This window comes from Micromonospora sp. NPDC018662 (assembly GCF_044391475.1).
GTDB lineage: Bacteria > Actinomycetota > Actinomycetes > Mycobacteriales > Micromonosporaceae > Micromonospora.
Genome location: NZ_JBISAC010000006.1, coordinates 57,672 through 115,107 on the forward strand (window position 1 = coordinate 57,672; position 57,436 = coordinate 115,107).

The window sequence follows — 57,436 nt, forward strand, 5'->3', positions numbered from 1 at the left end:
GTCGGTGACGGCGGGCAGCTCGTCGAGGAGCCGGCGCATGGTGCGTTCGCCGAAACCGGGGTCGGTGTTGGCGTCGGCGGTGGCGTCGAGCAGCGCCAACGCGTCGTCGGTGGGCAGCCAGGTGGCGTTGCCCGGGGCGCCGGAGAAGGCGAGCAGCCGGGCGTCCTCGGCGAGGATCTGACGGGTGCCAGCGCGCGACGGCAGGGTCAGGTGGAACCGGTAGCGCGCCACCAGCAGCGTGGTGCGGCTGGCGACCGCGCGGGTGCGGACCACCCCGCAGCGGCGGGCCGGGCGAGGGCCGGCGGCCTGCGCGTCGAGGGCGGCGTTGAGCACGTACCCGGCGAGCGCCACCACGGCCGGGTCGGTGCGCACCAGGGCGGCCTCACCCCGGTCCACGGCGGCGATGGTGCGGAACCGCACCGGCCGGCCCAGCTCGACGACGTCGCCGCCGAGCACCGGGGCGAGGGCGTCGCGCAGCCCGGCGGGGGTGCCGCCCAGCTCCGCGGTGAAGTCGCCCGGTCGGGCCGGGTCGTCGCGCAGGACACCGTCGAGGGCACGCAGCGACTGGCGTACGAAGGAACGGATCTCCTGGGCGCGGCCGAGCGTGTCGCGGACGGCGGCGACCTCGCGGGCCACCTCCTCGGGCCGGATGGTGTGCTGGGCGAACCGGGAGCGGGAGGCCTTCTCCCGCTCGGCGGCCGACTGCCAGTCGGCGGCCAGCGCCGCCGCCTTCTTGTCGATGGCGCGGTACTCGTCGACGTCGAAGAGGCTGCCCTGCGCGTTGTCGCGGCCGTGCAGCAGCATCCACTCGACGATCGCGTCGGTCACCCCGGCGGACGCCTCGTCCGGCACCGAGACCGAGATGCCGAGGTCCTTGCGGATCTGGCGGTGCTTGCGGATGAGGACGTCGAGGACCTTGCCGTCGATGCCGTTGTCGCTGCCGTACACGGTGATGACCTTGACGACGTCGCGTTTCTGGCCGAACCGGTCGACGCGGCCCTCCCGCTGGTCGTGGCGGGTGGGGTTCCAGGCCAGGTCGTAATGGACGACGGCGTCGAAGTGGTGTTGCAGGTTGACGCCCTCGGAGAGGCAGTCGGTGGCGACCAGGACCCGGCGGGCGGCCGGGTCGTCGCCGGCGTCGCGGGCCAGCTCCTCGATGCGCTCGATGCGCTGCTGCGGCGACAGCGTGCCGGTGACCGCGCGCACCACCGTCTTGCGGCCGAGCTTGCCGTCGAGGTGCTCGGCGACGTATTCGGCGGTGGGGATGTAACGGCAGAAGACGATCGGGTGATAGCCCTCCTTCAGCAGCGCCTTGAGGTGGGTGACCAGGGCGGCGAGCTTGCGGTCCTCGGTCGGGCCCTCCAGCTTGGCGGCCCGGTCCGCCAGCTCGGCCAGTCGCGCTCCGGCGTGCTCGACGTCGGCGGCCTCCGCGCCGGGTGCCACGTCCAGCCCTTCCAGGGCGTCGGTGTCGGCCGAGTCGCTGGTCAGCGGCGCGCCGAGGCGGTCGGCCTCGTCGGCGGTGGCCGCCGCCGCGGTCGCCGATCGGGTACGCAGGGTCTGCGCGGCGGCGCGCGGCGACGACACCAGCGAGCGCAGCAGCGCGATCGCCGACCACCAGGCGATGCGGACCTCCCGCCGGCCCCGCTTGTCGGCGGCGCTGACCCGCTCCCCCGCGTAGGCGACGGCGTCATCGAGCAGCGCCCGGTAGGCCGGGGAGAGTTTGTAGGTCTCGTCCTTGAAGTGCCGGTCGGACGGGAACGAGGTGCGCTCGGCGAGACTGTCGTCGGCCAGGCCGTCCTCGCGGGTCAGATACTGCCGCACGTCGGCGCGCTTGCGGTGCACGAAGTGCGGGGCGAGCGCGCGGCGGCCGGCGTCCGAGCCCAGGTCGACGGTGGCCAGCTCGGGCTTGAGCAGGCCGAGCAGGTTACGGAACGCGCCTTCCTTGCCGCTGTGCGGCGTGGCGGTGACCAGCAGCAGGTGCCGGTCGGCCTTGGCGGCGACGCGTTGCAGCAGCTCGAAGCGGAGCTGGTTCTGGGCGGTGGTGGCGTCGTCGGCGGCGACGCAGGTGTGCGCCTCGTCGACGATGACCAGGTCCGGGCAGTGCCGGACGAAGTCGTCGCGGTGGCGGGTCGACTTGATGAAGTCGGTGGAGACGATGACGTGCGGGTGCCTGTCGAACAGCGACTGGCCCAGGTCAAGGCCGCGTTCCAGGCGGGAGACGGTGGAGGCCAACACCAGCTCGGCGTCGATGCCGAACTTGCTGTGCAGCTCCTTCTGCCACTGCTCGGCCAGCGCCGGCGCGCAGAGCACGGCCAGGCCGCGGGCGCTGCCCTGGGCGAGCAGCTCACTGGCGATCAGGCCCGCCTCGACGGTCTTGCCGATGCCGACGTCGTCGGAGATCAACATCCGGACGGTTTGCTGGCGCAGCGCCATCATCAGCGGCACCAACTGGTAGGCGCGCGGTTCGACGGCGATCCCGGCGAGGGACCGGAACGGGCCCGCGCCGGAGCGGAACCCGATGCGCAGCGCGGAGCGCAGCAGGCCGGCCGCCTGGGCGTCGCCCAGGTCGGTGGGCGACGGGTCGGCGAACTGGGCGCCAGTTACCCGCTCGAAGGCGGGGAACACCGCGGCGATGTCATCGTCCGCGCCGCCGAGCGGTCGCAGCACGAGCATGTCGGGTGCGCTCTCCGGGAGCACGACCCAGTCGCGGCCTCGGGCGGAGACCAGGGTGCCGGCGCTGAAGGTGGTGGTCATGAGGGGGTCCTCGCGCGTCGTGTGGAGATGTTCGGTTGTGGGCGGGGTGGCGGCGTCAGCCGCCGAAGCAGTACGCGTGCTCAGCGGCGATGGCTGACCAGTCGCCGTCGTGCGGGAAGCGGATGACGTCCCAGCCGGCGTCGCGTAGCCGCTCCTCGGCGTCGCGGTCGCGCTGGGCCACCGCCTCGTAGTCGTGCACCGGCCCGTCGACGAAGACCGCCACGGTGGCCCCCGGCAGCCGGTAGACGTAGTCGGGTTGGGCCAGCGCCTCGGTGACGAGGGTCTGTGCCTCGTCGGGCAGCCGCAGGCCGCGTTGCTTCAGCCAGGTGATCAGCTTCTTCTCCAGCGCGCTGTCCGACTGGTCGCTGAGCCGCTGAAGCTGCTCGGTGCGCGACTCGCCCTGCCCGGTCGAGGTGGCCCGCGCGGCGGCGAAGCGCAGCAGCAGGTCCCGGATCAGGGTGCGGTCGATCAGGTGATGGGTGAGCTGGTTGCCGTAGGTGAGCAGGCAGTCGTAGCAACCACGGGCGCAGGCGTCCTCGTCGGTCGGATCCTGCAGATCGGTGCCGTCGGGGCCGAAGTGGCAGATCGTCAGCGCCTCCGCCGCGGCGGAGGCGAGCGCCTGCGGATCGGACTGCATCTGCCGCAGCACGCCGGCACCGCCCTCAGCCGCCTCCGTGAAGAGCATCCGCTCGCGCGGTCCCTCGTTCGGAGGGAGGAGTTCGGTGGTCAACTCCGAGTCCTCCAGCTCGAACGCGGCCTCGATGCCGCGCTCGAGTGCGTACATCAGGGTGAGCGCGACGTCCTCGGCCACCGGCTCGTCGAGTTTGAGCACCAGGATGTTGCGTCGGTCCTCGACGTACGGGATGACCCGCTTCTTGCGGCGCTTCTCGTTGCCGTCGGCGTCGACAACCGGCATCTCCCGGGAGTCACCGGCCGCCTCGCCGGCGTCCCGCTCGTTCATCCAGCGACCGTCGGCCGGATCGAGCCAGAAGCCGGCGGGCTCGTTGGGCTTGGCCCGGACGCGTCCCACGTTGGTGATCCGCACCGTCGCCGAATCCCCGTACGACAGGGTCGCGAGACCGCCGTCGTCGTCGCCGACCAGCGCGTCCCGGCGACCGGGGCGAGCCCCGTGGTCGTGGAAGCGGTAGGAGGTGACCAGGCGGAACCCGGCCCGGCGGCGCTCCTCCTCGTCGGAGGAGATGCGTTCCCGGCGCTTGGTGTAGACGGTGTGCAGGTGCAGCAGGCCGGTGGTCGACTCGCCCAGTGGCTGGTCGCACATCTTGCAGCGGTCGGCCTTCTCCTTCGCGTCGTGGTGATAGCCGCACCGCTCGCAGCGGCGTGCCTCGCCGGTGACCACATCACCCGACGCGTCCGGGGGCAGTTGGATGCGGGTGACCTGGTAGCGGGCCCCCTCGTGATAGATCAGCGCACCGGGGCCGAACTCGCGGATGGCGAGGAAGCGGGGGCGCTGCAGGTAGTCGCCGTCGCCGGAGCGCCGGCCGGTGGTGGGGACGTAGGCGGCCAGCGGCAGTCGCGGGAACGAGTAACCCGGCAGGAATCCCTCGCTGGCCAGGTAGCGGTAGGGGTTGAAGTCCGACAGCACCGACCTGCTCTCCACGCTCTCGTTCTTGAGCAGGTTGAGCTGGGTCTCCGCCTCGCGGCGTCGGCTCACGGCGATCTTGCGGTCCCGGTCGGACAGCGTGTGGTCGAGCACCCTCCGGTTCTGCTCGGCCTGCTCCACCAGGGCCGCCCGGAACAGGTCACGCCATCGGTCGAAGGCTTGGTTGAAGCGGGCGGGCGCCGTGTGGACGGTGTCCTCGATCCATTGGTCGTCCCACCAGGTCGAGGCGCGGTACTCGGTCAGGAGCCCGGCGAAGACGCGGCGGGCGTCCGCGACCGCACGGTTCTGCGAGGCGGTGTCCAGCAGTGCGGCGTTGACGTGGTCGAGGAGCACCAGCGCCGGATCGGGCAGCCGGGAGTCCTCCGGATAGCTGATGTCGATGCTGTCGGGGACGGCCCGACCCAGTTTGAGACCGGTCTCGGCCAGCCAGATCGCCTGCACGTGCGAGCGCACCAGGTCCTCGTTCGCGAGGTCGAGGCGGGGCGCGGCGACCGTGCCCGCGACCATCCGGTCGGAACGCCGGAAGTAGTACTGGTCGTGGCTGTTGCCGGTGGCACAGTAGGTCGTCACCAGTGCGGGTTGGCCGGAGCGGCCGGCTCGGCCGCTGCGCTGGGCGTAGTTGGCGGGGGTGGGCGGGACGTTGCGCATCATGACGGCGTTGAGCTCGGAGATGTCGACGCCCAACTCCATGGTGGGCGAGCAGTAGAGCAGCCGCAGCTCCGCCTTGCGGAACGCCTCCTCGCGTCGCTCGCGTTCCGCCGGGTCCACCTGGGCCGTGTGCTCCCGCGCGGTCAGCCCGGAGAGAGTGTGGGCGGCGCTGCGGTAGAGGTCCCGGAAGAACGCGTTCACACGTGGCCCGTCGCCGCTGGCGTAGGTGCGGGTCAGCGGATCGTGGCTGCCCGTTTCGCCACGGCCGGCGCGCCACACCAGAGCTGCCGCGGAGACCCGGTAGCCGGTGAGCGGTGCCGCCGCCGTACGGCGGTAACGTCCCGGGCGTTGCGGAGCCTCGGCGACCTCGGTGACCTGGCCGCCATCGCGGAGCACGCCGAGCAACTCCACGATCATCTGCTGGGCGTCGTCGAAACCCAGGGCCGGGCCGAAATGCGCACGGCGCAGATACTTGCCGAACTTGCCGCGCCCGGAGAGGAACAGGCCGGCCCGATCGAGACCCGGCTTGGAGGGCTGCGGATAGGCGGTGCCGACCGTCGGCTGATCGCTGGAGGACAGCACCCACGGGTCGACCAACAGCTCCTCGCTGGCGCGCTGAAGCGTGTCGAAGTCGCCGCGGAAATACTGCACGTCGATGGCGAGTGACCGGCGCATCTCGTTGAGGAGAGCTTTCATGATCTCTGCCCGTTGGCCCGGCTCGGCGTCCCGCAACCGGCGGTCCGTGCCGGCCCAGCGCGCCTGGTCCGCCGCCAGCCAGTCGACGTCGGGGTAGTCGATGACGAGCAGTCCGGTCTGCTCCAGGTTGGGCATGGTGATCCGCCAGCCACGTTCCAGGTCGAGATAGAGGCGGTAGGCGACGACGTCCCGTAGCGCCCTGGTGACCCGGTTCATCATCATCGGCGGCAGGTTGTCGCCCCGGGCGTAGTCACCGGGTCGCAACGCGAGGGCCTCGGTGACCGCGGGTGCCAGGGCCTCGTGCTGTAGGCCGTCGTCACCGGCCTTCACCGCCGCCTGATAGAGCGCCCCGCGCAACTGCGTGATCTGGACGAAGTCGTTGAGGTGCCCGGCCTGCAGCGACGCGTCCTGCCGGTTGTCGACGAACGTCAGCAGCTTGCGTGCCTTGGCGTCGAGCGCCTCGGCCGGGGCGCTCAGCAGGGACTGGACGATGGACGTCGAGACGAGGGAAGTCGCGGAGGAGCGGCCTTCGTGGTCCAGGGTGGCGAGCTTGGCGAAGTCACGTCCTCGGGTCTGCTCGTAGCTGACCCCACAGTGCAGACAGAACAGGAACGGCGAAGGGATGAAGGCGACCTGCAGGGCACCGCGTCCCTCTCGGCCCTGCGGATCCACGGTGACCGCCACCGGCAGACGCTCGCGGTGGGACTTGCGGACGACCTCCTGACCGTTGTCGTCAGCCTCCAGCCACGACTCCGGCAACCGACGATCCTGGATGGCCCGCTCCACGTTCCTGGGCCAGGGACGATCCGAGTCGACGTAGAGGTAGCCGTCTCCCGCCCGGCCACCGGTCGCCACCGTGTCCCGGCGAGGCTCGAAGACCGCGGCACCGTCCCGCTCCGTCCGGAAGACGGTCAGGTATTCCTGGCCGCACTCGCGGCAGAAGGCGAGCGGTAGCAGGATCTTTCGGTCGGGTCCGGGCAGGACGAGTTGGTAGTCCCGGGTCCGGTGCCGAGTCGCCTCGTCCTCGAGGGTGACGTAGACGGTGTCGCCCTTGGCCAGGAACTGGTGCAGTCGGAACGCGAACAGGGGACGTTCGGTGACGGGGTGGCGTGCCTCCGATCCGCCCTTGAGGGTGTCCCGGATGGCCTTGACGCAGGCGTCAGGCGACACTCCGCTCGTGCGGGCCAGCTCCTCGGCCGCCAGCTCGATGGTCGTGGGCCGCTGCCGGATGAGGCGTCCGGTCGTGTCCTCGGTGAGGCCGAACCGGGTCTCGATCCATCGCGCCAGGGGATCATCGACCAGGTCGCCGTAGGCGCGGGGTGCGCCGGGTGCTCGCAGGCGTTCGCTGGACACCTCCGCCGGTGTTGGCCCGGTGGCGCGGACCAGGGTCTCACCGATGACGTTCGCCGGGGAGACCTCGCAGCCGAAGAGAGTTGTGGCGACCCGGGCGACCACGGACTTCTGGTCGTCCACGGTGCCTTCACTGGACATGGTGGCCGAGGTGCCGACGCACTGGAGCGTGTCGGCCTGACACGCCTCGCGGACCCGTCGGATGAGCAGGGCGACATCCGCTCCCTGCCGGCCGCGGTAGGTGTGGAGCTCGTCGAAGACGAGGAACTCCAACCCCTTCGCCATCGCGATCAACGATCGTCGGTCACCGGGACGGGTGAGCATCAGTTCCAGCATCACGTAGTTGGTGAGCAGGATGTCCGGCTTGCTGTCCCGGATCGCCTTGCGCTGCTCGTCACTCTCCTGGCCGGTGTAGCGGGCATAGGTGACCGGCTCCCGGCCCTCCCCATATCCGTCCCGGAGGAACTTGTCGAGCTCCTTGAGTTGGCTGTTCGCCAACGCGTTCATCGGATAGACGATGATCGCCCGGACCCGCTTCGTGGGGTTGACCCCCTCCTGCTGACGGGCTTTCAACACCCGGTCGACGATCGGCACGATGTACGACAACGACTTGCCGGAGCCGGTACCGGTGGTCAGCACGTAGGAAGCGCCAGACTGCGCCTTCTCGATTGCCTCCCGCTGATGCCGATGGAGCGTGAGTGGACGGCCATCGCAGGTGCGCCCACCCTCTGTCTTCCGAGCTTGGAAGATCCGAGCGCACTCCTCGTGCAGGACGCCCTGGCCGACGAGTTCGAGGATCGAGCCGCCCGAGGCGAAGAAGGGATTCAACGACACCCACGCGTCGGGCCACTGTGACCCCTTCTCCATGTCCTGGTCCACGAAGAGGGCGATTCGATCATCCCGGATGACGGTGCCGCCACGGGTGAACGCTCGATAGTCGCTGATGAGTTGTTCGTGGACGCCGAAGACGTCCATGCCGGGGCGGTTGGGCCCCGCCAGCACACTCGCCCCCGCCTGAGCGGGCGGCACCGGAGTGGGGACGGCCCGGCGGCTCTGGAGAATGAAGCGGGCCGGGTCGAAGTCCTCCCAACCTGGCACCCCGCCGCCTTCGGTCACCATGGGCAGCAGAGCGTCGCGCACGGTCGCGGCGTCGGCGGGACGGTCCACCGGATCCTTGGCGAGGAGCTGCTGGACCAGCCGAATCAGGCCACCCGGCACGTCCGATCGGAGCATCCCGATCTCGGGCACCGGCTCCTCGCGATGCTTCTGTGCGAGCTCGTAGGCGGACTCGCTGATGAACGGTGGGACCCCGGTCAACAACTCGAACAGGACGCAGCCCAGCGCGTAAAGGTCGGCCGCCTGCGTGACGGCCGCAGCGGCGAACTGTTCCGGAGCCATGTAGCGAGCTGTGCCGACCGTCATGCCGGTGCTGGTCACCTTGCCGGCTTCGTTCTCGTCGAGGATCCGGCCCATGCCGAAGTCGAGAACCTTGACGGCTCCGGTGCGCAGCAGCATGACGTTCGACGGCTTGAGATCCCGGTGCACGATCTCGGCGCCGTGTGCGGCAGAAAGCCCGTCAGCGATCTGCGCACTGATCGCAGCCGCCCAGGAGATCGGCACCTGCGGGCACTCGGACACCAGGTCACGCAGCGTCTCGCCGTCGAGAAGTTCCATGGCGATGTAGGGCAGTTCGCCGGCCGTCACGGCGCCGTCGATGATGCGCGGCAGATGGGGATGGGCAAGCTTGCCCATGATGCGGACCTCGCGCTCGAAGCGCTGTCGGGCCTTGCCGCCGTTTCCGGCGATGTCGATGCTGCTGCCGTTGCGGCTCCGCAAAATCAGCTTCAGCGCGACGATCCGATCCGGGGAGCCGTCCTCTGCGTTCATGTCCTCGGCGCGGTGGACCTCGCCCATGTTGCCCTTGCCGATGGCCCCCTGCAGACGGAATCGACCCGCCACCCAGTTGTCAGTCCCCGTCACCTTCACCGCTCCCCCTCGTCGCACCAGCAACGCGGTCGCGTCTCCACGCACAATGGAGTCCCACTGACGGGACTACCGCCGGAGCGCGGGAACGCCCGAAGATCGTTCACGATGCTGTCCGTGGAGTATTGCCAACGTGATCACGGCACTGGAAGACCTTGTCGGCGAGCAATAGTGGTCCGTTTGGCGCAGCCATTTGACACTCGGACTATTCGTCCTTTAGGCGCGAGTGTCCGTTCAGGATGACCACTAGCGGTCACCGTTTCTTGCGCAAACGAGACACGGCGTGGGTTCGTCAGCAGGTCTTTCGCCTACCGCACCACCCGCGAGTGCGGTCAGTTCGGGTAACTGAGAGCGTCGAGGTCCCTGCGGATTCAGGGCCGCAGACGGCCCGTCGCGAGTCCTTCCGCCGCCGCTCGCACCAGATCGTCGCCCAGCTTTGCCACCTGTCGGATAGATGACTCGAACGCGTCGAGCCGCCGGAACGCCTCCCCGTACGCCCCCTGTTCCTCCCGCGACACCCGCCGCACCTGTGCCCGCCGCACGTCGAACCGCAGCGTCCCCGACAGGCTCGACGCCTGCCGCTCATTCGTCGACGTCCGCAACTGCCCGGCCAGGAACCACGGGTCCAGGACCGCCGGATTGGGCCGCAGCAGGTACAGACCGGGCCCCAGCAGGGCTCCCTCGGCGGTCACCACGCGGGCGGTGAGCTGCCGGGCGATCACCGGCACGACCACGTCGCCGACGGCCAGGGGGATCTCCTGCCCGAGCGGGCCGCCGCGGGCCGAGGGCTCGCTGCGGGTGACCACATCGGGCGCGGTGAGCACCGGCCGCCCGTCACCGGTCGGCTCACCGCCGCCGCCGGGCACGCCCCGGATCGGGCCGAGGAGGTGCAGCGCGCCGGAACGCACCAGCTCGCCGACGGTGAGGAACTCGCCGTCGACCCCGTCGGGCGCGGGCGTGGCCTGTGGCATCAGCGCCGGCAGGTCGGCGACGACGGCGGCTAGGCGCTCCCTGGTGCGTACCAGATGCTCTCCGGTCGCCTCGCCCACGACGGCGGGTTGGCGACGGGCGGGCGTCAGGTCGACGTCCTCGTCGAGCAGCTCGATGACCGGCACGGCACGGGCGTAGCCGGGCTCGTCGACGTCGACGTCGGCGTCCGCGACGAACGCCCGCCAGGTGTCGAGGACGCGCGCCAGGTCGCCGGCGGCGGCGTCGACCAGCAGCGTCCGCGCCGGTGGCGGCGCGTCGGCCGGCGGGCGTCGCAGCACCCACAGATGCAGGGGTACGCCGTGCGGCGCCGCCGCCCCCGGCGGAAGCGCCACGACGGCGCGCAGTGCGCCGCGACGCAGCAGCTCGGCGCGGATGCGCCGCCCGGCGCGGCGACCGGCCACGGTGGGCGGCATCAGCAGTACGGCGTGGCCGCCGGGGCGCAGGTGGGCCAGGGCGTGTTGGACCCAGGCCAGCTCGGGTTCGGTACGCGGGGTGGTGCCGACGATCCACCGCGGGTCGTGGGCGAGTTCGTCGTCGCCCCAGTTGCTGGCGCCGAACGGCGGGTGGCAGACCACGGCGTCGAAGGTGCGCCCGGGGTAGGCGTCGGCGCGCAGTGAGTCGCCGGCGTTCACCTCTCCCGGCACGTCGCGCAGGGCCAGCCAGAGTTCGGCGAGCCGGGCGAGGTCGCTGTCGAGTTCCTGCCCGTACGCGGCGGTGCAGCCGGCGCGCACGGCGGCGCGGAGGGTGGCGCCGGTGCCGGCGGCCGGGTCGAGCACGGCGCCGCCGCCGACGTCGGCGAGCCCGGCCATCAGGTCGGCCAGGTCGTCGGGGGTGGCGGACACGCGGCCGGGGCCGGGGGCGGAGAAGCGTTGCCACAGCGCGTCGAAGGCGCCCTGCGGGCCGAGTTCGTCGGCGAGCTCGTCGACGTCGGGCAGCAGCGGGGTGAGGTTAAGGCGGGGGCCCCGCTTAACGCATTCGGTATAGGCGGGGCCCCCGCTTAACCGTTGACGGGCGAGCAGCAAGGCGCCGACGGCGGCGAGGCCGACGGCCGGGGAGGTGCTGGTGGCGACGAGGTGCCGCCAGAGCCGGTCGGCGGTGGCGAGGTCGGGGAGCTTGCCCTGGGCGCGCAGCCAACGTTCGACCTGGGCGAGGTCGAACTCGGGGCTGGTCGCGCTGCCGCCGACGGGTGCGGGGAAGTCGCCGTGGCGTTTGCGCCAGTTGCTGACGGCGGCCCGGCCGACACCGGCGAGCCGGGCGATCTCCGCTGCGGTGATGGTCGGTGTCTCCTGCACGTTCGGAGTGTGTCACACCCGTCAAGCATCATATCCGTTGACAGTGTTCACGGATGGTGCTCTCATTGACGCCGTCGCAATTCACCGCCGAGGAGGCCGACATGGACGAGACGACGGCGGGCACCTACCCGACCACCATCTACCGGCTCACGGTGCCGCCCACCGCCGACGGCCTCGCCCGCGCGCTCAACGCCGACTACCTGCGGCGGCACGGCTTCGCGTCGACGCCGCACCGGGTCGGGAACGCGCCGGCGCTCCTGGTCCTCGGCAGCACGCCGCGCGACAGGGCCGAGTGGTGCGGCGTGCTGTCCACGTCAAACGCGCGTCGGGCAGTTTCCCGCTCAGCCACCTCTTCGCGCAGGGCGTCACCTCGTTCGACGCGCTGCGCTACGACGCCCAGGCGCGTAGCCGGTTCCGCGACCTGGTGCGCGCCCAGCCCGGAGGGCGGGACCTGCCCGAGGACTTCCGCCCCCACACCGTCGTCCACGTCATCGCGCTGAGCGCCGCGCGCACCCTCACCCCGACCTCGCTGTTCACGTTCGCGCAGGTCGCGCTCTATCAGACGCTGCGCGCCGAAGGCGTCGACGTCGAGGTCGTCGCCATCACACCCGCCTGAGCGCGGGCCACCGTCCACCGACGTCACCGACCACCCAGGAGGCACCGTGCGCCCCGACGAGTTCCGCCAGGCCCTCGACCTGCTCCCCGCCGCCCTGCACGCCCGCGTCCTCCCGCTGCGCCGCCACGTCCCGCGTGCCGGGTGCCCCACGTGCCAGCGCATCGACGACGCGGTCGCGCTCGCGCTCGCCGCCGCCCACTACGACCGGCTCACCTCGGCCGGTCAGCTCCTCGACGACGCCGCCCGTCTCGCCGAAGCACACCGCACCGGCTGCCGCACGGCGCCCGAGCGGACCCGGGGACGCGACCGCACCGAATGGTGGAAGACCGGTCCGGTCGTCGTCACGCTTGCCGCCCGGCCGGCCGTGTAGTTGGCTCGGCGGCATGGCGCGCATCGCGTACGACGACACCGATGCGGAAGCCTTCGCGGCGACCCGCCACCTCACCGACGACGGCCTCACCGCCTGGCGGGCCGCCGTCACCCGCCACCTCGCCCCGCGGCCGGGCCTGCGGCTGCTCGACCTGGGTGCCGGCACCGGCAGCTGGGCGCACGCGTTCACCACCTGGTTCCCCGGCGTGCAGGTCGTCGCCGTGGAGCCGTCCGCGGCCATGCGCGCCCGCGCCACGTTCCGGCCGGTCCTGGCCGGCGACGCCGCGCGCATCCCGCTCGACGACGACAGCGTCGACGGCGCGTGGCTGTCCACCGTCGTGCACCACGTGCCCGACTTGGCCGCCGCGGCGCGCGAGCTGCGCCGGGTGGTGCGGGCCCACGCGCCGGTGCTCATCCGCTCGGCGTTCGCCGGCCGGCACGAGGGGATCACGCTGTTCCGCTACTTCCCGGAGGCCGTACGCGTCCTCGACACCTACCCCGCCGTCGCCGACGTCTCGGCCGCGTTCGCCGCCGCCGGTTTCGCCACCGCGTCCGTCGAGGCGGTGCCGCAGCTCACCGCGCCGTCGCTGCGGGAGGCGGCGGCCACGCTGCGCCGGGAGGCGCACACGCCGCTGCAACTGATCACCGACGACGAGTACGCCGCAGGAGTCGCGCGCCTGCGCGAGGCCGCCCGCGTCGACACCGGGCCGGTGGTCGACGCGCTGGACCTGCTGGTCCTGCGCTGATCATTCCCGATCACGACTTCGCCTCGGCGTCGAACTCCGGGTGCGCCGCGCGAAGGTCGGACAGCGCTGCGGCACACCCCGACTGCTCCATCAGCCGGCCCAGGTGCTCCCACTCGACGCCGCTGAGGCGTGCCGCCCGCACGAGAACGGCCCAGGGGAAGCCATCGCCGACTTCCGACCCGGCGTCACCCGGCCGCGCGTCCCTCATCGCTCCAGCCTCATCCGTCCGGGTCGTCGGCGAGCAGTCCCTCGAGGAATCGCGCCACACCGTCATCCGTGTTCGGCCCGCACACGACGTCGGCCATTTCCTTGATCACGTCGCTGGCGTTTCCCACCGCGACCGCCAGGCCGGCGAATCCGAGGAGTGCGGCGTCGTTGTCCTCGTCGCCGAAGGCCACCATCTCGCTGGCGAGAACCCCGACCCTCGCGGCGACCATCTCCAGGGCCCTCGCCTTCGACGTGCCGCGCGGCACCAGGTCCACGAACTGGGGAACGCTGCTGGAGACCTCGTACTTCTGCTCGAATCCGAAGGGCAGCCCCTTCCGCATCTCCTTCACCGCGTCCGGCGTCCCCACATAGGCAATTTTGTAGACCGGACGGTCTGTCCAGTCCACGGATCGCAGGTCCTCGGACACCTCGAAGTTGACGTCGGGGTTCTTCCGGCGGTAAAGCTCGTTGTCCTCGCTGGAGACGATCCGGTCCTCGGTGTAGACGAACATCGGCGCGCCGATCGACCCCCCGTAAGCGACCGCATCGGCGATCTCTGCGGCGCTGAACGAGTGGCTGTGGAGGCGCTCTCCCCCGTCCGCCCGCATCACCATGCCGCCGTTGAAGGCGATCGCATAGTTGTGCTCGTTCGCCAGATCGAGCATGCGCAGATAGGTGCCGATCCGGTAGAAGGGTCGGGCGGTGGCCAACACCACCTTGAAGCCCCGCGCCTGCCAGGCGCGAAGCGCCTCGACGCTGCGGGGGGTGACCTGCTTGTCGGGAGTCAACAACGTCCCGTCCAGATCGATCGCGGCCAACCTATACATTGATCAATGCCCCTTCCAGTGCCCTCGTGGGGCCAATCACCCTGTCGGTCGAGTTCTCAATGGAGATGAAGCGCTCCGCCACCGCCGCCAGGCGGTCTCGGTCCCGTGACATGCTGACGTGACTGGCCAGCACCTTCTGGGACGACACCCGATACCAGCCCGCTTCCGCTCTGCGCTCCGCCCGTTCGACGCACACGTCGGGCGGAGAGACGGAGACGTACACGATGGTGAGCAGATGCGTACGCCGGCACCTGCTCAAGAAGTCCCACTTCCAGTCGCTGGCCACCACCGTCTCCCAGAGGAAACTTCGACCCGCTTCCAGGAACCCGTCGAGCCGGTGTCGGCACAGGTTCCGGGCGCGCTCGTAGCGCTGCTCCGCCGAACAGCAGTCGCAGCGGAAGAGCAGATGAAAATAGAGATCGGGGCTCACGTAGGGAAGCGCCAACCGGCCTACCAGCGTCGATGCGACAGTCGTCTTTCCGCTGCCGATCGCTCCGGTGACCAGCACGCACCGAGGAGCGGAGCCGGCGGCCGGGGTCACCGGCTCACCGTCACCGTCTGGCAGTGGCCGATGCTCACGTGCTTGTATCCGCCACCGGGCTCCGGCGTGCGGCCCATCGCCAGGTTGGCGGCGAAGACCATTATCGAGCGGGTGGCCACGACCACGACCTCCTCGTTCCGGTCGTACGCGCGCAGCACCGCCATCATTCGTGCCCAGAAGCGGGCCGGCGGTTCGATGCCGCGGATCCGTAGCTCGTGTGCTTCGATCTCGCGCCTGCGCCAGCGCAGCAGTTGCTCCGCGTATTCGGGGTGACGGGCCTCGATGTCGGTCTGTTTCAACCCGCCGACGACGCCCATGTCGGCGGGCGCGAGGCGACTCTCGATCCGATAGTCGCAGCCCATCACCCTCGCGATGATCGCGGCGGTTTCGACCGTCTGGGTGGCCGGGCAGGCGAGCACCGTCGGGTGGGCCAGTTCTGCGGCCAAACCGGCAGCGGACCGCTCGGCCTGGCGTACGCCGCGCTCGGTGAGCTTCGCACCGTCACCGCCGGTCACCTCATCGAGGTTCTTCTCGCATTCGCCGTGTCGGATGAAGAGGAATCGCGACATCGGGTCATCCCGCGCCAGCGTCGGTGACCGTGCGGGAAACGAGATCGAAGAGCCGGTCACGGACGGCCCGCGCGGTGAAGTTATGGTCGGCCGACGACACGCCCGCGCGCCGGATCCGTCTTTCGTTCGCCCATCGTTCGGAATCGGCAACCGGCGTCATCTCGTCCTCTCCGGCGTAGATGAGCGTCGTCATCCTCCGTAGCGCCGCGTCGAACGGCCGCTGCAGCACCTCAGTGGAGTCAAAGAACGATCGGTGGCAATACCACCCCTTGCGCAGGGTGCTGCCGGTTTCGCGGAGCTGTTCCCACTGCGTCCGGGTGAACATCACCCCCTCGAACCCGCGGTCCCCGGGGATGAACGGTGCGATCAGGCTGAGGCTTCGCAGGTTGTCCGGACGCTGCGCCGCCAGAGCGACATGACAGCCGGCGCAGTGGGCGACGACATGGAGATCGGTGGGGGCGGCGTTCGCGCGGAGCGTGCGCTGCAGCAGCTCGAAGTCGGAGACATGATGCGCGAAACGGATGTCCTCGATCCGCCCGTCGCTTTCGCCCATGCCACTGAGGTCCATTCGGACCACTGTCACGCCTCGGCGCCGCAAGGCCTCGGCGAGTTCGAAGTACAGGCGGTAGGGGCCGACCCGGTTGGAGGAGAAGTAGCCGTGAACGATGATGACCCACACCTCGGCAGAGGCATGATGGATCACCCCTCGGAGCATGCCGAAGGCCCCGGGAAGCTCGAAGTATTCGGTTCTGCTCACGACTCGGCAGACCTCCGCTGTGTACGGTAACGCCTGATCGCATCGATGTCACTGAGGTCCTTCGGCCGCGCCAAGACCTGCTTCTCCTCGATGATCGAATCGAGCGACGCAACCTGGATGCCACGGACGAGGGTCCACGACGACGGAATCCAGCCCTGGTAGGCCGTCACATTGGGCCGCAGCGCCACCTTCGGTCGACCACTACGGCTGCGTAGCGGCGAACTCCCCCGGGCAAGCCGACCGAACAGGACGTCGGAAACGGCGACGTCCACATCGGACGTCGTAGGGCGGACGCCGTGCAGCACGAGTGCGGCGCCCATGACCAACCAGTGGTGGCGCACTGCGAGATTGAGGTCCCGCAGGATCTCCACGATTGCCTGCCCATCCAGGGCGGTGCGTTCAGGAGTTGGCCGTTCGGGCATTCACCAGCCTCCGGTTGACCCGGTTGTACTCGTCGACGATCGCCGGGGTGTCAATCTTCGAGATGTTGTTGGCGGCGATGTTCATCATGCCCTCGGCGGCCGGGAAGGCGTCCTTGTCGAGGAGGATCCCGGCCATCAGGCAGCAGCATCGCACGATGTTCTCGTAGTTCTGCGTGGCCTGGGCGAGCTGCAGACCGATCTGGCAGCTCCCGTATGCCTGGTCCTGGGCCTCGGGTGTGCCGATCCTGAGATAGATGATTCCCTTCTCACGGTGGATCTTGACGATCCGGTCCTTGTTCGCCGCCGCCGTCTCAGGGAACCGCTGCGCCAGGTCCGCGTACACGGTCAGCGTCTCGTCGAGGGCGGAGATGGCACCGGCATAGTCACCGTCGGTGAAGGAGATCTTCGACTTGGCGTACGCGATGGCACCATCGGCCTCGAGCCGCTCCCTCGGCGATCCGATCTGCTGTGCGGCGGCTGACGCCTTCGCCAGCGCCGCACGCGCCTTCGCGCTCTCGCCCTTGAAGGAGTAGCAGTTGGCGAGGTTGCGATATCCCCGGGCGACGAGGAAGGTCAGCCCGTTGTCCTCCGCGACCTTGATCCCCTGGTTGATGTAGGAGATCCCCTGGTTGACCTCACCCAGCCCCATGATGGTGTTGCCGAGGTCCTCGATGAGCGTCCGGGCCAACGCCTCGTTGTTGTTGGTCTGCCGTGCCGCAACCTCGAGGAAGTGCCCCACCTCGACGCGCAGCTTCTTGCGGCTGGTGTACCAGAGCACCTCCGACAGCGCCGAACCCAGCTTGATGATCTCCCCCCAGCGTGAGTTCGACTCGGCGTCCTTCATCATCGCGAGGATCGAGTCCGAGGAGTCAGCGGCCGGCCGCTGTGACTGCGTCGCGATCGCCAGGCTCTCGGAGAGCCTGGCGATGACCCGGGTCATGGCGATGAACAGCGCGGCCGTCACGAAGAACGGCAGGGACCGCTGCAGGCTCCACGGCAGCTTGACGCTGAAGTAGCTCAGGATCTCGTAGATCAACCACATCGAGGCAAGGCTGATCCAGAACGCCAGCAGGGCGCCCTTCCAGAACTTCAGGTCCTTGTACCAGGTCAAAGATTCCAGCCTTCCCGGACTTCGCACGGACTGGACGGCCCTGAAGCTGGACAGGTTGACCCGACCGCACCTGCAGGGCGGGGTGGCATGGTCGCAGGGTACGGAGCTGAGGCAAGTATCCGTCCACGGCCGGAGCACGGCCACCGATCCGCTCGGGGCCGGGGGTCAGCGGTGCCAGTGTTGGCGGGGAGCGTAGCCCTCGCGGCGCAGCCAGTGTTCGGTGTAGACGATGCGTTCCGCCTCGATCACCACGAGCGTCTCCCGGGGTGGCTCGGCCAGCGACCGGCCCCGCTCCACGTGCTCGTTCTGCCAGCGGAACGCCGACCAGTGGTGCGCGTGGTCCGGGTGGTCGGGGTCGAGCACCCGGGCGGCGCCGAACACCTGGGCGCCCCGGCTGCTGGCCAGTCCGACCAACGGCGCGAAGACGCCGACGGACACGCGCGGGTCGGCGGCGATGTTGCGCATCTTGGGCGAGCGCGGCGCGGCGGTGAACATCAGCGTGAAGTCGAGCGGGTAGTAGCGCACCGGGGTGGCCAGCGGCCCGTCCGGGCCGGCGGTGGCCAGGACGCACATGTTCTGCGAGGACAGCAGGTTGAGGATGCGTTCCTCGAGGCGCTGCCGGTCGAGCTTCCTCGTCGGTGTCGGCCCGGCCAGCCACGGATTCGTCAACGGCGCGTCGTCGATCATCCCGGGCACCCTATCGGCCGACGGCGCTCACGTCAGGCGGGCGCGGACGGCGGACCGGGCAGCGGGCGTCACGCGCCCAGTTTGGCGGTGCTGCCGCGCAGGACCACCTCGCCGCTCATGCGCAGGATCCGCCGGCGTCGGGTGGTGTTCTCGGTGAGCGCCAGCTCCATCACCTTCTCGCCGATCTCGCGCAGCGGCAGCGCCACGGTGGTCAGCGGCGGGGTGAGGTCGCGGACGATCGGGATGTCGTCGAACCCGGCGACGGAGACGTCACCGGGCGCGGAGAGGCCGTGGTCGCGCAGTGCCGCGTACGCGCCGATGGCCATCACGTCGGTGAGCGCGAACACGCAGGTGGCGTCCGAGCCGCGGGCGAGCAGGTCGGTCATCGCCTGGTAGCCGCCGTCGCGGGTGAACGGCCCCTCGACCACGCCTGCCGGGTCGAGGGTGACGCCGGCGGCGGCCAGCTCGTCGCGGAAGCCGCCGAGCCGGTCGATGACGGTGGTGAGCGCCCGGGGGCCGGCGAGCACCGCGAAGCGGCGGTGGCCCAGCTCCAGCAGGGCGCGGGCCATGGCGGCGGCGCCGGCCCGGTTCTCCGGCAGCACGCTGTCGACCTTGAGGTTGCGGTGCCGGCTGACCACGGCGACCCGGCCGCCGCCGTCGAGGTAGGGCTTCAGCTCGGCCTCCATGGCCCGCTCCCAGCGGGTGTCCTCGAAGCCGGAGCCGATGAGCAGGATGGCCGGGGCGCGTTCGGCGCGCAGCATCGACACGTACGCGATCTCGCGCTCGGGGTCGCCGAGCGTGCTGGCCAGCATGACCATCAGGTCGTTGGCGCCGGCGACCCGCATGACGCCGCCGGCGATGGCGGCGAAGTAGGGGTCGGTGACGTCGTGGCAGATGACCCCGACGGTGCGGTGGGAGGCGCCGGCCAGCGCGCGGGCGTGCGCGTTCGGGGTGTACGCGAGCTGCGCGGCGGCGGCCAGGACGCGGTCGCGCAGCTGGGGGGTGACCCGCATGCCGTTGAGCGCGCGGGAGGCCGTGGCCAGCGAGACGTCGGCGGCGCGGGCCACGTCCTCCAGCGTCACGTGCGTCCGAGGCTGCATCGATCTTCCCCCTGCGGAACGTCTTGACCGGCCTGTTCGGGCGTGGTTACCGTACCATTCTGAAAGCGCTTACTGAAAACGCATTCAGGAGCGGGACCGCCACCCGGAAGGACACACGTGGAGCGCACGTCTATCGGGATCATCCTCAACGGCGTGACCGGCCGGATGGGTTACCGGCAACACCTGGTCCGGTCCCTGCTCGCGATCCGGGAGCAGGGCGGGCTGCCCGCCCGCGACGGCAGCCGCATCTGGCCGGAGCTGACCCTGGTGGGCCGCAACGAGGCCCGGCTCGCCGAGATCGCCGACCGGCACGGGCTCACCTCGTACACCACCGACCTGGCCGCGGCGCTCGCCGACGACACCCACCAGATCTACTTCGACGCGCAGGTGACCGCCCAGCGGGAGAAGGCGATCCGGGCGGCGATCGAGGCCGGCAAGCACGTCTACACCGAGAAGCCGCTCGCCGAAGGGCTGGCCGGGTCGCTGGAGCTGGCCCGGCTCGCCGCCGCCCGGGGTGTCCGCAACGGCGTGGTGCAGGACAAGCTGTTCCTGCCCGGCCTGCGCAAGCTCAAGCGGCTTGTCGACGGCGGGTTCTTCGGCCGGATCCTGTCGGTGCGCGGCGAGTTCGGCTACTGGGTGTTCGAGGGCGACTGGCAGGCCGCGCAGCGGCCGAGCTGGAACTACCGCGCCGAGGACGGCGGCGGCATCACCGTCGACATGTTCCCGCACTGGCACTACGTGCTGGAGCAGATCTTCGGCCGGGTCACCGCCGTCACCGCGGTCACCGCCACGCACATCCCGGAACGCGTCGACGAGAACGGCGTCACCTACCCGGCCACCGCCGACGACGCCGCGTACGGGATCTTCGAGCTGGCCGGCGGCATCATCGCGCAGATCAACTCCTCCTGGGCGGTCCGGGTCCACCGGGACGAGCTGGTGGAGTTCCAGGTCGACGGCACGCACGGCAGCGCGGTGGCCGGGCTGCGCGACTGCCGCATCCAGCACCGCGGCGCGACCCCGATGCCGGTGTGGAACCCGGACCTGCCGGTCACCGAGTCGTTCCGCGCGCAGTGGCAGACCGTGCCGGACAACGCCGACTACGACAACGGGTTCAAGGTGCAGTGGGAGGCGTTCCTGCGGCACGTCGTGGACGGCGACCCGTTCCCCTGGGACTTCCTCGCCGGGGTGCGCGGCGTGCAGCTCGCCGAGGCCGGGCTGCGCTCCGCCCGCGAGGGGCGGCGGGTCGAGATCGAGGAGATCGACAGGTGACCGTCCGGATCACGCTGCCCACCCCGGGCGGCGGCACCGAGACGCGGACGCTGCGCGAACCGGCCGGCTGGCAACGGCCGGCCGCGCCGCCGGCCAGCCGGATCGCGTACGCGGCGGCACACGTGGTCGCCGACCCGTACGCCGACAACGCCCCCGGCGTGCCCGCGCGGCTGGACTGGGACGCCACCCTCGCGGTGCGGCGCGACCTGTGGTCGTGGGGGCTCGGCGTGGCCGAGGCGATGGACACCGCGCAGCGCGGCATGGGGCTGGACTGGGCGGCCACCCGCGAGCTGATCCGGCGCAGCGCCGCCGAGGCCGCCGCCTGCGGTGGGCGCATCGTCGCCGGGGCCGCCACCGACCAGCTCACCGGCGTGCCCGACACGCTCGACGCGGTCGTCACCGCGTACGCCGAGCAGGTCGCGTTCGTGCAGGAGTGCGGCGCGGTCGCGGTGGTGATGGCCAGCCGGCAGCTCGCCGCGCTCGCCACCGGACCCGACGACTACCTGCGGGTCTACCAGCAGGTGCTGGGCGCCGCCGACGCGCCGGTGGTGCTGCACTGGCTCGGCGACATGTTCGACCCGGCGCTGGCGGGCTACTGGGGCTCGACCGACCTGGACGACGCCACCGAGACGTTCGTCGCGTTGGTGCACGCGCACGCCGACGTGATCGACGGCGTGAAGGTGTCGCTGCTGGACGCCGGCCGGGAGGTGCGGCTGCGCGAGCTGCTGCCGCCCACCGTGAAGGTCTACACCGGCGACGACTACCACTACCCGGAGCTGATCGCCGGCGACGGCGAGCGGTCCAGCCACGCGCTGCTCGGCGCGTTCGCCGCCATCGCCCCGGCCGCGTCGGCCGCGCTGCAACGGCTCGACGCCGGCGACGCGGCCGGCTTCCGGGCGGTCCTGGACCCGACCGTGCCGCTGTCCCGGCACGTGTTCGCCCCGCCCACGCCGTACTACAAGACCGGCATCGCGTTCCTGTCCTGGCTGAACGGCCGGCAGCCCGGCTTCACCATGGTCGGCGGGCTGCACGGCGGGCGCGGCGTGCCGCACCTGGTGGAGACGTTCCGGCTGGCCGACGCCGCCGGGCTGCTGCTCGACCCGGAGCTGGCGGCGCACCGGATGCGCGGCTACCTGGCCGTGGCGGGGGTGACCGGATGACCGCCGACCCGAGGCTGGCGAAGCTGTCGCTCAACCAGCGCACCACCGAACGCTGGTCGGTCCGGGAGGCGGTCGACGGCTGCGTACGGGCCGGCATCCCGGCGATCGGGCTGTGGCGCGAACCGGTCGCCGAGATCGGCGTACCGGCCGCCGCGGCGCTCGTCGCGGACGCCGGGCTGCGGGTGTCGTCGCTGTGCCGGGGCGGGTTCCTCACCGCCGCCGGCGAGGCCGCGCGGACGGCGGCGCTGGCCGACAACCGGCGGGCCATCGACGAGGCGGCCGGCCTCGGCACCGACTGTCTGGTGCTGGTCGTCGGGGGCCTGCCGCCCGGCTCCCGCGACCTGGTCGGCGCCCGGGCGCGGGTCACCGACGCGCTCGCCGAGCTGGCCCCGTACGCGGGCGAGCGCGGCGTACGCCTGGCGCTGGAGCCGCTGCACCCGATGTACTGCGCCGACCGGGCGGTGCTGTCCACGCTCGGGCAGGCGCTCGACCTGGCCGAGGCGTTCCCGGTCGAGCAGGTCGGCGTCGTGGTGGACACGTTCCACGTCTGGTGGGACCCGGACGTGTGGCGGCAGATCGCCCGCGCCGGCGCCCGGATCGCGAGTTTCCAGGTGTGCGACTTCCTCACCCCGCTGCCGGCCGACGTGCTGCTCGGGCGCGGCATGATGGGCGACGGGCACATCGACTTCCCGCCGCTGCGCCGTGCCGTGGAGGCGGCCGGGTGGGCAGGCGACACCGAGGTGGAGATCTTCAACGCCGAGGTGTGGGCGACCGACCCGGACCGGGTCCTCGCCACCATGGTCGAGCGCTACGTCGACCTGGTGCTGGCCGACTGAGACGCGCACGAGTCCGGCCTGTCGGACAATTCAGTTTGCCGCCGCATCGGCGGCTCGGCAAGATCGGAGCATGACCTCCCCGCATCCCTCGATCACCACGCCGATCACCGCCGAGCTGCTGCGCGGCGCGCTCGACCTGGAACGCACCGCGCAGGGGGTGCTGCCGCACCGGCTGCCCGGGTGGGCCCGGGCGCAGAACACCGACCCGCAGGTGGCGATGGCGGAGGCGATGCCGTCCGGCGTCCGGCTGGTGTTCCGTACCCGCGCCACCACCGTCGAGTTGGACGTGCTCGCCACCAAGATGGTCTACCGGGGCACCCCGCCGCGCCCGGACGGTCGCTACGACCTGCTGGTCGACGGACGTCTCGCCGGGCAGGCCACGGCCGGCGGCGGCAAGGTGCTCACGATCGACCTGTCCACCGGCGCGGTGACCACCGACACCGGCCAGGTCGCCGCGGTCCGCTTCGCCGACCTGCCCGCCACCGACAAGGAGGTGGAGATCTGGCTGCCGCAGCGGGAGATCACCGAGTTGGTGGCGTTGCGCACCGACGCGCCGGTCGAGGCCGTCGGCGACCGGGGGCGGCGGGTGTGGCTGCACCATGGCAGCTCGATCAGTCACGGCTCGGACGCCGAGAGCCCCACCGGCACCTGGCCGGCGATCGCCGCCGGGCTCGCCGGCGTGGAGCTGGTCAACCTCGGGTTCAGCGGCAGCGCGCTGCTCGACCCGTTCACCGCGCGGACGATGCGGGACACCCCGGCGGACCTGATCAGCGTGAAGATCGGCATCAACCTGGTGAACAGCGACGTGATGCGGCTGCGCGCCTTCACCCCGGCGGTGCACGGCTTCCTCGACACGCTGCGTGACGGGCACCCGGACACGCCACTGCTGGTCGTGTCGTCGATCCTGTGCCCGATCCAGGAGGACACGCCGGGGCCGGGCGCCGCCGACCTCAGCAGCGGCACGCTGCAGTTCCGCGCCACCGGTGACCCGGCCGAGGCGGCCGCCGGCAAGCTCACGCTGCGGGTGATCCGCGCCGAGCTGGCCCGGATCGTGGCCGCCCGGGCCGCCGAGGACCCGAACCTGCACTACCTGGACGGGCTGGAACTCTACGGCGAGGCGGACTTCGCCGAGTTGCCGCTGCCCGACCAGTTGCACCCCGACCCGGTGGCGGACCGTCGCATCGGCGAGCGCTTCGCCGCGCTGGCGTTCGGCCCGGGCGGCCCGTTCGCCGCCGACGGCTCCTGAGCGGCGGGCCGGTCCGAGACTGAGCCGCGGGCCGGTCCGGGGCGCTCGCGGGCCGCTCCGGGCCGGCCCGGGTGACGGTGTCTCGGCCGGTGCCGCCGTCAGGTGCGGCGGGAACGCGTCGGATCAGATGCGTCGGCGACCGTACACACCGGCGACGACGGCCACGCCGATCGCGGCGAAGACGACCTGGATGAGCAGCTCGATCCAGTCGACGCCGTTGGTGTCGGCCACGTCGAGCGCGCCGGCGACGGCCGTGCCCAGGAGCGCGGCGACCACGCCGATGACCAGGGTGAGCCAGATCGGGATGGTCTGCTTGCCCGGTACGACCAGACGGCCCAGCGCGCCGATGATCAGACCGATGATGATGCCGGAGATGATGCCGCCGACGTGCATGATGGTCGCCCTTCCACGATGGGGTGGTCGGTCGATCAATTGCCCCGGGCAACGGAAGACGAAACCGGGTGGCGGGCTGGCCGAACGGCCGCCGGCGGGGTGTGATGGACTGGGCAACCCGGCGCACCCGAGGAGGACGCATGGCACGCGGCCCGGTGCTGGTCATCGGCCTCGACCCGGCCCGGATCCCGGGCTGGGACCCGACGCCGGTGGTGGCCGCGATCGACAGTGGTCACGCCCGCTTCGCGGAGCACGGGATCGAGGCCGACCTGTGCCTGGTCGCACCGGACGCGGACACCGAGGAGACGATCGCGGCGGCGCTGACCCGCCGGGCGTACGCCTGCGTGGTGGTCGGCGGCGGCATCCGGAAGCACGAGCCGCTGCTCGACCTCTTCGAAGAGGTCGTCAACCTGGTGCACCGGCACGCGCCCGGCGCGGCGATCGCGTTCAACAGCACACCGGAGGACACCCTGGACGCCGCGCTGCGCCGGCTCGGTTAGGGCGTGTCCCGAAGCGGCCACACCTCGACGACGCCGTGGGCGACGGCGCACGGCGTTCCGGACACCATCTCGATCGCCTCGGCCATCGACGCCGCCTCGATCACGGCGAACCCACCGATCGGCAGCGCCGAGGTCAGGAACGCCCCGTCCCGCACCTCGGTGCCCGCGCCGTCGGGGTTGCGCACCTGCACCGGTGGGCCGGCCACGCCCATCCGGACGCCGGCGGCCCGCAGCCGTTCGTCGTGCGCGTGGGCCGCGTCACGTACCGCGGGGTCGGTGCGGTCGTAGCCGTCCTGGTCGCCGTACCCGATGGTGATGAACGTCGGCATGCCGGGCCCCTCCGTCGCGGTTGCGGTCCTGGACCTGCCTACCACGCTCTTGCTCGCCGCGTCACGTAACGGCGCGCGTCGGCCGCCGTTCGAGGCGGACCGCGCCCGGCCGACACGCACCTCCGGGGGCCGAAATCGATTCAGATGCTTCGATTGACAACGTTATCGAAGTCTCAGTAGCGTGGCCTCGGTGGGAGCGGAGGGCATGCTCCCGCCAGCAGCCGGGCCGCCATCCCGGCGACACTCCGCGTGCGGCACACCGGTGCCCGGGTCCCGGTCGGCCGTTCCGCGCCGCGCATCACCACTTCCCGTCCCGTCACCACCGGCCGGTCCGCCTTCGCGCGTGCCACGGCGACCGCGGTGACGCACGCGCACGACCGATCCCCTGCGGAGGACCCGATGATCCGAAGATTTCGACTGTGGAGCGCGGCGGCTGCCGCGTTGGTGGCCCTGACCACCGCGGCGACGATGGCCGGCGGCCCGGCGAGCGCCGAGTCCAACGGGGGCGTCCGGGTGATGCCGCTCGGCGACTCCATCACGGACGGGTTCAACGTGCCCGGCGGCTACCGGACGGAACTGTGGCGCAGGCTGGCGGCGGACGGCTACCGGATCGACTTCGTCGGCTCGCAGTTCAACGGCCCGAGCAGCCTGGGCGACCACGACCACGAGGGGCACTCCGGGTGGACCATCGCCCAGATCGACGCCAACGTGGTGAGCTGGCTGCGGGCGACGAACCCGCGCACCGTGCTGCTGCACATCGGCACCAACGACATGTACGGCGACACCAGCGGCGCCCCGGGACGGCTCGCCACGCTCGTCGACCACATCACGTCGACGTCGCCCACGACCGAGGTCTTCGTCTCCACGATCGTCCCCAAGTCCGGCGCGGACACGCAGGTCCGCGCGTACAACGCGGCCATCCCGGGCATCGTGAAGAGCCGGGCCGACGCCGGTCGGCGCGTGCACCTGGTGGACATGTACGCCGCGCTCACCCTCGCCGACCTGGCCGACGGCGTGCACCCCAACGCCGGCGGCTACACCAAGATGGCCGGCGTCTGGTACAACGCGCTGCGGTCGGTGCCGGGCAGCATCAGCGACGGCACGCCCCCGACCACCACCCCGCCGCCCTCGACCCCGCCGCCCTCCACTCCCCCGCCGACCACCCCGCCGCCGGCCGGCGGGTGCCGCGTCGCGTACACGGTCAACGCCTGGAGCAGCGGTCTCACCACCGCCGTCACGATCACCAACACCGGCGGCTCGGCCGTCAACGGGTGGGCGCTGGCGTTCACGCTGCCGGCCGGGCAGACCATCACCGGCGGCTGGAACGCCTCCTACGCGCCGACGAGTGGGGCGGTGACCGCGCGCAACGTCTCCTACAACGGCGCCATCGCCCCGAGCGCCTCCGTCGACATCGGCTTCCAGGCCACCCACACCGGCAACACCGGCAAGCCGGCGGCGTTCACGCTGAACGGCGCACCCTGCTCGGTCGGCTGATCCGAGGCCGGCCCGCGCCGTACCCGCTGCCCCGGTGTGCCCGGCCCCACCGGCCGGGCGCACCGGGACCAGCCGGGCGGTCAGGCCCGCAGGGTGTCTCGCAGCACCGCGTCGAGCCAGCTCAGCTGACGCCGCACGTGGAACGCCTCGCCGCCCTCGTGGCCGTTGTACGGGTAGGTGTGCATCTCGCGGCGCGGTGTCACCGACCGGCCGCCGGCGGCGGCGCCGTACTGGTTGTAGGCGGCGAAGCCGGTGCTCGGCGGGCAGACGTCGTCCCGCAGGCCGATCCCGAAGTGCGCCGGGGCGGCGGCCCGGCGGGCGAAGGCGACGCCGTCGACGTGCGAGAGCGTGTGCCGGACCGCCTCCTCCACCTCGCGGTCGACCGCCAGGTACTGGGCGATCTCGCCGTACGGGGACGCGTCGGTGAGCTGGACGGCCCGGCCGATGTGGCACAGGAACGGCGCGGTGACCAGCAGCGCGGCGAGGTCGCCGACCAGGCCGGCCACCGCCAGGGCGAGCCCGCCGCCCTGACTGTTCCCGGCCGCGACGACGCGCGTGACGTCGACGCCGGGCAGCGCGCGGACGGCGTCGACCGCGCGCACCGCGTCGGTGATCAGGCGGCGGTAGTAGTAGTCGTCCGGGTTCAGGATGCCCCGGGTGGCGACGGTCGGGCCGCCCGGCGCGTCGTGCGGGTCCGGGGTGTCGCCGCGGGCGTACCGGCCGGCCTGGCCCCGGTTGTCCATCAGCAGGTGGGCGTACCCGGCCACCGGCCAGGTCAGCCGTTCCCCCGGCAGGCCCCGCCCGCGGCCGTAACCGGCGTACTCCACCACGGCCGGCAGCGGTTCGTCGACGCCCGCCGGGCGGGTGTACCAGGCCCGCACCGGTTCGCCGTCGAAGCCGGCGTACGTCACGTCCCAGGTGTCGACGAGTTTCAGGCCGGTGGGTTCGGGCCGGACGTCGAGGAGCACCGGGACGGCGGCGGCCCGGTCGAGCGTGGCACGCCAGAACCGGTCGAAGTCGGCGGGCTCGGCGACGGCCGGCCGGTAGTGCCGGAGCTGGTCGAGCGGCAGGTCGGAGAAGGGCACGGATCCTCCACGGCGACTGGGACATCGATTGCCTTGACATCCATCAAGCGATGACCATAAATTTCCGGAAAGCTTACGGGCCATTACCGGAAGCTTTCGGCCACGGTGGGAGGGCGGATGACATCCGTACGGTCGGAGGCGCGGTTCGCCCCGACGGCGGCGGCACCGGCACCGCGACCGGACCGCCGGCGTCGCCCCGGTCGACGCCGGCCCTGGCGCCGGGCGCTGCGGCGGGACTGGCAGCTCTACTCGCTGGCCGTCCTGCCGCTGCTGTTCTTCCTGGTCTTCCGCTACCTGCCGATGCTGGGCAACGTGATCGCGTTCCGCCGCTACCGGCCCGGCGGCAGCGTGTTCGGCGAGTACTGGACCGGCCTGCGTTACTTCCGGTTGTTCTTCACCGACCCCACGTTCTGGGACGTCTTCACCAACACGCTGGTGCTGGGCGCGCTGACGCTGCTGTTCTGCTTCCCGCTGCCGATCGTGCTCGCGCTGCTGCTCAACGAGGTGCGCAGCCGAGTCCTCAAACGGTTCGTGCAGTCGGTGTCCTACCTGCCGCACTTCCTGTCGATCGTGATCGTGGCGGCGATGGTCATGCAGTTGCTGTCCGTGGACGGGACGGTGAACCAACTGGTCGACGCGTTCGGCGGGCAACCGGTCCCGTTCATCCAGGAGGCCGGCTGGTTCCGGTCGATCTACGTCTCCTCCGAGGTCTGGCAGACCGTCGGCTGGGGCACCATCCTCTACCTCGCGGCACTCACCACGATCGACGGCGACCTCTACGAGGCGGCCCGCATCGACGGCGCCAACCGGTGGCGACAGACCTGGCACGTCACGTTGCCCGGCATCCGGCCGACCATGATGACGCTGCTGATCCTCAACATCGGCACGTTCATGGCGGTCGGCTTCGAGAAGATCCTGCTGCTCTACAACCCGCTCACCTACCCAACCGCGGACGTCGTCTCCACCTACCTGTACCGGGTGGGCATCGTCTCCGGGAACCTCAGCTACGGCGCCGCGATCGGCCTGTTCGAGGCCGTGATCGGGTTGACGCTGGTGCTGTCCGCCAACGCGATCTCCCGGCGCGCGGTGGGGACGAGCCTGTGGTGACCACCGGCCCCCGGCCCAGCCGGGGCTACCGCGTCTTCCAGGCGGTCAACGCCGTGGTCCTCACCGGTGTGGTGGTGGTGACGTTGTACCCGTTCCTCACCATCGTGGCCCGCTCGCTCAGCGACAACGCGTACATCGTCGCCGGGCAGGTCAACCTCGTGCCGCGCGGGTTCAACCTGACCGCGTACCGGGTGGTGACGTCCGACCCGGCGTTCTGGATCAGCTATCGCAACACCGTCGTCTACACGGTGGTCGCCACGCTCATCTCCATCGTGCTGACCACCTGCTACGCGTACGTGCTGTCGAAGAAGGACCTGCGGGGCCGGACCGCGCTGGTCGGGATCGCCGTGTTCACCATGTTCTTCACCGGCGGCCTGATCCCCAACTACGTGCTGGTCACCAGCCTGGGCCTGAAGAACACCGTGTGGGCCGTCGCGCTGCCCAACGCCATCAACGTGTTCAACCTGCTGGTGATGAAGGCGTTCTTCGAGAGCCTGCCGGTCGAGTTGGAGGAGGCCGCCGCGGTCGACGGGTTGAACACGTACGGCACGCTGCTGCGGATCGTCCTGCCGCTGTCCAAGGCGATGGTCGCCACGATGGTGCTGTTCTACGCCGTCTCGTTCTGGAACTCCTGGTTCGCCGCGTTCCTCTACATGGACCGGCAGGACCTGCTCCCGGTGACGGTCTACCTGCGCAACCTCATCGTGGGCGCGACCGACGCCACGCAGACCGGCGGCGGCCTCGGCGCCGACGACGTGGTGCAGTCCGCCGCGACCATCCAGTCCGTGACCATCGTGCTCACGGTGCTGCCGATCCTCGCGGTCTACCCGTTCATCCAGCGCTACTTCGTCTCCGGAATCATGCTCGGCGCCGTCAAGGGATAGCGGTGCCGCCACCAACCGAAGGGAACACCCATGGTTCAGCTGTCCCGACGTCAGGTGCTGTTCGCCACCGGCGCGGCCGCCGTCGTCTCGCTGACCGGATGCGGTGACGACGACCCCGACCAGAAGGATCTCGACCGGAACCGCGCCGGCGCGATGGAGAAGTACGGGGTCGGCGACCAGTTCCGGGCCACCGAGCCGGTGACGTTCTCGATCCTCTACAACAACCACCCGAACTATCCGCTCAAGCCGGAGTGGCTGTTCTGGTCGGAGCTGGCGAAGCGGACCAACGTGAAGCTGGACCCGGTCGCCGTGCCGCTCAGCGACTACGAGCAGAAGCGCAGCGTGCTGGTCGGTTCGGGGGACGCCCCGCTGATCATCCCGAAGACCTACCACCCGCAGGAGAACTCGTACGTCTCGTCCGGCGCCATCCTGCCGGTCAGCGACTATCTCGACCTGATGCCGCACTTCAAGGAGAAGCTCGACAGGTGGCGGCTCCAGCCGGAGATCGACACGCTTCGGCAGGAGGACGGCAAGTTCTATCTGCTGCCCGGCCTGCACGAGAAGCCCTGGCAGGAGTACACGCTCGCGGTCCGCACCGACGTCCTGGAGCAGCTGGGCATCCCGTCCCCGACCACCTGGGACGAGGTGTACGCCATGCTCAAGGCGATGAAGGCGGCCCACCCGGACGTCCATCCGTTCTCCGACCGGTTCGGCAAGCCCAACCCGGCCGGCAACCTGCTGAACATGCTCGCCCTGTCGTACGGGCTGCAGGGCGCCGGGTGGAACTACCAGGCCACCAGCTGGGACGCCGACGCCGGCAAGTATGTCTTCACCGCGGCGTCGGACAAGTATCGGCAGGTGGTGGAGTTCCTGCACAAGCTGGTCGCCGAAGGGCTGCTCGACCCGGAGACGTTCACCCAGACCGACGACCAGGCCCGCCAGAAGCTCGCCAGCGGCAAGTCGTTCGTGATCAGCACCAACGCGCAGAACCTGATCAACGACTACCGCCCCGACATCGCGAAGATCAACCCGAACGCCCGGCTGAAGAAGATCATGTTCCCGATCGGCCCGGCCGGCCCGGTCAACCCGGCGAGCCGGCTGGAGAACGGCGTGATGATCTCCAGCAAGGCCCGCGAGGGCAAGAACTTCGTGGCCATGATGCAGTTCATCGACTGGCTCTGGTATTCCGACGCCGGCCAGGAGTTCGCCAAGTGGGGCGTCGAGGGCACCACCTACACCCGGGACGCCTCGGGCCGGCGCGCCCCCACCCCGGACGTCGACATCGTCGGGCTCAACCCCAAGGGCACCAAGCACCTCCAGAAGGACTTCGGCTTCGCCAACGGCGTCTTCGCGTACGGCGGCAAGCTGGACCTGGTGCAGTCGTTCTTCTCGCCCGAGGAGATGGAGTTCCAGCGGGAGATGAACGGCCGCAAGCCGGCGCCCTGGGTGACGCCGCCGCCCGCACCGCTGACCGATGAGGAGCGCGAGCAGACCACGCTCTGGGCGACGGCGCTCAAGGACTACGTCACCCAGAACACGCTGAAGTTCGCCCTGGGCCAGCGCCCGCTGAGCGAGTGGGACGCCTACGTCACCGAACTGAAGGGCAAGAACGCGCAGGCGTACACCGATCTGGTCAACAAGGCGTACGAGCGGTACCGCAAGAACCACGGGTGAGGAGGCGATGCGCCGTACCGTGCCCGACCGGCCGACCGGCCGGCTGACCGACGCCTGGCGGACCTGCGTGGGCACCGGACGGTTCGACCTGGCGCTGCGCCGGGACTACCAGGACTCGCTGGCGCTCGTGCAGCGGGACATCGGGTTCCGGCACATCCGCGGGCACGGGCTGTTCAGCGACGGCGTCGGCGTGCACCGCCCGTACGAGTACCGGGGCGAACGCCGGGTGCACCACGCGTTCACGTACGTCGACCAGGTCGTCGACGCCTACCTGGAGCTGGGCGTCCGGCCCTTCGTGGAGCTGGGTTTCATGCCGTCGGCGCTCGCCTCCGGGGAGCAGACCGTGTTCTGGTGGCGGGGCAACGTCACGCCACCGCGCTCCTTCGCGGAATGGGGTGACCTGGTCCGCGCCACGGTGGCCCACCTGGTCGACCGGTACGGCCTGGACGAGGTGCGCGGCTGGCCGATCGAGGTGTGGAACGAGCCCAACCTGCCCGAGTTCTGGCGGGACGCCGACCAGGCCGCCTACCACCGCCTGTACGAGGTGTCGGCGCACGCGGTCAAGGACGTCGACGCGGCGCTCCAGGTCGGCGGCCCGGCCATCTCCCCCGGCGCGGACGAGTGGCTGGCGCCGTTCGCCGAGTTCGTCGCCGCCCGCGACGTGCCCGTCGACTTCGTCAGCCGCCACGCGTACACCTCCGGCCCGGCCCGGCACGTGCCGTTCGGCACCCGCCAGACGCTGGCCCCGGCGGCGGAGCTGCTGGAGCAGTTCGCCGCGCCCCGCCGCCGGTTGGCCGGGACCGCGCTGGCGGACCGGCCGGTGCACATCACCGAGTTCAACTCCTCCTACCGGCCGGACAACCCGGTCCACGACACCGCGTTCCACGCCGCCTACCTGGCGCCGGTGCTGGCCGGCGGTGGGGACCTGGTCGACTCGTTCTCGTACTGGACGTTCAGCGACGTGTTCGAGGAGGTCGGCGTGCCGACCGCGCCGTTGCACGGCGGCTTCGGGCTGCTCGCCCACCGGCAGCTCAAGAAACCCACCTACCACCTGTACGCGTTCATGGCGCGGCTCGGCGAGGACGTGCTCGCCCGCGGCCCCGACCACCTGGTCACCCGACACCCGGACGGCCGGGTCGCGGTGCTGGCCTGGGCGCCGGTCGACGTCACCGGGCGGGCGCCGGCGCCGGCCGGGCACACCGTGGCGCTGTCGGTGCCGCTCGGCCCGCCCGGCACCTCGTCCGCGTTCCAGCTCCGCTCCTCGGTGAGCGAGGACGCCGGCAACGTCCGGGCGGCCTGGCGGGAGATGGGCAGCCCGCGCTCGCCCCGGCCCCGACAGCTCGACGCGTTGCGGGAGGCCGCCGAGCCGGCCCGCAGCCACCGCGCCCTGCCGGTCGCCGCCGGCCGGGTCGACGTCGACCTGACGCTCGCCCGGCACGAGGTGACGCTGGTCGAGCTGACCCCGGTGGTGGACGAGACGCCGCCGTGGTGGGACGACGACCGGCTGCTCGACCCGCCCGACGAGCCGGCACCGGCGGCCCGGCGGGAGCCGTCGTGAGCGACACCGTGCCCGGCCGGCGGGAGTTCGGTGACGGACCGCTGTCGCGGGCCGCCGCGGCCGTGCACATCCTGCTCGTCGTCGAGCTGCTGCTCCTGCTCACCACCGTGCCGGGGCTGGCCGCGCTGGTGCTGCTCGACCGGGACGTCAGCAACCTGCCGCTGGTCGCGGTCTGCCTGCTGCCGGTCGGACCGGCCGTCTCGGCCGCGCTCCACGCCCTGCGTCACCAGCGCCCCGACCTGACCGACCTGCGGCCCGCCGCCGCGTTCCGGCGGGCCTACCGGGCCAACCTCGCCGGCGTGCTGCGGGTGTGGGTGCCGACGCTGGCGTGGTTGACGCTCATCGCGGTGAACCTGGCCCACCTGCCCGCCGCCGCGGTGCCGGCCTGGTGGGCGGCGCCGCTGGTGCTGGTCGGCGCGGGCGTGGCCCTGGTCGGGGCGAACGCCCTGGTGATCGTCTCGCTGTTCACGTTCCGCACCCGCGACGTGGTCCGGCTGGCCGGCTACTTCCTGGTCCGGACGCCGGGCGTCACGGTCGGCAACGCCGTCCTGCTGTGCGCCGCCGCCGGCGTCACCGCCGTCTTCTCCGAGGCGGTGCTCGCGCTCCTGGGCGCGGTTCTCGTGCTGGCGCTGCTGCGGATCGGCGACCCGATGATCGACGTGATCCGGAGGGAGTTCACCGCGTGAGTACCGCTGCCACGGACGGGCCGGTGAGCGGCGCGGAGCCGATGCCGGTGCAGACGACCACCTGGCACGCCGCCTGGCTGCCGCCGGAGGCGTTCCGGGCGCTCGGCACCCGAGGCGTCCTGGTGCACGGTTCCGGCCCGCTGGTGGACACCGTGCTGGACGAGGTGACGCGGGCCTGCGCCCGGTACGGCGGTCGGGTGTGGCGCTCCCCGTCCTGGGAGGTCGACGCCGACCTGGTGCTCGCGCTGCGCGACGCCGGTCCGCTCGCGAACGCGACGGCGGAGGCGGTCCGCCTCGCCGCCACGCCGGCGGTGAACGGCCGGGGCGACGGCACGCTCGGCGACGAGGGGTTCCTGACCGCCCGGACGGCGGGCGTGACGGTGGTGCTGGCCGACACGCCGGCCGGCCTGCTGTACGGGCTGTTCCACGTGGTCCGGCTGGGCGCGGCGACGTTCGACGCCGACCGGCCGGCGCGGCGGCACCGGCCGGCCCTGTCCCGTCGGATGCTCGACCACTGGGACAACGTGGCAGTGCACCCGGTGTCGGGGCAGGTGGAGCGCGGCTACGCCGGCGGCTCGATCTTCTGGCGGGACGGCGCCGCGCGCCGGGACACGGCCCGGGTGCGGGACTACCGGCGGCTGCTGGCCGCCTGCGGGATCAACGCGATCGCGGTGAACAACGTCAACGTGCACGACACCGAGGCGCGGCTGCTGACCGACCGGCTGGGTGACGTGGCGGAGATCGCGGACGTGCTGCGGCCGTACGGCGTGCGGGTGCACCTCGCGGTCACGTTCGCCGCCCCGGTGGTCCTCGGCGGCCTGCCCACCGCCGACCCGTACGACGACCGGGTGCGGGCCTGGTGGGCCGCCGCCGCCGGGCGGGTGTACGAGCGCATCCCGGACTTCGGCGGATTCCTGGTGAAGGCCGACTCGGAGGGCCAGCCCGGCCCGTTCACCTACGGGCGCGACCACGCCGACGGGGCGAACCTGCTGGCCGGGGCGCTCGCGCCGTACGGGGGCGTGGTGCACTGGCGGGCCTTCGTCTACGACCACCGCCAGGACTGGCGGGACCGGTCGACGGACCGGGCCCGGGCCGCGTACGACCACTTCGTGCCGCTGGACGGCCGGTTCGCCGACAACGTGGTCCTCCAGGTGAAGTTCGGTCCGGTCGACTTCCAGCCGCGCGAACCGGTGTCGCCGCTGCTGCTGGCCATGCCGGCCACCCGGATGGCGGTCGAGGTGCAGGTGACGCAGGAGTACACCGGCCAGCAGCGGCACGTCTGCTGGCTCGGCCCCTGGTGGAGCGAGGTGTTGCGGTTCGCGCCCCGGGGCGACGGCGGCGGCACGGTCGCCGACGTGGTCGCCGGCGCGCGGGGCGGCGGCCTGGTCGGCGTCGCCAACACCGGGGACGACCCGTTCTGGACCGGGCACCCGCTGGCCCAGGCCAACCTGTACGCCGTCGGCCGGCTCGCCTGGGACCCCCACCTGGACCCCGGCGCGGTCCTCGACGAGTGGATCGGCCTGACCTGGCCGGCGACCGGTGACCCGCAACGGCTGCGGCGGACGCTGCACGAGGTCATGGACGACTCGTGGCGCACCTACGAGTGCTACACCGCGCCGCTGGGCGTCGGCTTCATGGTGCGGCCCGGGCACCACTACGGGCCCGACGTGGACGGCTACGAGTACACGCCCTGGGGCACCTACCACTTCGCCGACCGGGACGGCGTCGGGGTGGACCGCACCCGGGCGACCGGGACCGGGTTCACCGGCCAGTACCCGGCCCCCTGGTCGAAGGTGTACGAGTCACGCGAGCGGTGCCCGGACGAGCTGCTGCTCTTCTTCCACCACGTGCCCTACCACCACGTCCTGCACAGCGGCCGCACGGTGATCCAGCACATCTACGACACGCACTTCGCCGGCGTCGAGCAGGTGGTGGCGATGCGCGAGCGGTGGCGCCGGCTCGCCGGCCTGATCGAGCCGGACGTGCACGACCGGGTGGCGGAGCGCCTCGACGAGCAGGTCCGTAGCGCCACCGAGTGGCGGGACCAGGTCAACACGTACTTCTTCCGCAAGTCCGGGGTGCCGGACGCGCACGGTCGCCGCATCTGGTGAGCCGGCGCGGTCACCACGGGTGCACCGTCCCGTCGGTCAGCCGGTTCACCGGCAGGTAGGCGGGCGCGTACGGGAAGCGGGCCGCCGCCGCCTCGTCGATGTCCACCCCGAGGCCGGGCGTCTCGGCGGGATGCAGGTAGCCGTCGGCGAAGTGGTAGCCGTGCGGGAAGACCTCGTCGGTGGCCTCGGTGTGCCGCATGTACTCCTGGAGGCCGAAGTTCGGGATGGCGAGGTCGAGGTGGAGCGCGGCGGCCATGCAGACCGGCGACAGGTCGGTGGCCCCGTGCGAGCCGCTGCGGACGTGGTGCAGCGCCGCGAGGTCGAAGATGCGACGCAGGTGGCTGAGCCCACCGGCGTGGACCACAGTGGCGCGGACGTAGTCGATGAGCTGCTCCCGGATGAGCTGCGCGGCGTCCCAGATGCTGGTGAAGACCTCACCGACGGCGATCGGGGTGGTGGTGTGCTGGCGGATCAGCCGGAAGCCCTCCGGCAGGTCCGCCGGGACCGGATCCTCCATCCAGGTCAGCGCGTACGGCTCCAGGCTGCGGCCGAGCCGCGCCGCCTCGATCGGGGTGAGCCGGTGGTGCACGTCGTGCAGCAGCCGGAGGGTGGGGCCGAACTCGTCACGGACCCGGGCGAACACGCTCGGCACGTGGGCCAGGTACGCCTCGGTGGACCAGGTGGTCTCGCTGGGCAGCGCGGCGTCGGCCGGCTCGTAGAACATCTTGTCGGTGCTGACGCCGTAGGTGCGGGGCAGGCCGGGCACCCCGCACTGCACGCGCACCGCGCGGTAGCCGAGGTCGACGTAGCGGGCGACCTCGGTCAGCACCTCGTCGACGGTCTCGCCGTTGGCGTGGCCGTACACGGTCACGCCGTCGCGGGACCGGCCGCCGAGCAACTGGTAGACCGGCAGCCCGGCGACCTTGCCCTTGATGTCCCAGAGCGCGGTGTCCACCGCCGCGATCGCGCTCATCGTGACCGGCCCGCGCCGCCAGTAGGAGCCCTGGTAGAGGTATTGCCAGGTGTCCTCGATCCGGGCCGGGTCGCGCCCGATCAGCAGCGGCACCACGTGGTCGCGCAGGTAGGACGCGACGGCCAGCTCCCGGCCGTTGAGGGTGGCGTCGCCGACCCCGGTGACGCCCTCGTCGGTGACCACCTTGAGGGTGACGAAGTTGCGGCCGGGGCAGGTCAGGATGACCCGAGCATCGACGATCCTCATCGCCAAGACATTAACAGACATGCATGGGTACGGAGGCGCGGCGTCAGCTGGTCGGCACCCAGGCCACCGCCTTCATGGTGGCCAGGGCGGTCGCCTTCAACCCGGCGTCGGAGACGGTCCACAGCACGCCGTCGACCACCAGCGACCGGCGGACCGGCGTCCACTCCCCGCCGTCGTCCAGCGGCGACGGATGCTCGATCGTGCCGGCCACCGTGAACCCGCCGTCGCCGACCCGCAGCGCCAGCATCCCGCTGCGCGGTGCGCCCCGGCGACCCTCCGCGCCGGCCCGGTCGGTCACCACGCCCGGCCGGTTCACCGGCAGCACCACCAGGCGCTCCGGCGCCCAGTAGAGGAACACGTGCGGGTCGGACTCCGCGTCGGACCAGCCCTGCGCGACGTGGTGCCGGGCGATCCGGGTCGGCCGGGCCGGGTCGGCGACGTCGAACAGCGACACCTGGGTGCCCAGGGCCCGCCCCCGGTCGGTCGCCTCCTGCCCGACCCCGAGCAGCCGACCGTCCCCGGCCGGATGCAGGTACGCCGAGTACCCGTTGATCTTCAGTTCGCCGGTCACCCGGGGCGCGGCCGGGTCCCGCAGGTCCACCGCGTACAGCGGGTCGGTCTGCCGGAACGTCACCGCGTAGCCGGTGGGGCCGAGGAACCGCACCGCGAAGATCCGCTCGCCCCGGCCCAGCCCGGTGACCTGGCCGACCCGGGTGAGCCTCGGGCCGTCGGGCCGCAGCACGTAGACGCCGGAGGCGGACCCGCCCCCGCGACCCCACCGGTCGCCGGTGGTGGTGGCCACCCGCAGGTGACCGTTCCACTCGGACAGCGCGTACTGGTTGATCAGCCAGCCCGGCACCGAGCCGGACGCGACGTGGCGCGGGGTGCCCGCCGTGAGGTCGAACTGGTAGATCTCGGTGCCGCCGTCCGCCCCGCCCGGCGACGCCACCGGCATCCGCCGGTGCTGGTCGTTGGTGAGATAGAGCCGGGAGCCGTTGCTGTAGACCGTGTCGCCGTCGGCCGCGACGGTCACCGGGTCGCCGGTGCCGAGCGTGGACGCGCCGAGATCGAAGCTGAGCACGGTCACCATCGCGGCGCCGGAGAAGCCGGCCGGCCGGCTCACCCGGTCGCAGTCCACCCGCCCGGCGACGGTGCGGCCGCCCGCGCGGACCTCGTACCGGGGCAGCCAGTCGTCGATCGTGGCCCGGTCGACGACGGCCCGGTTGGCGGCGGTCCGCTGCGCGTCGGTGCCCCGGGCCGGCGTGGGGAAGGCCAACCGGGGCGTGGAGCGGACCACCACCCGGGCGGTCGCGCCGACCTGCCGCGCGTCGACCATGCTGCCGTCGATCCGGTAGTCACCGAGGATCCGCGGCGCCCCGGCGAGGTCGACCAGGACCAGCCGGGCCTGGGGCGCGTCCGGGACGAGCCGCCCCTTCGGCGCGGCGGCCTTGGTCACCTGGCGGGCCGGGAGCAGCACGAGCGCCCGGTCGCCGTGCAGCAGCAGGCTGGTGTCGCCCCCGGCGAACCGCTCCCCGACCGTCGGGTCGATCGCCAGCCGGCCGGTCAGCCGGCGGCTCGCCGGATCCACCACTGACAGCACGCCCCGGGCCACCGTGACGATCCGCCGGCCGTCGGTCTTGACCAGGTCCGGCTCGTCCACGCCGGCCTCGTGCACGGTGGTGCCGGAGAAACCGGCAGTGGGCGCGCTCGCCGCGTCCTTCGGGGCGGCCGGTGCGCCGGCCCGTTCGGCGGCGGCAAACGGCACGGCGTCGCCGTCCGGTCCGACGCCCCACGGGCCGACCGTCGCCCGCGCGGCGGCCCGGAACTGCCGCAACGCCGCGTCGCAGGAGTCGAACGCGACCAACCGCAGCCCGCCGGCCGGCCCGCCCCGGTCCCGGGGCGGCGGCGCGGCCGGCGGTGCGGCGGTGCAGCCGGCGAGGGTCAGCGCGACGACTGTCGCCCATCCGACGGTTCGAGATCTGCCACCAGTCATGAGCCCTCAGACGCGGCCGTCCCGGACACGGTTCCCCGGTTCGTCGGCTCAGCCGCCGGCCATCGCGCCGAGCACGATGAACGGCTCCTTGCCGACGACCACCTCCTCGGGCAGCGGCGCGTCCGGCGGTTCGTGGGACAGGTCCAGCTCACAGGCGTAGAAGCGGACGAACGGACGGCGCGCGCCGCTGTGCCGGTCGCGGATCGTGCCCCGCAGCATCGGGTACGCGGTCTCCAGCGCGTCGAGCACCTCGCGCTGGGTGGGCGGCCCGGCCACCTCGACGCGTACCTCGCCGGTGACGTGCGCCAGGTTCTTCAGGTGAGCCGGCAGCACGACCCGGATCACGGCAGCACCTGCACCTCGACGGAGAGCACCGGCGGCAGGTCGCGCACGATCGGCGCCCAACTGTCGCCGGCGTCCGCCGAGTGGTAGACCTGCCCGCCGGTGGTGCCGAAGTAGATCCCGCACTCGTCGAGCGTGTCGACAGCCATCGCGTCGCGCAGCACGTTGACGTAGCAGTGCGACTGCGGCAGGCCCTCGGTCAGCGGCTCCCAGTGCTCGCCGCCGGTGCGGCTGCGGTAGACGCGCAGCCGGCCCTCCGGCGGGTAGTGCAGCGAGTCGCTGGTGATCGGCACCACGTAGATCGTCTCCGGCTCGTGCGCGTGCACCGCGATCGGGAAGCCGAAGTCCGACGGGAGGTTGCCGCTGACCTCGCGCCAGCTCCCGCCCGCGTCGTCGGTGCGCATGACGTCCCAGTGCTTCTGCATGAACAGCGTGTCGGGCCGGGACGGATGCTGGGCGAGGCGGTGCACGCAGTGGCCGGTCTCCGAATCCTGGTCCGGGATCTCCCCCGACCGCAGCCCCTTGTTGATCGGCAGCCAGCTCGCGCCGCCGTCGTCGCTGCGGAACGCCCCCGCCGCCGAGATCGCCACGTAGATCCGGTCGCGGTCGGCCGGGTCCAGGATGATCGTGTGCAGGCACATCCCGCCCGCGCCGGGCTGCCAGCCGGGACCGCTCGGGTGCTGGCGCAGCGCGGTCAGCTCGGACCACTTCTCGCCGCCGTCGGTGGAGACGTAGAGCGCGGCGTCCTCCGCGCCCGCGTACACCGTGTCGGGGTCGTGGCGGGACGGTTCGAGGTGCCACACCCGCTTGAACTCCCACGGCCGGGGCGTGCCGTCGAACCAGAGGTGCTCGCCGACGTCCCCGGCGTAGGCGAAGTCGTTTCCGACCGGGGCCCAGCTCCGGCCGCCGTCGTCCGAGCGCTGGATGAGCTGCCCGAACCAGCCGCTGGACTGGGACGCGTAGAGCCGGTCCGGATCGACCGGCGAGCCGGTCAGGTGGTAGATCTCCCAGCCGCCGAAGTGGGGACCGTCGACCGTCCAGTCGCGGCGCCGTTCGTCCGACGTCAACAGGAACGCGCCCTTGCGCGTGCCGACAAGTACTCGAATTGCGCTCATGTCCTCATCCTTTGTCCGCAGGTGCAGCGGGTATGACCACGGATCGCGCCGAGACTCATCGGTGGGTCGTCCTCCCGCCTACGACAATCGACGTCCGTACCGGCGGCGGCAAGGACGCCGCGCCGGCCGTCCGGTTGTCGGTGGGGGTCGTTAACCTGCGCGCATGACCGGCCCCGGAGACGTCCCACCCGACCACCTCGACCGCCTGCGGCCGGTCTGCCTCGGCCTCCCGGAGACCCACGAGGAGCCGGCCTGGGTGGGCGTGCGCTGGCGGATCCGCACCCGCACGTTCGCCCACGCCTACACCGTCGGCCCCGACCACCCGGCCGCAGCCGCCCGGGCCACGGCGACCGACGAGCCGCTCTGCGTGCTGACGTTCCGCTCCCCCGGCGACGAGATCGCCGGGCTGCTCGCCGCCGGCCCGCCGTTCTTCCCGCCGGGCTGGGGCGCCGACGTGGTCGGGATGGCGCTCGACGACGCGACGGACTGGGTCGAGGTCGCCGAGCTGCTCACCGAGAGCTACTGCATGCTGGCCCCGAAGAAACTGGCCGCCCGCGTCGACCGGCCGCCGGGCTGAGTCAGCCGAGCTTCTTGCGCAGCGTCTCGAACGCCAGGTCCGGGCGACGCGGCACGCCGAAGCGCTCGTCGCCGTACGGGAACGGGCTCAACTCGCCGGTACGGACGTAGCCGCGCCGCTCGTACCAGGCGATCAGGTCGGCACGCTGGACGATCACGGTCATCCGCAGCTCGCCGGCGTGCCAGCGCTCGCGGGCGAACCGCTCGGCCTCGGCCAGCAGCTCCCGACCCAGCCCGCCGCCCTGGTGACCGGGCGCGACCGCGAACATGCCGAAGTAGGCGTGGTCGTCGCGGCGCTCCACCTGGCAGCAGGCGATCGGCTCGCCGTCCCGCTCCGCCAGCAGCACCACGCCGGCCGGGCCGGTCACCGCAGCGGCCACCATCTCCGGGTCGGTGCGCTGCCCGTCGAGCAGGTCCGCCTCGTGGGTCCAACCCGCCCGGGCCCGGTCCCCCCGGTAGGCCGACTCGATCAGGTCGACCAGGGCGGCCACGTCGGCGGGCCCTGCGGTACGGGTGGTGGTGCTGGTCATCGTGCTCTCCACGGTCGTCGCGGCGTACCCCGCCAGCGTACGCAGGCGGATGCGCGACGCACCCGGCGGCACGGGACGGCCGGGGCCGGCGCGGCGTGGTTGACTGCCCGGCATGGAGACGACCGTCGGCGCGTCGGCCCGGCCGGCGACGCTCGACCTGCCGGCCGGCCCGGTCCGGGGTGGGCTGGTAGTGCTGCACGGTTCGCACGCCGACCAGCGGTCCTACTTCCTCTACCAGCACCTCGCCCGGCTGCTGCCGCCGGCCGGCGTGGCGGTGCTGCGCTACGACCGCCGGCCCCGCGTCGACGGCCACGACGTGCCGCTGGCCGACCAGGCCGAGGACGCCGCCGCCGCGCTGGCCGCGCTGCGCCGGCACGTCGGCCCCGCGCCGGTCGGGCTGTGGGGGTTCAGCCAGGGCGCCTGGGCGGCGGCGGTCACCGCCGCCGCGCACCCAGTCGACTTCCTGATCCTGGTCGGATGCAGCGGGGTCAGCCCGGCCGTGCAGATGCGCTACGGCACCGCCGAGCAGCTACGCCGACACGGCTACGGGCCGGCCGACGTGGCCGAGCTGGTCCGGCTGCGCGAGGTCGCCGAGGGATTCCTGCGCGGCGACGTCCCCCGGCCGACGGCGCAGGCGGAGCTGGCAGCCGCGGTGGGTCGACCCTGGTTCCCGCTGGCGTTCCTGCCCCGCGAGCTGCCGGAGCGGCCGGGCACCTGGGCCGACATGGACTTCGACCCGGCGCCGGTGTTCGCCCGGCTGGCCGGCCCGGTGCTGCTCTGCTACGGCGAGACCGACGGCTGGGTGCCGATCGAGGAGAGCATCGAGGTGTGGCGACGGGTGGCCCGCGACGCCGACCTGACCGTGACCCGGCTGCCCGGCTGCGACCACGCGCCCACCCTCGACGGGCGCGACGAGCTGGCCGCCGTCAGCCCGCGCTACGAGGCCGCGCTGCTCGACTGGCTCCCCTCGCGCGTGCGCTGAAACCGCGTCGCCGCCGACCCGCGTCGCGGCTACGCTGCGGGCCATGACCGCCGAGCTGCCCCCGTACGAGTTCGCCTTTCCCGGCCCGCTGCGTGACCAGTTGGTCGCCGCCGTGCTGGACGGCACGAAGACCAGCACCACCGGGCTGCTCCAGGACAACGAGATCGAGGGCGAGCCGCTGCCGGCCGTCGGCAGTCGGTTCGCGGTGATCGACTCCGCCGGCCGACCGGTGGCCGTGATCGAGCTGGTCGAGGTCCGCGTGGCCCGGCTCGGCGACGTGGACCTCGACCACGCCCGGGACGAGGGCGAGGGGTACGCGTCGGTCGCCGCCTGGCGCGCCGGCCATGAGGACTACTGGCACGGCGAGGACTACCGGGGATGGCTCGGCGACCCGGCGTTCACGGTCGACGACGACACCCCGGCCGTGCTGGAGCGCTTCCGCCTCGTCGAGACGCTGTGACGGCACGCGCGATTCGCTCCGGGTGAGTTATCGTCGCGCCGGCGCCACTCAGTCGAGCCACCACGCCTGCATGTCCGCCCCGACCGGCGTGAAGCGCAGCACGGTCACCATGGCACCGGCCACCACGCCGGCCAGCAGCAGTGCCCGCAGCCCGCGCGGCAGCGACCGCCGGTCCCGGGCCAGCAGCACCACGCCGTAGCCGGCCAACAGCGGGCTGGCCAACCCGGCGGGATAGAGCAGCGCGGTGAGGCCGTAGAGCCACATGAACGGGTTCCAGCCGTGCATGCCGAACGGCACCAGATCCTTCGGGTCGTACGCGCCGGTGCGCAGCTCGGCCGGGCCGGCGTCGGCCGACACCATCCGGCCCAGCCAGAGCGCGGCGACGGCGAGGAACGCGACCACCAGCGCCACCTGCGCCACCGCGACGGTGCGTGCCAGCGGAGGACGGTCGGGCAGGGCATCGACGGACATGGCGGCAGTCTAATCCGTGATCTTCAGAAATCCATGAAACCGGATCTCCATCAGTGCGCTTGGCCGTTCTTGAGGTCGTCCACAAATGCCCCAACAAACAGTGCGGCCCGGGGTGGAGGTGACACTCCCGCTTCCTGGGCCTTGACCGGAAGGACCCGGCACCCAAGAGCAACCTACCGAACTCCGGCCATCCGCCTTGGCGCCTGCGTGACCCGGACTGCGCCGGGGTTGACGGCTTGCACGTGTCCCGTCTTTCTGCACGGCCGTCCGAGGCGACGAGGTGATCCAGGTCGGGGTCGGCCTTTCGCGAATGGACATCGGTCCAACCCTGCCATTCGGCCTGTTGCTGGAACTTTTCGCGGCTCCGACGTCGAACACTGGCCGCTCGACCTGGCGCAGTCGTGTGCTCTGACCCACCTGCATCAGCAACTGATGCGCCAACTCGATCCAGACTGGGTCCGCGCGGCTCGAGGACGCGCCGGTTCGGCGGCAGGCCAAGCTGCCACGGTCGACATCCACAAGCTTTCGCATGGACCAGGTATTCGGCGCGTGCGATCACTGCCGGACCAACGGATGCGCCGATCCGGCAGTGGTCGTACGTCTGCTTCGCCTTAAACAGGTTTTGCGGACCGTCGTTCGCTCATGTCGGCGGCGCATGCGACAACTGCGCATCGCCATGACCGTGGAGCGGCACCACTGCGAGACGAAAAGTCAGCTGTTCTTTATGGGCATTTTTTTACCGCGGAAATTCCGGATAGGCTGCTGCGCGCTTTTCCATGTCATCCCATTGCTGAGCGACAAGGGTGAGTTCGGCCGCTTCGGTGCGTTCAAACTCCGACGCGGCCGGAGCTACTGCTTCGAGTGCAGCGTCGTATGCCGGTTTCCGGCATACAGTATCCAGGCGTGCCGCTTCTCTCTCCAAGGCCACGGCGGAGGACCACTTCGCGTCGGCGGCATGATTCGGCTTGGGCGGCTGGGCGCTACCTATGCGAGCCTGTATCAATGCGATTAGATCGTCGTGTTTGTCGACCTTGAAATTACCCTTCGCCATGCAGTCCGGGTATTGCTTGCCAGCTGCCTTGACAGGTTCGTTCTTCGATGCAGCTGTCAGCATCTGATTGAACTTCTCGGTCAGTGGGTAGTAAGCCGGTGGAAAGTTGACCTCAGGTGTATCGCGGGGTATGCAGCCAGTAAGGGCCGTCTCGAACTTGTCCTTTTCTGCCTGACTCAAACTACGGTAGTTCGCGCTCGGACCTGCGTCCTCCTGCGGGCCAACGATCTCGGCCGTGTCCGTCACGCCGATCCGCTCTTCTCCCAGTGGCGCGAGCCACTGTCCAGTGCCGATGCCCATGTGAATGACGGACCGTCCCCGGTACGGGTCCGTGAACCGCGGAGGCTCGTAGGTGAAATTGGCCTTCGCCATACAGTCACGAATGGGATCCTGATACGCGTGATACTGCAAAACCTCGCCCGCAGTACGCTGCCTCGGTGTTCCACCAATCCGCTGCGACAAGCGGTCGAGCTGATCAACCACCGCAGCCCGGTCTCCGATTGGTGATGAGGTTGGACGAGCGCAGCCAGCCAGGGCGCTCATCAGCGTCACGCCCGTAAGCGAATAGGCCAACACAGCCCGACTTAGGGGCGTCATCTTCCGCAACGTCATCTCCTCAACAGCTCGCACTCGTGGCAGAGCCACCAGCCCAGTAGTCCACCGCACCCGCTGTCCGCTTCCAGTACCGTATCGTGCAGTTGCTGTGGGTCATCGAGACGTTAATGCTTGCAATTGATATCGAGGAGCCTGGGGCATTTATCAGGTACGAGGTGGAAGTGGTGGCGTTATCCGGGCCGTAGGCGCCGCCAGCCTTCTGCATACCTGCCACAGAGTTACCTTCGGTGACAACGTCTCCATACATCGAGTAATTGCTGACACACGTCCGCGCGCCGCGACCGTCGTAGTGGCTAGAGCCCTCCGGCGTGGTCCAATCGAACCAAGAGTCGAGGCAGTAGCCAGCAGGCAGTGTCGCACTGACGATTGCGCTTACATACATCTTCCGGGTAGAGGAGTTCCAATACTGCTCTGCTTGCCGGTGACTCGTGTAAACGTTCTCGGTGTAGTTCCCAGAGTCGGCATACGACACTCCAGGGCACATCGCCACTGCCAGCATCGTGCCAAAAGCTGCGGCACCTCCGGTGCGCAGAGCAGTCCGCATCGAACCTCCCCTTGACTTAGTTTCGCGACTCTATATCAGAGGTAGCGGCGGCGCAACCCGTCGATGAGCACCTATTTACTTCCGGTTCGATTGGCTAGCGCTGGCATTAGCCTCGATCATTCGCGCTCCAGGGCGGTTGCAAGTTCCGGGGTCGTGCGGCTGGTCGGGTAGTGACCGGTTGGGGCGTATAGCAGGGCAGGCACGAGCTTCGTGATCATTGTGGTGTCTAACCTCGATCGTTCGCGGGGTTGACGTGTTGGTGTGACCCGCCCGGTTCCATCGTTGTAGGTCGATGCTGATGGTGGGTGGGTATGGCGAGGGGCCGTCTGTCGCGGCGGTGGGCGTGGTCTCCTGGGTTCCTCCGGTCGGTGGGGCGGCGGTTGTGGTGTCAGCCGGGGTCGGGGATGGCCGTGATCCGGTTGAACGCGGCGGTGATCTGGTCGGCCCAGGGCCAGGTCGTGGGGATGCGTAGCCGTCGGCGGCGTTGGCCGTGGACCAGACGCGCGGCGACCGCGGTCAGGGCGCACCAGGCTTGGTTGATTGCGAACACCCGTGACGGGAGTCGGCCGAGGCCGGCTTGTTTCGCGCAGCGGATCCGGTCCTCGGCGCGGGCGTGGGCGCGGTGCCGCGCTTCGAGCCACTGCAGGGCCCCGACCTGGGTGTTCGTGACGAACGCGGTGTAACGCCACCCGTCTACGGTTTCGAACAGGGTCAGTTGCGCTCCGGGGTGCGGTCGTTCGCGGCGCACGATGACGCGCATCCCGTCGGGCCACCCGCCCAGGTTGAGCAGGCCGGTCAGCTCGGCGACCATCGCACCGTCGCGGACCCCGCCGTCGGCGTTCAGCGCGGGTGTCCACCCGGTGTCGGGCAGGGCGGTGATCGCGGCGTGGTCGTCGCCGTCGACGCGCCACCCGATCGAGTACTGCATCCGGCGCCGTGGGCTGTTCTTGGCGGTGAGCCAGTCCAGGAACACGTGGGTGGCGCCGGCTCCGTCGGCGCGTACGAGCACGTCACGGCGGTGTGGGGCCGGGATCTGCGCCAGGGCGTCGGTCAACACCTCGACATGATCCGTGGCGGTGTTCGACCCGGCGTTGCCGGGACGCAGCTTGACCGTGAGGAGCTCGTTGGTGTTGTCACACGTGACGAGTAGCGGGTGGAACCCGAACGTGCGCTTGTAGGTCGGTGTCGCGTTCTCCTTCTCCGAGTGCGCGAGTAGCAGCGACGCGTCAACGTCGATGACGACCGTGCCTTCACCGATCTCACGCCCGGCGGCCTTCGCCGGCGGGACCCGATCCAACTGCGACCAGACATGGACCCGCGCTCGTGCCCGGGCCGTGGCGATACGACGCAACTGGGCGGGGCCGACCTCGTCCAGGGCCCGCCAGGAAGTGGCCTGCGACGCGACCTGCCCGAACACCTCGCCCTGCCGGCGCAGGGTTTCGACGTCGCTGATCGCCTCACCGCCGTCGGCGATCATCACGGCCAGGTCGGTCAACACCCGACCCCGGTCACGGCCCGGGACGAATCCGCGCCGGGCTACCGCCTGCGCCAACCCACCGGTCAGCCCGCTGCGGTCGGCGAGCATCCGCAACAACACCGCGCCGACGTGTGACACCACGCCGTGGCCGGCGGCCTCGACGGTCAAACCTGTGGACCACTGGGTACTCTGCACCTACGAAGTGCCTTCCACGCGGGGACAACTGGGCGACTCGACACCGCACAGTTTCCCTTACGTGGCAGGCACTTCGCCAATTTCCGGCCGGTCCACAGACCCCCAAAATCACGACCGCCGTGAAAGGCCGAGGTTAGCAGCTGATCTTGCGGCCCAGGGGTCGATGCGGCAGCCCTTGATCGAGGGTGCGAGGCTCCAAGCAGGACATCTGTCGACCAAGACCAGCCGCACCCTGAACCACCTCGCCGAACGCATCCGCTGCCACCGCAAGCAGCGCCGATCCTCAGACTGCTCGCCTTCCGGGTGAAGTCCCGGGGGTGTCCGCGCCGCGGAGCGTCCACCCTGGCCGTCCACCCGCCCGTGGAGCGCACCGGCGACCGGCCGGCGACTGCTCGACAGGTCGAGGAGCTCGGTCGACAAGGTCGAACGCGGCCTACGCACGCTGGACCGCTACTCGGTGATCCAGGAGATCGCCGAGGCGCCCCGCCTGGACCCGGGGGTCCTGCTCGGCCCTCACCGGCCACCCTCGGCAGCGGAAACCCGGCTGGACGGGGTCGAGGCGGTACGCGCCACCCTCGACCCCTATCACCGCCGTTCCCGGTGCCGGCGGACCAGGCCGCGCCGCACGTCGCCCACGCCTGGTTCACCTACCAGCATGCCCACTACGCCCAAATTGTGCGTGTCCTGCCCACCCTGCTCGATGCCGCCCACGGCCGTCGCGACCTGCTGGTGCCCACCTACCGGATCACCGCTGCGGTGCTGGTCAAGCTCGGCGAACCCGACCTCGCCTGGCTCGCCGCGGACCGCGCCGTCACCACCGCCGGCGACCCCGCCCACGCCGCCACCGCCACCATCGCCGTGAGCCAGGCCCTGCGTGCGCTGGGTCGCCACCGCCTCGCGCTCACCGCCGCCCGCGCCGCCGCCGACGCCACGACCGACGACGCGGTACGCGGAACGCTGCTGCTCCACGCCGGCCTCGCCGCCGCCGGCTGCGGCGACCGCCGGCACGCCGACGACCTGACCGACCGCGCCGCCGTACTCGCCGACCGCTGCGCCACCGACGACGACCGGCACCACACCGCGTTCGGCCCCACCACCGTCCTGCTGGCCCGCTTCCTGACCGCCCTCGAACTCGGCGAGAGCACCGAAGCGGTCACCCGGCACGGGAGCGCGATCCGCGCCGACGGATGGTCCCGGCTGCCGGTCGAGCATCGCGCCGCCCACCTCGTCGACGCCGCGCGCGCCCACCTCGGCACCGGCGACCTCACCGCTGCCGCCCGGGTGCTGGTCGAGGCCGATCGGATCGCTCCCGCCGAGGTCCGCTGCCGGCCGGTCGCGCGTACCCTCGTCGCCGAGATCGCCCGGTGCGACCCGGCGGCGGCCGACGTCGCCCGGATCGCGGCCATGATCGGTCTCACCCGCTGACCCGGACCGGTGGAATTGAGGGGCGAATTCAGGGGTTGTTTCGTCGAACCCCCTGAGCGAATGCGCATTCCTTGCCGGGCCGACAATTCCGCGGCTACTTTTCTCGACGTTGCGCTCACGCACCGCCGCGAAGGAGAGCACCCGTGGACCTCACCCTGACCTTTGACAACGCGTACGCGGCACACGCCGCGGTCGTCATGTCGACAGTCGCCGAGTCGAACCCGGGCGAGAAGCTCCGGTACTGGCTGGTCGCCGCCGACGACGTGCCGGCGAGCGCCCGGACCACGCTCACCCGCATCGCCGGGCCGAACGCCACTGTGGAGTTCCTCCGGGTGGACGCCGCGCAGGTGAACCTGTCCAAGGGCAGCGACCCGCTGATGGCCTACCTGTCACCGGCGATGTACCTGCGGCTGCTGGTCCCGGCGGCGCTGCCGGACGACGTGCGCCGGGTGCTCTACCTGGACTGCGACACGATGTGCCTGAACAGCCTGAAGCCGCTGTTCGAGGTGGACATGGGCGGGGTGCCGCTCGGCGGGGTGCGGGACCCGTTCAACCGCCGGCTGCTGGACATGGGCGGCATCCCCGGCCTGGCCGGCTACGACCACCTCGACCCGCACGCGCTCTACTTCAACTCCGGCGTGCTGCTGATCGACGTGCCGCGCTGGAAGGAGTGCGAGGTGACCGAGGTGTCGCTGGCCTACCTGCGCCGGCACGCGCACGAGTCCCGCTACCCGGACCAGGACGCGCTCAACTTCGCGGTGCACGCGAACTGGCTGCGGCTGCCGTGGCGGTGGAACGACCTGATGGCCTGGCGGCGGGAGCCGGAGTTCGGCGGCAAGCTCACCGACTCGTCGATCATCCACACCGCCGGCCCGGTCAAGCCGTGGCAGCCCGGCTTCCCGCGGGGCGCCCGGCGCGACCTCTACTGGCAGCACCGGCGGCGCAGCGGCGGCGGCCTCGGTTCGACGCTGCGCCGCTGACCCTCACGGGCACGACGAACGGCCCCGCCCATCGGGCGGGGCCGTTCGCCCGTCGTCGGGTACCTAGGAGCCGGGCACCGCCCAGCGCAGGCCGGCCGGGTCCCGGAACACCACCCCCACCGGTGGGCCGCCGCCGGTGGGTTCGAGCGTCGCGCCGGCCGCCAGCGCCCGCTGCACGAGCAGGTGCGGATCGGCCGGTGCGAGCGGCAGCGGGCCACCCGGACCGCCCGGGTCACCCGGGCGGTCGGACCACTCGCTCACCGTCAGCCGGTGGCCGTCGACCACCAGTTCGGCGTGCAGGACGCGGCCGTCCAGCAGACACTCCCGCTGCACCGGCACGGCCTCGAAGACCGCCGCGTAGAACGCGGTCACCGTGGCCACGTCGGTCACCGTCAGGTGCGCACCGTTGCGCGGATCCCCGACGCCCATCGCCTTACCGCCTCTCGTTCACTCCGCGATACGGGTACGGCCGGTCCAGCGGAAGACCGCCGGTGCGCCGTCGACGACGCCGGCCGGATCCCGCTCGAAGTGCTCGTAGCCCCCGTAGTGCCGTACCTTGATCTTGGATTCCACCGGGGACACCCGGTGGCTGCGCAGCTCGACCGGCAACGTCGCCGGCCCGCCCTCCAGCACCGCCTCGACGATGCCGGCGGCGTCCGTGCCTATCTGGTGGGCCGTCAGCGGCCAAGCGGTCCGGTCGTCACCGTTGACGAAGGACGTCGCCGTCCGGACGGCCGGGGCGGGATCGGAAGAAGCTGTCATGGCACGACCTCCGTCGTTCGTCGTTCCGCCTCGCCGTGCGCGCGCCTACCGATGCCGCGCGCAAGCGCCGGGGCACTCGCCCGCCGGTTCCGCCGAGACGGAACCGAGGGGCGATCTCCCGTGCGAATCGAACGTAATCCAGCTCACACTTCCGAAGTACCCTTAGCCGCCCCCTAGCGGCGGCGCCCCGGGCCCTACTCCCAGCGGAACAGGCGGGTGGCGAGCAGGCAGCCCAGGACGGCGGTGCCGGCCAGCACGAGCAGCTGCGACACGGCCGGGGTCTGCCCCGCCCATGCGGCGGAGATGGTGTCCACGGTGGCACCCAACGGCGAGTATTCCCCGACGCGGGCCAGCACGGTGGGCATCTGGTCGCGGGGCAGCCAGGCCCCGGCCAGGAACAGCAGCGGGAAGAACAGCGTCGGCCCGATGGACTGCGCCGCCCGCGCCGACGGGGCGAGCGCGGCGATCAGCAGGCCGATCGCGAACAGGCAGGCCACCCCGAGCAGGAAGGCCAGCACGAAACCGGGCACGTTGGCCGGCGCCGGCTGGTCCAGCAGGAAGCGTACGCCGACCGCGGTGACCACCGCACCGGCCACGCCCATGGCCAGGTTGACCACCACCTGCGCGATGAGCAGCAACGCCGGGCTGACCGGGGTGGTGGCCAACCGGCGCAGCACCTTGCGTTCCCGGTAGATGCCCAGCGCCATGGGCAGCGTGAAGAGCGCCAGCATCCCGATGGTCAGGGAGAGCGCGATGGACGGCAGGAACGTCAGCTCGCCGTGCTGCCCTCCGGTGGCCTCCGGGCGCGCGCCGCGCTGCGGCAGGCCGAACACCAGCATCAGGCCGAGCGGCAGCGCGAAGACGAAGAACAGCGAGACCGGCTCCCGCAGGAACAGCTTGGCCTCGACGGCGACGAGCTTGGACAGGGCGTTCACGATGACCTTCCGTCGAGCGCCGGCGGGGTGGCCGGGTGGCCGGTGAGCGAGACGAACGCGTCGTCCAGGGTGGGCTGGTCGACCCGGAGGCCGGTGTAGCGGATCTTCCGCTCGGTCAGCGCCGACAGCACCGCCTGGAGCACCTCCTCACCGCCGGTGACGGTGACCTCGTCGCCGTTGCGGCGGACGGAGCTGACCTCGGGCAGCGCGGACAGCAGGGCGTCGTCGAGGTGGTCGAGCGGGCGGAAGTGCACCCGGTGCTCCGCGTCCACCCGGGACATCAGCCCGGCCGGCGTGTCGATGGCGACCACCCGACCGGCGTCGATGAGCGCGAGCCGGTCGCAGAGCCGCTCGGCCTCGGCCATGAAGTGGGTGACCAGCACGACCGTCACGCCCCGGTCGCGGATCCGCTCGACCAGGTCCCAGGTGTCGCGCCGGCCCTTCGGGTCCAGCCCGGTGGTCAGCTCGTCGAGGATCGCGATCTCGGGGCGGCCGACCAGCGCCAGCGCCACCGAGAGGCGCTGCTTCTGGCCGCCGGAGAGCTTGTGGAACGCGGTGTTGCGCTGCTCGGCCAGCCCGAGGTCGGCCAGCAGCTCGTCGATGTCGGCGCGGTTGCGGTAGAAGGACCGGTAGAGGTCCAGCGCCTCACGCACCCGCAGCTTGTCGGGGAGCTGGCTCTCCTGGAGCTGGGCGCCGACCCGCTGGCGCACCTCGGTGCGGTCGCGGATCGGGTCCAGGCCGAGCACGCGGACGGTGCCGCCGTCGGCGCGACGCAGGCCCTGCACGCACTCCACGGTGGTGGTCTTGCCGGCGCCGTTGCGGCCGAGCACCCCGAAGATCTCGCCCTGCTCCACCGTGAACGAGACGTCGTCGACCGCCACCTTGTCGCCGTACCTCTTGTGCAGGTGCTCGACTTCGATGACCGGCATCTGGCGGGATCCTCCGTCGCGTACGGGTGCCGCCGGCGTGTCGCGGCGTCGGGTGCGGGCATGATCGACCCGCAGGGCGGACCGACGCCGCTCATCATCCGGGCAACCGAGGCGCGGTTCAACCCATCGGCCGATGAATCGGGGGTGTCGGCCGGTCGCCAGGGGTGTCGTCCGGTCACCCGGCGTGTCGCCCCGCCGGTGACCGCCGCAGGGGTGGCCGGGCCGTCGGCGGCCCGGTTACCGTCGGGGCGCCGCCGCCGGCGGCGAATCGCGAGAGGGGCGCCCGTGCCGCTGCTGAGCTGGCTCGACCGGTCCACCGACGAGCGACCGGACGCGATCCGGGTCGACGACCGGGCGCTGTCCTGGGTGGAGCTGCGCCGGGCGGCCGCCGCGGTCGCCGACGACCTGCACGGGGTACGCCGGGTCGCGGTGCCCGCCACGTCGAGCCTGGAGACCGTGGTCGGCGTGGTCGGCGGGCTGCTGGCCGGCGCGGCGGTGGTGCCGGTGCCGCCGGACGCCGGGCCGGTGGAACGCGACCACGTGCTGCGCGACTCCGCCGCCGAGGTGCTGCTCGCGCCGCCCGGGACGCCGGCCGTCGACGGTCCCGCCGCGCCGCCGGTCCTGCCGGTGGACCTGACCCGCCGCTCCGACACCCGGCATCCCGAGCCCGACCCGGCGGCCACCGCGCTGATCCTCTACACCAGCGGCACCACGGGCGCGCCGAAGGGCGCGGTGCTGTCCCGCCGCGCGGTCGCCGCCTGCCTGGACGGGCTCGCCGACGCCTGGGCCTGGACGCCGGAGGACGTGCTGGCGCACGGCCTGCCGCTGTTCCACGTGCACGGGCTGGTGCTCGGCGTGCTCGGTCCGCTGCGCATCGGCGGCCGGCTGCACCACGTCGGCCGGCCCCGCCCCGACCGGTACGCGGCCGCCGCCGGCTCGCTCTACTTCGGCGTACCCACGATCTGGTCGCGGATCGCGGCGGAGCCGGCGGCGGCGCGGGCGCTGCGCGGCGCCCGGCTGCTGGTGTCGGGCAGCGCCGCGCTCCCCGAGCCGGTCTTCACCGCGCTCACCGAACTGACCGGCCACCGGCCGGTCGAGCGGTACGGGATGACCGAGACCCTGATCACGGTGAGCGCCCGGGCGGACGGGCCCCGGCGGCCGGGCACTGTCGGCGTGCCGCTGCCCGGCGTGCGCACCCGGGTGGTCGACGAGCGGGGCACGCCGCTGCCCGCCGACGGGGAGACCATGGGCGAGTTGCAGGTGCGCGGCGACACGCTCTTCGACGGCTACCTGAACCGGCCGGACGCCGACGCGGCCGCCCGCACCGGGGACGGTTGGTTCCGCACCGGTGACGTGGCGACGGTCGGCCCCGACGGCGCCCACCGGATCGTCGGCCGGGCCGCCACCGACCTGATCAAGAGCGGTGGGTACCGGATCGGCGCGGGCGAGGTGGAGGACGCGCTGCTGGCCCACCCCGGGGTCCGGGAGGCGGCGGTGGTCGGCACCCCACACCCCGACCTGGGCCAGCAGGTCACCGCGTACGTGGTCGGGGACGGGCTGGGCGAGGCCGAGCTGATCGACTTCGTGGCCCGGCAACTCTCCGTGCACAAGCGGCCCCGGCAGGTGCGGCTGGTCGACGCGTTGCCCCGCAACGCCATGGGCAAGGTGCAGAAGAGCCGGCTGACCTAGGGGGCGGGCACGGTGACGGCGGTGAGCACCAGCCCCCGGTCCACCAGGAACCGGCCGTCGAACGCGGTCAGCTCCGCGCCGCCGACCCGCGGGCCGGGCACCAGCAGCCGGGCGGTGAACGTGCCGGCCGGGTCGACCACGATGTCCGCCTCGGCGAAGTCCAGCCAGCGGCCGGTCAGCGGGAACCAGGTCTTGTAGACCGCCTCCTTGGCGCTGAACAGCAGCCGGTCCCAGCAGACCGCGGGGTGGGTGGCGCGCAACGCGGCGGTGCGGGTGCGTTCGGCCGGCAGCGCGACCGAGTCCAGCACCCCGTCGGGCAGCGGCGCGTGCGGCTCGGCGTCCACGCCGACGCTGCCGACCGTCCCGGCGCGGGCGAGGGCGGCACCCCGGTAGCCGTCACAGTGGGTCATGCTGCCGACGACGCCGGCCGGCCAGCCGGGCGCGCCCCGGACCCCGGGCAGGATCGCCGCCGGCGGCAGGCCCAGCCGGGCCAGCGCCCGCCGGGCGCAGTGCCGGACCGTGGTGAACTCCTGGCGGCGCTTCGCCACCGAGTTCGCGACGACGTGCTCCTCGGCCGGGTGCAGGCGCAGCCCGACCGGGTCGGTGAAGCACTCCTCCACCACCACGGCCGGCGGCAGGATCCGCTCGATCACGCCCCGGATGGTAGGGCGTGCCCGCCGGATCTGTCCGGCCCGCGGCCGGGGGTCAGGGGTCGGGTACGGGGGGCGGCCCGTGCCGGCGGATCAGCAGCGACTTGCGGACCCGCCCCTGCGCGCTGTGCGGCAACTCGTCGACGAAGTGCACCCGGCGGGGCCGGGCCGCCGCCGAGAGCAGCCGGCCGACGTGGTCGATGAGCGTCTGGGCGGTGAGCCCGGCCGCCGCGACGACGTACGCGACGACCTGCTCGCCGAGCGTGCGGTGCGGCGTGCCGACCACCGCCACCTCGTGCACTCCGGGATGGGTGAGCAGCACCTCCTCGACCTGCCGGGCGGGCACCGGTCGGCCGCCGCAGCACACCACGCCGGTGCCGGCCGGGCCGAGGATCCGGTGGCGGCCGGCCCGGTCCACGGTGGCCAGGTCGCCGGTGGGGTGCCAGTCGTCGGCCGGCGGCGGCGACCCGGGCCGGTCGGCGTACCCGCTGAACATCGTCGGGCTCCGGATGCTCAGCTCACCTACCGCGTCGCCGTCGGCGGCCACCGGCCGGCCGTCGTGGCCGAGCACCCGGGTCTGCACGCCGGGCAGCGGGGTGGCCGGGGCGCCGGCTGGACCGGTGAGCACGATCAGCGTCTCCGTGGTGCCGTACCCCTCCACCGGGTGGTGCGAGGTCAGCAACCGCAGCCGCTCCCCCACGGCGGGCGCCAGCGGGGCGTCGCCGGAGATCAGCATGCGGGCCCCGGACAGCGTCCGGGCCCGGGGCGCGTCCCGGGCGATGCGCGCCCACTGCCGGGGCAGCGCGAGGTAGATGGTGCCGGCCGGGCCGGCGGTGGCGTGCCGGTCGAGGTGGACGAAGCGGCTGCCCACCCGGAGCGCGCCGAGCAGGCCGACCACCAGCCCGTACGCCCGGAACAGCGGCGCGCCCTGGACGAGCACGTCCTCGGCGCTCCACCGCCAGGCGGCGGCGAGCAGGTCCAGGTCGGCCGCGATGGCCCGGTGCGAGATGCGGACGCCGCGGGAGGGCCCGCCGACACCGCCGGTGTAGAGGATCACCGCGTCGCTGGCCGGTAGCGGGTCCGGGTGCGTGGCGCAGGACCGTTCCCGCAGGTCCACCGGGACGATCGGCAGCGCCCCACCGGCGCCGGTGGGGCCGGCGGTGGTGGGGCCGAGCAGCACGTCGGCCCGGGACTCGCGCAGGATGCGGTGCCGCTCGCCCGCCTCGGCGTCGGGCGGCAGGGGCACCACCGGCACGCCGGCCTGGACGGCGCCGACGATCCCGACCATCGTCTCCAGGCTCGGCCCGGCCTCGACCGCTACCGCGCGGGCGCCCCGGATCCGGCCGGCGACCGCGTTCGCGCAGCCCAGCAGCGCCTCGGCGGAGAGCGTCCGGCCGGCGACCCGGAGCGCGTCGGAACGGTCCGCCCCGGACCCCCGCAGCCCGGGCAGGAGCGTCATCGAACCGGGGCCCGGTGTCTCGGCGGTGGTTGGCAGATCACGCGCGAACCCTTCACGTCCCGGGCGCGCGGCCCGTGGCCGATCTCCCCGTCGTGCGGCGGATTGTCATCCGCCGACCACGGCGGACAGTCCGAAATTAGGCGGCGGACCGGCGGCAGACAACCCCTACCCCCGGGCCGGACGCCCCGCCCGGCCGCCACGTCACCGGCCCGGAGCGGCAGGTGGGGGGTGGACGGTGGGCCCTGGATGAAAGTGATTCGCGTTGATCGTTCGGGCGACGGGAAGCGTCCCCGGGTGATGGTGGAATCGGGCCGCCGAATCGCGTACGACACGCCGAAACGCGATCCGGCGGACCCGGGCAATAGCGATTTCGATTTCATTCTTGCGCAGTTACCGGCGGGTCTACTTCCTTTCCCTTCGCCGTTCCCCGCGCCAGCGCGCCGCGAATTTCTTCTTTAACAACAAGTTGCGGCAAAGGGCTTCCAGACGGACCGAAACGGGCAAGTTGGGCGAGGGCTGAAAGTGTGGTGACTACCGCCGGGAATCGGCCGGCAACAGCCGGGACGACAATCGGCCGAAAGGGCCGGACGCCACGCACCGGGCGCATCGGCTGCGGCGGACGCCGGCACCGACGGCCCGCGCCCCGGGGGGGCCGACCCGTCGCCGGCGGTCGCGCCGCATCGGGCCGCTCCCCCTGCGGCAACAGGTGAACAGGGAGAACGCTCTCCCGCCCGCGGGCGGGAACCGCCGGCGACCGGGCCGCCGCACGGCCGGCCCGAGCCGGACCGGCCGACGGCCGGGCGCACCGGGCGTCAGCTCTCCCCGCGCATTAGCGGCAAGGGTGGAAAACGTTACCAACCGACCGATCGGGCCGTCCGCGTCACGGTCCGGAAGAGGCGGATGACTTTCCGCTGTCGGGACCGGCCCGGGCACCCCGCGGACCGCCGACGAGCCGATGCCATGTTTGCTCATCCTTTACATCCTTCGACTTGCCGCCCAATTGCCGGGCTGACATACTCCACTCCATGAATCGGGATCGATAGAGGCGGACCGCGTCGATCCGCCCCAAATTGCGGGACCGCAGGTGGTGAGGGTGGCGGATTTCGACGCACGAGACCAGGCGCGACGTTCGATGAAACGCCCACGTCGTACCATCGTTGTCGGTATTCGCCAATTGGAATGGGTCAAGGATTTGTGGGTCTCTGACTGCAACGGGTGTCACCGGAGACCACGGCGCGCGGCCCGCCCACGGACCGCGGTCGGGCGGAGGCCCGCCCGATGACGATGGCCGAACGGGACCCGCAGCTCGACGTCCTGACCGGTCGGCTCGCCGATCTGCTCCGCCCGGGCGCACCCTCCATCACTCCCGGCCCGATCACGCTGATCACCGGGCCGGTCGGCGCCGGCAAGACCACGCTC

At 71.8% G+C, this 57,436-nt stretch carries 51 protein-coding genes (2 of these 51 only partly in view); 22 read left to right on the forward strand and 29 right to left on the reverse strand.

Annotated features, from left to right (window positions below; translation table 11 throughout):
• The 3 genes from ACH495_RS19100 to ACH495_RS19110 form a co-directional block, all read right to left on the reverse strand.
• A protein-coding gene (locus ACH495_RS19100; protein ID WP_396859065.1) for a helicase-related protein crosses the window boundary here: on the reverse strand, positions 1-2,754 show its 5' portion. The gene continues 174 nt to the left of window position 1, outside the view; only the first 2,754 of its 2,928 coding nucleotides appear in the window; the start codon lies at positions 2,752-2,754; its stop codon lies off the left edge, out of view.
• A gap of 55 nt (positions 2,755-2,809) precedes the next feature.
• Positions 2,810-9,049 (reverse strand): protein kinase, encoded by a 6,240-nt coding sequence (locus ACH495_RS19105; protein WP_396859066.1) that lies wholly within the window; start codon positions 9,047-9,049, stop codon positions 2,810-2,812.
• A gap of 374 nt (positions 9,050-9,423) precedes the next feature.
• Positions 9,424-11,334 carry an N-6 DNA methylase gene (locus ACH495_RS19110; protein ID WP_396859067.1) on the reverse strand — a complete coding sequence of 637 codons (1,911 nt, stop codon included), beginning with the start codon at positions 11,332-11,334 and terminating at the stop codon, positions 9,424-9,426.
• 295 nt (positions 11,335-11,629) lie between these two features.
• Here ACH495_RS19110 and ACH495_RS19115 point away from each other — a divergent pair, with 295 nt between their 5' ends.
• From ACH495_RS19115 to ACH495_RS19125, 3 genes are read left to right on the forward strand one after another with little or no spacing between them, the layout of a single operon-like run.
• Entirely contained in the window at positions 11,630-11,950 is a 321-nt protein-coding gene (locus ACH495_RS19115; RefSeq protein WP_396859068.1) for a DUF6119 family protein, read from the forward strand.
• A 46-nt stretch (positions 11,951-11,996) separates the two neighbouring features.
• Complete coding sequence (locus ACH495_RS19120) at positions 11,997-12,320, forward strand: hypothetical protein (RefSeq protein WP_396859069.1); 324 nt, start codon at positions 11,997-11,999, stop codon at positions 12,318-12,320.
• 13 nt (positions 12,321-12,333) lie between these two features.
• Positions 12,334-13,065: a class I SAM-dependent methyltransferase gene (locus ACH495_RS19125; protein WP_396859070.1), complete on the forward strand. Its 732-nt coding sequence runs from the start codon at positions 12,334-12,336 to the stop codon at positions 13,063-13,065.
• A 10-nt stretch (positions 13,066-13,075) separates the two neighbouring features.
• Here the strand turns inward: ACH495_RS19125 and ACH495_RS19130 are convergent, their stop codons facing one another.
• The 9 genes from ACH495_RS19130 to ACH495_RS19170 form a co-directional block, all read right to left on the reverse strand.
• Positions 13,076-13,273, reverse strand: a complete 198-nt coding sequence (locus tag ACH495_RS19130) for a hypothetical protein (RefSeq protein ID WP_396859071.1) — start codon at positions 13,271-13,273, stop codon at positions 13,076-13,078.
• Between the two features lie 10 nt (positions 13,274-13,283).
• On the reverse strand, positions 13,284-14,090 hold the full coding sequence (locus tag ACH495_RS19135; RefSeq protein WP_396859072.1) for a Cof-type HAD-IIB family hydrolase: 807 nt from the start codon (positions 14,088-14,090) through the stop codon (positions 13,284-13,286).
• 1 nt (position 14,091) lies between these two features.
• Entirely contained in the window at positions 14,092-14,640 is a 549-nt protein-coding gene (locus ACH495_RS19140) for an AAA family ATPase (RefSeq protein WP_396859073.1), read from the reverse strand.
• A complete protein-coding gene (locus ACH495_RS19145) occupies positions 14,637-15,209 on the reverse strand; it encodes a histidine phosphatase family protein (RefSeq protein WP_396859074.1) in 573 nt (190 codons plus the stop codon). The genes ACH495_RS19140 and ACH495_RS19145 overlap by 4 nt, the downstream gene beginning before the upstream one ends.
• Before the next feature lie 4 nt (positions 15,210-15,213).
• Positions 15,214-15,966: an alpha/beta hydrolase gene (locus tag ACH495_RS19150; protein ID WP_396859075.1), complete on the reverse strand. Its 753-nt coding sequence runs from the start codon at positions 15,964-15,966 to the stop codon at positions 15,214-15,216.
• Positions 15,963-16,388 (reverse strand): hypothetical protein, encoded by a 426-nt coding sequence (locus ACH495_RS19155; RefSeq protein WP_396859076.1) that lies wholly within the window; start codon positions 16,386-16,388, stop codon positions 15,963-15,965. The genes ACH495_RS19150 and ACH495_RS19155 overlap by 4 nt, the downstream gene beginning before the upstream one ends.
• Complete coding sequence (locus tag ACH495_RS19160; RefSeq protein ID WP_396859077.1) at positions 16,366-17,499, reverse strand: hypothetical protein; 1,134 nt, start codon at positions 17,497-17,499, stop codon at positions 16,366-16,368. The genes ACH495_RS19155 and ACH495_RS19160 overlap by 23 nt, the downstream gene beginning before the upstream one ends.
• Positions 17,500-17,664: 165 nt before the next feature.
• Complete coding sequence (locus ACH495_RS19165) at positions 17,665-18,186, reverse strand: pyridoxamine 5'-phosphate oxidase family protein (protein ID WP_396859078.1); 522 nt, start codon at positions 18,184-18,186, stop codon at positions 17,665-17,667.
• A 68-nt stretch (positions 18,187-18,254) separates the two neighbouring features.
• Positions 18,255-19,286 (reverse strand): LacI family DNA-binding transcriptional regulator, encoded by a 1,032-nt coding sequence (locus ACH495_RS19170; protein ID WP_396859079.1) that lies wholly within the window; start codon positions 19,284-19,286, stop codon positions 18,255-18,257.
• A 117-nt stretch (positions 19,287-19,403) separates the two neighbouring features.
• Between ACH495_RS19170 and ACH495_RS19175 the strand changes: the two genes are divergently transcribed.
• The 4 genes from ACH495_RS19175 (at position 19,404) to ACH495_RS19190 (ending at position 23,797) form a co-directional block, all read left to right on the forward strand.
• Positions 19,404-20,555 carry a Gfo/Idh/MocA family protein gene (locus ACH495_RS19175; RefSeq protein ID WP_396859080.1) on the forward strand — a complete coding sequence of 384 codons (1,152 nt, stop codon included), beginning with the start codon at positions 19,404-19,406 and terminating at the stop codon, positions 20,553-20,555.
• Positions 20,552-21,715 (forward strand): dihydrodipicolinate synthase family protein, encoded by a 1,164-nt coding sequence (locus ACH495_RS19180; protein ID WP_396859081.1) that lies wholly within the window; start codon positions 20,552-20,554, stop codon positions 21,713-21,715. The genes ACH495_RS19175 and ACH495_RS19180 overlap by 4 nt, the downstream gene beginning before the upstream one ends.
• Positions 21,712-22,551, forward strand: coding sequence for a sugar phosphate isomerase/epimerase family protein (locus ACH495_RS19185; RefSeq protein WP_396859082.1), 840 nt, complete (start codon positions 21,712-21,714; stop codon positions 22,549-22,551). The genes ACH495_RS19180 and ACH495_RS19185 overlap by 4 nt, the downstream gene beginning before the upstream one ends.
• A 70-nt stretch (positions 22,552-22,621) precedes the next feature.
• Positions 22,622-23,797 (forward strand): SGNH/GDSL hydrolase family protein, encoded by a 1,176-nt coding sequence (locus ACH495_RS19190; RefSeq protein WP_396859083.1) that lies wholly within the window; start codon positions 22,622-22,624, stop codon positions 23,795-23,797.
• Positions 23,798-23,920: 123 nt separating this feature from the next.
• Here ACH495_RS19190 and ACH495_RS19195 read toward each other — a convergent pair whose 3' ends face one another.
• Positions 23,921-24,190, reverse strand: coding sequence for a GlsB/YeaQ/YmgE family stress response membrane protein (locus tag ACH495_RS19195; RefSeq protein ID WP_396859084.1), 270 nt, complete (start codon positions 24,188-24,190; stop codon positions 23,921-23,923).
• 140 nt (positions 24,191-24,330) lie between these two features.
• On the opposite strand from ACH495_RS19195, the gene ACH495_RS19200 reads away from it, so the two are divergent.
• Positions 24,331-24,690: a hypothetical protein gene (locus tag ACH495_RS19200; RefSeq protein WP_396859085.1), complete on the forward strand. Its 360-nt coding sequence runs from the start codon at positions 24,331-24,333 to the stop codon at positions 24,688-24,690.
• Here ACH495_RS19200 and ACH495_RS19205 read toward each other — a convergent pair.
• Positions 24,687-25,019 (reverse strand): YciI family protein, encoded by a 333-nt coding sequence (locus ACH495_RS19205; protein WP_396859086.1) that lies wholly within the window; start codon positions 25,017-25,019, stop codon positions 24,687-24,689. The genes ACH495_RS19200 and ACH495_RS19205 overlap by 4 nt on opposite strands.
• Positions 25,020-25,418: 399 nt before the next feature.
• Between ACH495_RS19205 and ACH495_RS19210 the strand changes: the two genes are divergently transcribed.
• Positions 25,419-26,513, forward strand: coding sequence for a cellulose binding domain-containing protein (locus tag ACH495_RS19210; RefSeq protein ID WP_396859087.1), 1,095 nt, complete (start codon positions 25,419-25,421; stop codon positions 26,511-26,513).
• Positions 26,514-26,593: 80 nt separating this feature from the next.
• Here the strand turns inward: ACH495_RS19210 and ACH495_RS19215 are convergent, their stop codons facing one another.
• A complete protein-coding gene (locus ACH495_RS19215) occupies positions 26,594-27,598 on the reverse strand; it encodes an acetylxylan esterase (RefSeq protein WP_396859088.1) in 1,005 nt (334 codons plus the stop codon).
• Between the two features lie 117 nt (positions 27,599-27,715).
• Here ACH495_RS19215 and ACH495_RS19220 point away from each other — a divergent pair, with 117 nt between their 5' ends.
• The 6 genes from ACH495_RS19220 to ACH495_RS19245 are packed head-to-tail and all read left to right on the forward strand — an operon-like array spanning position 27,716 to position 35,618.
• Positions 27,716-28,705 (forward strand): ABC transporter permease, encoded by a 990-nt coding sequence (locus tag ACH495_RS19220; protein WP_396859089.1) that lies wholly within the window; start codon positions 27,716-27,718, stop codon positions 28,703-28,705.
• Positions 28,702-29,589: a carbohydrate ABC transporter permease gene (locus tag ACH495_RS19225; RefSeq protein WP_396859090.1), complete on the forward strand. Its 888-nt coding sequence runs from the start codon at positions 28,702-28,704 to the stop codon at positions 29,587-29,589. The genes ACH495_RS19220 and ACH495_RS19225 overlap by 4 nt, the downstream gene beginning before the upstream one ends.
• Positions 29,590-29,619: 30 nt before the next feature.
• On the forward strand, positions 29,620-31,263 hold the full coding sequence (locus ACH495_RS19230) for an extracellular solute-binding protein (protein ID WP_396859091.1): 1,644 nt from the start codon (positions 29,620-29,622) through the stop codon (positions 31,261-31,263).
• Positions 31,264-31,270: 7 nt separating this feature from the next.
• Entirely contained in the window at positions 31,271-32,821 is a 1,551-nt protein-coding gene (locus ACH495_RS19235; protein ID WP_396859092.1) for a xylan 1,4-beta-xylosidase, read from the forward strand.
• Positions 32,818-33,507 carry a hypothetical protein gene (locus ACH495_RS19240; protein ID WP_396859093.1) on the forward strand — a complete coding sequence of 230 codons (690 nt, stop codon included), beginning with the start codon at positions 32,818-32,820 and terminating at the stop codon, positions 33,505-33,507. Before ACH495_RS19235 ends, ACH495_RS19240 begins: the two co-directional genes overlap by 4 nt.
• Entirely contained in the window at positions 33,504-35,618 is a 2,115-nt protein-coding gene (locus ACH495_RS19245) for an alpha-glucuronidase (RefSeq protein ID WP_396859094.1), read from the forward strand. The genes ACH495_RS19240 and ACH495_RS19245 overlap by 4 nt, the downstream gene beginning before the upstream one ends.
• Positions 35,619-35,628: 10 nt before the next feature.
• Here ACH495_RS19245 and manD read toward each other — a convergent pair whose 3' ends face one another.
• From manD to ACH495_RS19265, 4 genes are read right to left on the reverse strand one after another with little or no spacing between them, the layout of a single operon-like run.
• Positions 35,629-36,837: a D-mannonate dehydratase ManD gene (gene manD, locus ACH495_RS19250; protein ID WP_396859095.1), complete on the reverse strand. Its 1,209-nt coding sequence runs from the start codon at positions 36,835-36,837 to the stop codon at positions 35,629-35,631.
• A 43-nt stretch (positions 36,838-36,880) separates the two neighbouring features.
• A complete protein-coding gene (locus ACH495_RS19255) occupies positions 36,881-38,830 on the reverse strand; it encodes a beta-propeller domain-containing protein (protein WP_396859096.1) in 1,950 nt (649 codons plus the stop codon).
• Positions 38,831-38,878: 48 nt separating this feature from the next.
• Positions 38,879-39,175: a MoaD/ThiS family protein gene (locus ACH495_RS19260; RefSeq protein WP_396859097.1), complete on the reverse strand. Its 297-nt coding sequence runs from the start codon at positions 39,173-39,175 to the stop codon at positions 38,879-38,881.
• Complete coding sequence (locus ACH495_RS19265; RefSeq protein ID WP_396859098.1) at positions 39,172-40,287, reverse strand: WD40/YVTN/BNR-like repeat-containing protein; 1,116 nt, start codon at positions 40,285-40,287, stop codon at positions 39,172-39,174. The genes ACH495_RS19260 and ACH495_RS19265 overlap by 4 nt, the downstream gene beginning before the upstream one ends.
• Before the next feature lie 163 nt (positions 40,288-40,450).
• Here ACH495_RS19265 and ACH495_RS19270 point away from each other — a divergent pair, with 163 nt between their 5' ends.
• Positions 40,451-40,864 (forward strand): MmcQ/YjbR family DNA-binding protein, encoded by a 414-nt coding sequence (locus ACH495_RS19270; RefSeq protein WP_396859099.1) that lies wholly within the window; start codon positions 40,451-40,453, stop codon positions 40,862-40,864.
• A 1-nt stretch (position 40,865) separates the two neighbouring features.
• On the opposite strand, the gene ACH495_RS19275 is transcribed toward ACH495_RS19270, so the two are convergent.
• Positions 40,866-41,393 carry a GNAT family N-acetyltransferase gene (locus ACH495_RS19275; protein WP_396859100.1) on the reverse strand — a complete coding sequence of 176 codons (528 nt, stop codon included), beginning with the start codon at positions 41,391-41,393 and terminating at the stop codon, positions 40,866-40,868.
• 112 nt (positions 41,394-41,505) lie between these two features.
• Here ACH495_RS19275 and ACH495_RS19280 point away from each other — a divergent pair, with 112 nt between their 5' ends.
• Both ACH495_RS19280 and ACH495_RS19285 read left to right on the forward strand, forming a co-directional pair.
• The gene (locus ACH495_RS19280) at positions 41,506-42,375 is read left to right on the forward strand and encodes an alpha/beta hydrolase family protein (RefSeq protein WP_396859101.1); all 870 of its coding nucleotides are present in this window, start codon (positions 41,506-41,508) and stop codon (positions 42,373-42,375) included.
• Between the two features lie 43 nt (positions 42,376-42,418).
• Positions 42,419-42,835 (forward strand): ASCH domain-containing protein, encoded by a 417-nt coding sequence (locus ACH495_RS19285; protein WP_396859102.1) that lies wholly within the window; start codon positions 42,419-42,421, stop codon positions 42,833-42,835.
• Positions 42,836-42,883: 48 nt separating this feature from the next.
• Here the strand turns inward: ACH495_RS19285 and ACH495_RS19290 are convergent, their stop codons facing one another.
• The 3 genes from ACH495_RS19290 to ACH495_RS19300 all read right to left on the reverse strand — a co-directional run bounded on the left by ACH495_RS19290 (position 42,884) and on the right by ACH495_RS19300 (position 47,188).
• Positions 42,884-43,306 carry a hypothetical protein gene (locus tag ACH495_RS19290; RefSeq protein ID WP_396859103.1) on the reverse strand — a complete coding sequence of 141 codons (423 nt, stop codon included), beginning with the start codon at positions 43,304-43,306 and terminating at the stop codon, positions 42,884-42,886.
• A 736-nt stretch (positions 43,307-44,042) separates the two neighbouring features.
• A complete protein-coding gene (locus ACH495_RS19295) occupies positions 44,043-44,909 on the reverse strand; it encodes a hypothetical protein (RefSeq protein WP_396859104.1) in 867 nt (288 codons plus the stop codon).
• A 995-nt stretch (positions 44,910-45,904) separates the two neighbouring features.
• Positions 45,905-47,188, reverse strand: a complete 1,284-nt coding sequence (locus tag ACH495_RS19300; protein WP_396859105.1) for an IS1380 family transposase — start codon at positions 47,186-47,188, stop codon at positions 45,905-45,907.
• Between the two features lie 600 nt (positions 47,189-47,788).
• Between ACH495_RS19300 and ACH495_RS19305 the strand changes: the two genes are divergently transcribed.
• The gene (locus tag ACH495_RS19305; RefSeq protein WP_396859106.1) at positions 47,789-48,613 is read left to right on the forward strand and encodes an XRE family transcriptional regulator; all 825 of its coding nucleotides are present in this window, start codon (positions 47,789-47,791) and stop codon (positions 48,611-48,613) included.
• Between the two features lie 143 nt (positions 48,614-48,756).
• Positions 48,757-49,593 carry a glycosyltransferase family 8 protein gene (locus ACH495_RS19310; RefSeq protein ID WP_396859107.1) on the forward strand — a complete coding sequence of 279 codons (837 nt, stop codon included), beginning with the start codon at positions 48,757-48,759 and terminating at the stop codon, positions 49,591-49,593.
• 63 nt (positions 49,594-49,656) lie between these two features.
• Here the strand turns inward: ACH495_RS19310 and ACH495_RS19315 are convergent, their stop codons facing one another.
• The 4 genes from ACH495_RS19315 to ACH495_RS19330 form a co-directional block, all read right to left on the reverse strand.
• Positions 49,657-50,022 carry a VOC family protein gene (locus tag ACH495_RS19315; protein WP_396859108.1) on the reverse strand — a complete coding sequence of 122 codons (366 nt, stop codon included), beginning with the start codon at positions 50,020-50,022 and terminating at the stop codon, positions 49,657-49,659.
• An 18-nt stretch (positions 50,023-50,040) separates the two neighbouring features.
• Positions 50,041-50,355 carry a DUF5988 family protein gene (locus ACH495_RS19320; protein WP_396859109.1) on the reverse strand — a complete coding sequence of 105 codons (315 nt, stop codon included), beginning with the start codon at positions 50,353-50,355 and terminating at the stop codon, positions 50,041-50,043.
• 194 nt (positions 50,356-50,549) lie between these two features.
• A complete protein-coding gene (locus ACH495_RS19325) occupies positions 50,550-51,290 on the reverse strand; it encodes an ABC transporter permease (protein WP_396859110.1) in 741 nt (246 codons plus the stop codon).
• Complete coding sequence (locus ACH495_RS19330) at positions 51,287-52,219, reverse strand: ATP-binding cassette domain-containing protein (protein ID WP_396859111.1); 933 nt, start codon at positions 52,217-52,219, stop codon at positions 51,287-51,289. The genes ACH495_RS19325 and ACH495_RS19330 overlap by 4 nt, the downstream gene beginning before the upstream one ends.
• Before the next feature lie 285 nt (positions 52,220-52,504).
• On the opposite strand from ACH495_RS19330, the gene ACH495_RS19335 reads away from it, so the two are divergent.
• On the forward strand, positions 52,505-53,908 hold the full coding sequence (locus ACH495_RS19335; RefSeq protein WP_396859112.1) for an acyl-CoA synthetase: 1,404 nt from the start codon (positions 52,505-52,507) through the stop codon (positions 53,906-53,908).
• Here the strand turns inward: ACH495_RS19335 and ACH495_RS19340 are convergent.
• Positions 53,905-54,561 (reverse strand): 4'-phosphopantetheinyl transferase, encoded by a 657-nt coding sequence (locus ACH495_RS19340; protein ID WP_396859113.1) that lies wholly within the window; start codon positions 54,559-54,561, stop codon positions 53,905-53,907. The genes ACH495_RS19335 and ACH495_RS19340 overlap by 4 nt on opposite strands.
• 52 nt (positions 54,562-54,613) lie before the next feature.
• Positions 54,614-56,017, reverse strand: coding sequence for an AMP-binding protein (locus ACH495_RS19345; RefSeq protein WP_396859114.1), 1,404 nt, complete (start codon positions 56,015-56,017; stop codon positions 54,614-54,616).
• 1,278 nt (positions 56,018-57,295) lie between these two features.
• Between ACH495_RS19345 and ACH495_RS19350 the strand changes: the two genes are divergently transcribed.
• Positions 57,296-57,436: the 5' portion of an AAA family ATPase gene (locus ACH495_RS19350; protein WP_396859115.1), read on the forward strand. The gene runs 2,631 nt beyond the window's last position; the window shows 141 of its 2,772 coding nt (coding positions 1-141); its start codon is at positions 57,296-57,298; its stop codon lies beyond the right edge, outside the window.

Excerpts from the sequence above, each read along its gene's own strand:
- ACH495_RS19280 (WP_396859101.1), top strand. The coding sequence starts at position 41,506 with ATGGAGACGACCGTCGGCGCGTCGGCCCGGCCGGCGACGCTCGACCTG.
- ACH495_RS19315 (WP_396859108.1), bottom strand. The coding sequence starts at position 50,022 with ATGGGCGTCGGGGATCCGCGCAACGGTGCGCACCTGACGGTGACCGAC.
- ACH495_RS19330 (WP_396859111.1), bottom strand. The coding sequence starts at position 52,219 with ATGCCGGTCATCGAAGTCGAGCACCTGCACAAGAGGTACGGCGACAAG.
- manD (WP_396859095.1), bottom strand. The coding sequence starts at position 36,837 with ATGAGGATCGTCGATGCTCGGGTCATCCTGACCTGCCCCGGCCGCAAC.
- ACH495_RS19320 (WP_396859109.1), bottom strand. The coding sequence starts at position 50,355 with ATGACAGCTTCTTCCGATCCCGCCCCGGCCGTCCGGACGGCGACGTCC.
- ACH495_RS19345 (WP_396859114.1), bottom strand. The coding sequence starts at position 56,017 with ATGACGCTCCTGCCCGGGCTGCGGGGGTCCGGGGCGGACCGTTCCGAC.
- ACH495_RS19190 (WP_396859083.1), top strand. The coding sequence starts at position 22,622 with ATGACCTCCCCGCATCCCTCGATCACCACGCCGATCACCGCCGAGCTG.
- ACH495_RS19290 (WP_396859103.1), bottom strand. The coding sequence starts at position 43,306 with ATGTCCGTCGATGCCCTGCCCGACCGTCCTCCGCTGGCACGCACCGTC.
- ACH495_RS19255 (WP_396859096.1), bottom strand. The coding sequence starts at position 38,830 with ATGACTGGTGGCAGATCTCGAACCGTCGGATGGGCGACAGTCGTCGCG.
- ACH495_RS19275 (WP_396859100.1), bottom strand. The coding sequence starts at position 41,393 with ATGACCAGCACCACCACCCGTACCGCAGGGCCCGCCGACGTGGCCGCC.
- ACH495_RS19285 (WP_396859102.1), top strand. The coding sequence starts at position 42,419 with ATGACCGCCGAGCTGCCCCCGTACGAGTTCGCCTTTCCCGGCCCGCTG.
- ACH495_RS19130 (WP_396859071.1), bottom strand. The coding sequence starts at position 13,273 with ATGAGGGACGCGCGGCCGGGTGACGCCGGGTCGGAAGTCGGCGATGGC.
- ACH495_RS19145 (WP_396859074.1), bottom strand. The coding sequence starts at position 15,209 with ATGTCGCGATTCCTCTTCATCCGACACGGCGAATGCGAGAAGAACCTC.
- ACH495_RS19185 (WP_396859082.1), top strand. The coding sequence starts at position 21,712 with ATGACCGCCGACCCGAGGCTGGCGAAGCTGTCGCTCAACCAGCGCACC.
- ACH495_RS19200 (WP_396859085.1), top strand. The coding sequence starts at position 24,331 with ATGGCACGCGGCCCGGTGCTGGTCATCGGCCTCGACCCGGCCCGGATC.
- ACH495_RS19265 (WP_396859098.1), bottom strand. The coding sequence starts at position 40,287 with ATGAGCGCAATTCGAGTACTTGTCGGCACGCGCAAGGGCGCGTTCCTG.
- ACH495_RS19165 (WP_396859078.1), bottom strand. The coding sequence starts at position 18,186 with ATGATCGACGACGCGCCGTTGACGAATCCGTGGCTGGCCGGGCCGACA.
- ACH495_RS19235 (WP_396859092.1), top strand. The coding sequence starts at position 31,271 with ATGCGCCGTACCGTGCCCGACCGGCCGACCGGCCGGCTGACCGACGCC.
- ACH495_RS19195 (WP_396859084.1), bottom strand. The coding sequence starts at position 24,190 with ATGCACGTCGGCGGCATCATCTCCGGCATCATCATCGGTCTGATCATC.
- ACH495_RS19270 (WP_396859099.1), top strand. The coding sequence starts at position 40,451 with ATGACCGGCCCCGGAGACGTCCCACCCGACCACCTCGACCGCCTGCGG.
- ACH495_RS19125 (WP_396859070.1), top strand. The coding sequence starts at position 12,334 with ATGGCGCGCATCGCGTACGACGACACCGATGCGGAAGCCTTCGCGGCG.
- ACH495_RS19155 (WP_396859076.1), bottom strand. The coding sequence starts at position 16,388 with ATGCCCGAACGGCCAACTCCTGAACGCACCGCCCTGGATGGGCAGGCA.
- ACH495_RS19210 (WP_396859087.1), top strand. The coding sequence starts at position 25,419 with ATGATCCGAAGATTTCGACTGTGGAGCGCGGCGGCTGCCGCGTTGGTG.
- ACH495_RS19170 (WP_396859079.1), bottom strand. The coding sequence starts at position 19,286 with ATGCAGCCTCGGACGCACGTGACGCTGGAGGACGTGGCCCGCGCCGCC.
- ACH495_RS19220 (WP_396859089.1), top strand. The coding sequence starts at position 27,716 with ATGACATCCGTACGGTCGGAGGCGCGGTTCGCCCCGACGGCGGCGGCA.
- ACH495_RS19205 (WP_396859086.1), bottom strand. The coding sequence starts at position 25,019 with ATGCCGACGTTCATCACCATCGGGTACGGCGACCAGGACGGCTACGAC.
- ACH495_RS19230 (WP_396859091.1), top strand. The coding sequence starts at position 29,620 with ATGGTTCAGCTGTCCCGACGTCAGGTGCTGTTCGCCACCGGCGCGGCC.